Origin of the sequence: Rhodophyticola sp. CCM32, from assembly GCF_004751985.1 — a bacterium.
Classification (GTDB): domain Bacteria; phylum Pseudomonadota; class Alphaproteobacteria; order Rhodobacterales; family Rhodobacteraceae; genus Rhodophyticola.
The window spans coordinates 345706-402576 of the sequence record NZ_CP038492.1 but is presented as its reverse complement, the minus strand read 5'-3'; the positions used below and the strand labels follow the sequence as shown (position 1 = coordinate 402576).

59 protein-coding genes and 1 pseudogene (2 of these 60 cut by a window edge) are annotated in these 56871 nt (G+C 61.0%); 40 read left to right on the top strand and 20 right to left on the bottom strand.

Features of this window, described 5'->3' with window-relative positions:
* Window positions 1-409 carry the 5' portion of a malate dehydrogenase gene (mdh, locus tag E2K80_RS01995; protein ID WP_135372270.1) on the bottom strand. 554 nt of this gene lie to the left of the window's left edge, so the window shows 409 of its 963 coding nt (coding positions 1-409); its start codon is at window positions 407-409; the stop codon falls past the left edge of the window.
* 416 nt (window positions 410-825) lie between these two features.
* On the opposite strand from mdh, the gene E2K80_RS01990 reads away from it, so the two are divergent.
* The 3 genes from E2K80_RS01990 (at window position 826) to E2K80_RS01980 (ending at window position 3376) form a co-directional block, all read left to right on the top strand.
* Window positions 826-1701 (top strand): HpcH/HpaI aldolase/citrate lyase family protein, encoded by an 876-nt coding sequence (locus E2K80_RS01990; RefSeq protein ID WP_135372268.1) that lies wholly within the window; start codon window positions 826-828, stop codon window positions 1699-1701.
* Window positions 1698-2255, top strand: coding sequence for an NnrU family protein (locus E2K80_RS01985; RefSeq protein WP_135372266.1), 558 nt, complete (start codon window positions 1698-1700; stop codon window positions 2253-2255). Before E2K80_RS01990 ends, E2K80_RS01985 begins: the two co-directional genes overlap by 4 nt.
* A gap of 86 nt (window positions 2256-2341) precedes the next feature.
* A complete protein-coding gene (locus E2K80_RS01980) occupies window positions 2342-3376 on the top strand; it encodes a MaoC family dehydratase (protein WP_135372264.1) in 1035 nt (344 codons plus the stop codon).
* 127 nt (window positions 3377-3503) lie between these two features.
* On the opposite strand, the gene E2K80_RS01975 is transcribed toward E2K80_RS01980, so the two are convergent.
* Window positions 3504-4076 carry a hypothetical protein gene (locus E2K80_RS01975; RefSeq protein WP_135372262.1) on the bottom strand — a complete coding sequence of 191 codons (573 nt, stop codon included), beginning with the start codon at window positions 4074-4076 and terminating at the stop codon, window positions 3504-3506.
* A 283-nt stretch (window positions 4077-4359) separates the two neighbouring features.
* Between E2K80_RS01975 and sdhC the strand changes: the two genes are divergently transcribed.
* The 7 genes from sdhC (at window position 4360) to E2K80_RS01940 (ending at window position 9588) form a co-directional block, all read left to right on the top strand.
* Window positions 4360-4743, top strand: a complete 384-nt coding sequence (gene sdhC / locus E2K80_RS01970; RefSeq protein ID WP_135372260.1) for a succinate dehydrogenase, cytochrome b556 subunit — start codon at window positions 4360-4362, stop codon at window positions 4741-4743.
* 14 nt (window positions 4744-4757) lie between these two features.
* Window positions 4758-5129, top strand: a complete 372-nt coding sequence (gene sdhD, locus E2K80_RS01965) for a succinate dehydrogenase, hydrophobic membrane anchor protein (protein WP_135372258.1) — start codon at window positions 4758-4760, stop codon at window positions 5127-5129.
* 22 nt (window positions 5130-5151) lie between these two features.
* The gene (gene sdhA / locus E2K80_RS01960) at window positions 5152-6960 is read left to right on the top strand and encodes a succinate dehydrogenase flavoprotein subunit (protein WP_135372256.1); all 1809 of its coding nucleotides are present in this window, start codon (window positions 5152-5154) and stop codon (window positions 6958-6960) included.
* Window positions 6961-7126: 166 nt separating this feature from the next.
* Window positions 7127-7456, top strand: a complete 330-nt coding sequence (locus E2K80_RS01955; protein WP_135372254.1) for a succinate dehydrogenase — start codon at window positions 7127-7129, stop codon at window positions 7454-7456.
* 59 nt (window positions 7457-7515) lie between these two features.
* Window positions 7516-7737 carry a hypothetical protein gene (locus E2K80_RS01950; protein WP_135372252.1) on the top strand — a complete coding sequence of 74 codons (222 nt, stop codon included), beginning with the start codon at window positions 7516-7518 and terminating at the stop codon, window positions 7735-7737.
* 240 nt (window positions 7738-7977) lie between these two features.
* Window positions 7978-8790, top strand: coding sequence for a sulfotransferase domain-containing protein (locus tag E2K80_RS01945; RefSeq protein ID WP_168193071.1), 813 nt, complete (start codon window positions 7978-7980; stop codon window positions 8788-8790).
* Window positions 8791-8808: 18 nt separating this feature from the next.
* The gene (locus tag E2K80_RS01940; protein ID WP_135372248.1) at window positions 8809-9588 is read left to right on the top strand and encodes a succinate dehydrogenase iron-sulfur subunit; all 780 of its coding nucleotides are present in this window, start codon (window positions 8809-8811) and stop codon (window positions 9586-9588) included.
* Between the two features lie 500 nt (window positions 9589-10088).
* Here the strand turns inward: E2K80_RS01940 and deoD are convergent, their stop codons facing one another.
* The 9 genes from deoD to E2K80_RS01895 form a co-directional block, all read right to left on the bottom strand.
* Window positions 10089-10793 carry a purine-nucleoside phosphorylase gene (gene deoD / locus E2K80_RS01935; RefSeq protein ID WP_135372246.1) on the bottom strand — a complete coding sequence of 235 codons (705 nt, stop codon included), beginning with the start codon at window positions 10791-10793 and terminating at the stop codon, window positions 10089-10091.
* 9 nt (window positions 10794-10802) lie between these two features.
* Window positions 10803-11114, bottom strand: a complete 312-nt coding sequence (locus tag E2K80_RS01930) for an H-NS histone family protein (protein ID WP_135372244.1) — start codon at window positions 11112-11114, stop codon at window positions 10803-10805.
* A 127-nt stretch (window positions 11115-11241) separates the two neighbouring features.
* Window positions 11242-13206: a protein meaA gene (locus tag E2K80_RS01925; RefSeq protein ID WP_238475622.1), complete on the bottom strand. Its 1965-nt coding sequence runs from the start codon at window positions 13204-13206 to the stop codon at window positions 11242-11244.
* Between the two features lie 160 nt (window positions 13207-13366).
* Window positions 13367-14113 carry an amino acid ABC transporter permease gene (locus tag E2K80_RS01920; RefSeq protein WP_238475621.1) on the bottom strand — a complete coding sequence of 249 codons (747 nt, stop codon included), beginning with the start codon at window positions 14111-14113 and terminating at the stop codon, window positions 13367-13369.
* Between the two features lie 113 nt (window positions 14114-14226).
* Complete coding sequence (locus tag E2K80_RS01915; RefSeq protein WP_135372238.1) at window positions 14227-15015, bottom strand: transporter substrate-binding domain-containing protein; 789 nt, start codon at window positions 15013-15015, stop codon at window positions 14227-14229.
* A gap of 73 nt (window positions 15016-15088) precedes the next feature.
* Window positions 15089-16150, bottom strand: coding sequence for a HesA/MoeB/ThiF family protein (locus E2K80_RS01910; RefSeq protein WP_135372236.1), 1062 nt, complete (start codon window positions 16148-16150; stop codon window positions 15089-15091).
* A complete protein-coding gene (dut, locus tag E2K80_RS01905) occupies window positions 16150-16617 on the bottom strand; it encodes a dUTP diphosphatase (protein WP_135372234.1) in 468 nt (155 codons plus the stop codon). The genes E2K80_RS01910 and dut overlap by 1 nt, the downstream gene beginning before the upstream one ends.
* Before the next feature lie 53 nt (window positions 16618-16670).
* Window positions 16671-17870, bottom strand: coding sequence for a bifunctional phosphopantothenoylcysteine decarboxylase/phosphopantothenate--cysteine ligase CoaBC (gene coaBC / locus E2K80_RS01900; protein WP_135372232.1), 1200 nt, complete (start codon window positions 17868-17870; stop codon window positions 16671-16673).
* A gap of 91 nt (window positions 17871-17961) precedes the next feature.
* Window positions 17962-18843 (bottom strand): RNA polymerase factor sigma-32, encoded by an 882-nt coding sequence (locus tag E2K80_RS01895; RefSeq protein WP_135372230.1) that lies wholly within the window; start codon window positions 18841-18843, stop codon window positions 17962-17964.
* A 103-nt stretch (window positions 18844-18946) separates the two neighbouring features.
* Here E2K80_RS01895 and cobU point away from each other — a divergent pair, with 103 nt between their 5' ends.
* From cobU to E2K80_RS01875, 4 genes are all read left to right on the top strand, one after another.
* Entirely contained in the window at window positions 18947-19492 is a 546-nt protein-coding gene (cobU, locus tag E2K80_RS01890; protein WP_135372228.1) for a bifunctional adenosylcobinamide kinase/adenosylcobinamide-phosphate guanylyltransferase, read from the top strand.
* Window positions 19486-20067, top strand: a complete 582-nt coding sequence (locus E2K80_RS01885) for a histidine phosphatase family protein (RefSeq protein WP_443216544.1) — start codon at window positions 19486-19488, stop codon at window positions 20065-20067. Before cobU ends, E2K80_RS01885 begins: the two co-directional genes overlap by 7 nt.
* Window positions 20068-20125: 58 nt before the next feature.
* Entirely contained in the window at window positions 20126-20806 is a 681-nt protein-coding gene (locus E2K80_RS01880; RefSeq protein ID WP_135372226.1) for a glutathione S-transferase, read from the top strand.
* 126 nt (window positions 20807-20932) lie between these two features.
* Window positions 20933-22471, top strand: a complete 1539-nt coding sequence (locus tag E2K80_RS01875; protein WP_135372224.1) for a YifB family Mg chelatase-like AAA ATPase — start codon at window positions 20933-20935, stop codon at window positions 22469-22471.
* Between the two features lie 110 nt (window positions 22472-22581).
* Here E2K80_RS01875 and gshB read toward each other — a convergent pair whose 3' ends face one another.
* The 3 genes from gshB to rsmI form a co-directional block, all read right to left on the bottom strand.
* Complete coding sequence (gshB, locus tag E2K80_RS01870) at window positions 22582-23523, bottom strand: glutathione synthase (protein ID WP_135376440.1); 942 nt, start codon at window positions 23521-23523, stop codon at window positions 22582-22584.
* Window positions 23524-23634: 111 nt separating this feature from the next.
* Window positions 23635-23988 (bottom strand): YraN family protein, encoded by a 354-nt coding sequence (locus E2K80_RS01865; protein WP_135372222.1) that lies wholly within the window; start codon window positions 23986-23988, stop codon window positions 23635-23637.
* A complete protein-coding gene (rsmI, locus tag E2K80_RS01860; protein ID WP_135372220.1) occupies window positions 23985-24896 on the bottom strand; it encodes a 16S rRNA (cytidine(1402)-2'-O)-methyltransferase in 912 nt (303 codons plus the stop codon). The genes E2K80_RS01865 and rsmI overlap by 4 nt, the downstream gene beginning before the upstream one ends.
* A 93-nt stretch (window positions 24897-24989) precedes the next feature.
* On the opposite strand from rsmI, the gene E2K80_RS01855 reads away from it, so the two are divergent.
* From E2K80_RS01855 to murJ, 3 genes are read left to right on the top strand one after another with little or no spacing between them, the layout of a single operon-like run.
* On the top strand, window positions 24990-26162 hold the full coding sequence (locus tag E2K80_RS01855) for a penicillin-binding protein activator (protein ID WP_135372218.1): 1173 nt from the start codon (window positions 24990-24992) through the stop codon (window positions 26160-26162).
* Window positions 26122-28950, top strand: coding sequence for a [protein-PII] uridylyltransferase (locus E2K80_RS01850; protein WP_135372216.1), 2829 nt, complete (start codon window positions 26122-26124; stop codon window positions 28948-28950). Before E2K80_RS01855 ends, E2K80_RS01850 begins: the two co-directional genes overlap by 41 nt.
* 5 nt (window positions 28951-28955) lie before the next feature.
* Entirely contained in the window at window positions 28956-30557 is a 1602-nt protein-coding gene (gene murJ, locus E2K80_RS01845) for a murein biosynthesis integral membrane protein MurJ (RefSeq protein WP_135372214.1), read from the top strand.
* Window positions 30558-31165: 608 nt separating this feature from the next.
* On the opposite strand, the gene E2K80_RS01840 is transcribed toward murJ, so the two are convergent.
* Window positions 31166-31849, bottom strand: coding sequence for a rhomboid family intramembrane serine protease (locus tag E2K80_RS01840; RefSeq protein ID WP_135372212.1), 684 nt, complete (start codon window positions 31847-31849; stop codon window positions 31166-31168).
* Between the two features lie 115 nt (window positions 31850-31964).
* On the opposite strand from E2K80_RS01840, the gene trpS reads away from it, so the two are divergent.
* From trpS to E2K80_RS01760, 18 genes and pseudogenes are all read left to right on the top strand, one after another.
* The gene (trpS, locus tag E2K80_RS01835; protein WP_135372210.1) at window positions 31965-32987 is read left to right on the top strand and encodes a tryptophan--tRNA ligase; all 1023 of its coding nucleotides are present in this window, start codon (window positions 31965-31967) and stop codon (window positions 32985-32987) included.
* Window positions 32988-33213: 226 nt separating this feature from the next.
* Window positions 33214-33369: a VOC family protein gene (locus tag E2K80_RS01830; protein ID WP_135372208.1), complete on the top strand. Its 156-nt coding sequence runs from the start codon at window positions 33214-33216 to the stop codon at window positions 33367-33369.
* Window positions 33370-33581: 212 nt separating this feature from the next.
* Window positions 33582-33932, top strand: a pseudogene (locus tag E2K80_RS01825) (VOC family protein); the annotation flags it as partial.
* A gap of 90 nt (window positions 33933-34022) precedes the next feature.
* A complete protein-coding gene (locus E2K80_RS19000; protein WP_168193070.1) occupies window positions 34023-34163 on the top strand; it encodes a hypothetical protein in 141 nt (46 codons plus the stop codon).
* Between the two features lie 40 nt (window positions 34164-34203).
* Window positions 34204-35070, top strand: a complete 867-nt coding sequence (locus E2K80_RS01820; RefSeq protein WP_135372204.1) for a branched-chain amino acid aminotransferase — start codon at window positions 34204-34206, stop codon at window positions 35068-35070.
* An 81-nt stretch (window positions 35071-35151) separates the two neighbouring features.
* Window positions 35152-35607, top strand: coding sequence for a universal stress protein (locus tag E2K80_RS01815; RefSeq protein ID WP_135372202.1), 456 nt, complete (start codon window positions 35152-35154; stop codon window positions 35605-35607).
* 118 nt (window positions 35608-35725) lie between these two features.
* Window positions 35726-36289, top strand: coding sequence for a NifU family protein (locus E2K80_RS01810; protein ID WP_135372200.1), 564 nt, complete (start codon window positions 35726-35728; stop codon window positions 36287-36289).
* A 28-nt stretch (window positions 36290-36317) separates the two neighbouring features.
* Window positions 36318-36758, top strand: a complete 441-nt coding sequence (locus E2K80_RS01805; RefSeq protein ID WP_238475620.1) for a GFA family protein — start codon at window positions 36318-36320, stop codon at window positions 36756-36758.
* Window positions 36759-36827: 69 nt separating this feature from the next.
* Window positions 36828-37361: a tRNA (adenosine(37)-N6)-threonylcarbamoyltransferase complex dimerization subunit type 1 TsaB gene (tsaB, locus tag E2K80_RS01800; RefSeq protein WP_238475619.1), complete on the top strand. Its 534-nt coding sequence runs from the start codon at window positions 36828-36830 to the stop codon at window positions 37359-37361.
* Complete coding sequence (locus E2K80_RS19385) at window positions 37358-37501, top strand: hypothetical protein (protein WP_238475618.1); 144 nt, start codon at window positions 37358-37360, stop codon at window positions 37499-37501. The genes tsaB and E2K80_RS19385 overlap by 4 nt, the downstream gene beginning before the upstream one ends.
* On the top strand, window positions 37498-37914 hold the full coding sequence (locus tag E2K80_RS01795; protein WP_135372198.1) for a GNAT family N-acetyltransferase: 417 nt from the start codon (window positions 37498-37500) through the stop codon (window positions 37912-37914). Before E2K80_RS19385 ends, E2K80_RS01795 begins: the two co-directional genes overlap by 4 nt.
* A gap of 157 nt (window positions 37915-38071) precedes the next feature.
* Complete coding sequence (locus tag E2K80_RS01790; RefSeq protein ID WP_135372196.1) at window positions 38072-39070, top strand: BMP family lipoprotein; 999 nt, start codon at window positions 38072-38074, stop codon at window positions 39068-39070.
* A gap of 165 nt (window positions 39071-39235) precedes the next feature.
* Window positions 39236-40777: an ABC transporter ATP-binding protein gene (locus tag E2K80_RS01785; RefSeq protein WP_135372194.1), complete on the top strand. Its 1542-nt coding sequence runs from the start codon at window positions 39236-39238 to the stop codon at window positions 40775-40777.
* 1 nt (window position 40778) lies between these two features.
* Entirely contained in the window at window positions 40779-41888 is a 1110-nt protein-coding gene (locus E2K80_RS01780; protein ID WP_135372192.1) for an ABC transporter permease, read from the top strand.
* Between the two features lie 5 nt (window positions 41889-41893).
* The gene (locus E2K80_RS01775; protein ID WP_238475617.1) at window positions 41894-42520 is read left to right on the top strand and encodes a LysE family translocator; all 627 of its coding nucleotides are present in this window, start codon (window positions 41894-41896) and stop codon (window positions 42518-42520) included.
* 4 nt (window positions 42521-42524) lie between these two features.
* Entirely contained in the window at window positions 42525-43502 is a 978-nt protein-coding gene (locus tag E2K80_RS01770; RefSeq protein WP_135372188.1) for an ABC transporter permease, read from the top strand.
* Window positions 43503-43793: 291 nt separating this feature from the next.
* The gene (locus E2K80_RS01765; protein ID WP_135372186.1) at window positions 43794-44720 is read left to right on the top strand and encodes a sulfite exporter TauE/SafE family protein; all 927 of its coding nucleotides are present in this window, start codon (window positions 43794-43796) and stop codon (window positions 44718-44720) included.
* Window positions 44717-45469 (top strand): TIGR02186 family protein, encoded by a 753-nt coding sequence (locus E2K80_RS01760; RefSeq protein ID WP_135372184.1) that lies wholly within the window; start codon window positions 44717-44719, stop codon window positions 45467-45469. The genes E2K80_RS01765 and E2K80_RS01760 overlap by 4 nt, the downstream gene beginning before the upstream one ends.
* Window positions 45470-45498: 29 nt before the next feature.
* On the opposite strand, the gene E2K80_RS01755 is transcribed toward E2K80_RS01760, so the two are convergent.
* The 3 genes from E2K80_RS01755 to E2K80_RS01745 all read right to left on the bottom strand — a co-directional run bounded on the left by E2K80_RS01755 (window position 45499) and on the right by E2K80_RS01745 (window position 48319).
* A complete protein-coding gene (locus E2K80_RS01755; RefSeq protein WP_135372182.1) occupies window positions 45499-46227 on the bottom strand; it encodes an SDR family oxidoreductase in 729 nt (242 codons plus the stop codon).
* Window positions 46224-47750 carry an ATP-dependent DNA helicase gene (locus E2K80_RS01750; protein WP_135372180.1) on the bottom strand — a complete coding sequence of 509 codons (1527 nt, stop codon included), beginning with the start codon at window positions 47748-47750 and terminating at the stop codon, window positions 46224-46226. The genes E2K80_RS01755 and E2K80_RS01750 overlap by 4 nt, the downstream gene beginning before the upstream one ends.
* A 221-nt stretch (window positions 47751-47971) precedes the next feature.
* The gene (locus E2K80_RS01745; protein ID WP_135372178.1) at window positions 47972-48319 is read right to left on the bottom strand and encodes a hypothetical protein; all 348 of its coding nucleotides are present in this window, start codon (window positions 48317-48319) and stop codon (window positions 47972-47974) included.
* A gap of 440 nt (window positions 48320-48759) precedes the next feature.
* Between E2K80_RS01745 and E2K80_RS01740 the strand changes: the two genes are divergently transcribed.
* From E2K80_RS01740 to E2K80_RS01730, 3 genes are all read left to right on the top strand, one after another.
* Entirely contained in the window at window positions 48760-50151 is a 1392-nt protein-coding gene (locus tag E2K80_RS01740; protein ID WP_135372176.1) for an aminotransferase, read from the top strand.
* Window positions 50152-50495: 344 nt separating this feature from the next.
* The gene (locus E2K80_RS01735; RefSeq protein ID WP_135372173.1) at window positions 50496-53018 is read left to right on the top strand and encodes a glycosyltransferase; all 2523 of its coding nucleotides are present in this window, start codon (window positions 50496-50498) and stop codon (window positions 53016-53018) included.
* A gap of 684 nt (window positions 53019-53702) precedes the next feature.
* Window positions 53703-53909: a cold-shock protein gene (locus E2K80_RS01730; protein ID WP_135372170.1), complete on the top strand. Its 207-nt coding sequence runs from the start codon at window positions 53703-53705 to the stop codon at window positions 53907-53909.
* Window positions 53910-54188: 279 nt separating this feature from the next.
* On the opposite strand, the gene E2K80_RS01725 is transcribed toward E2K80_RS01730, so the two are convergent.
* On the bottom strand, window positions 54189-54425 hold the full coding sequence (locus E2K80_RS01725) for a DUF2842 domain-containing protein (protein ID WP_135372168.1): 237 nt from the start codon (window positions 54423-54425) through the stop codon (window positions 54189-54191).
* 125 nt (window positions 54426-54550) lie between these two features.
* Window positions 54551-55843: an adenylosuccinate synthase gene (locus E2K80_RS01720; protein WP_135372166.1), complete on the bottom strand. Its 1293-nt coding sequence runs from the start codon at window positions 55841-55843 to the stop codon at window positions 54551-54553.
* Between the two features lie 244 nt (window positions 55844-56087).
* Here E2K80_RS01720 and secG point away from each other — a divergent pair, with 244 nt between their 5' ends.
* Both secG and E2K80_RS01710 read left to right on the top strand, forming a co-directional pair.
* On the top strand, window positions 56088-56465 hold the full coding sequence (gene secG, locus E2K80_RS01715; protein ID WP_135372164.1) for a preprotein translocase subunit SecG: 378 nt from the start codon (window positions 56088-56090) through the stop codon (window positions 56463-56465).
* Window positions 56466-56630: 165 nt separating this feature from the next.
* On the top strand, window positions 56631-56871 hold the start of the coding sequence (locus E2K80_RS01710) for a CTP synthase (RefSeq protein ID WP_135372162.1). It continues 1403 nt past the right edge of the window; the window shows 241 of its 1644 coding nt (coding positions 1-241); the start codon lies at window positions 56631-56633; the stop codon falls past the right edge of the window.

Here is a 56871-nt window from a genome sequence, read left to right as displayed (position 1 = left end):
GCAGGCCGCTGAATTCACGCAGCGCCCAGACCATCGCATCCAGCGGGTTGGTGATGCAGATCACAAATGCATCCGGCGCGTTGGCCGCAATGCCTTCCCCCACGGATTTCATAACCTTCAGGTTGATGCCCAAGAGATCGTCCCGGCTCATCCCCGGTTTGCGCGCGACACCGGCGGTGACGATGCACACATCCGCCCCGGCAATATCGGCATAATCATTGGTGCCTTTCATCGTGGCATCGAATTTTGCCGACGGGCCGCTTTCGGCGATATCCAGGGCTTTGCCCTGCGGAATGCCTTCGGCGATGTCGAACAAGACAACGTCGCCCAGTTCTTTCAGTGCTGCGAGATGGGCAAGCGTGCCCCCGATCTGTCCTGCGCCGATCAGCGCAATCTTGGGTCTGGCCATGAGAGTGATCTCCAAGTCCCTGTTGATGTTGGCAACGGGCGTAGCGGCCTCCCCGGTCCGGCGCAAGACTATGCGCACGCGGCGGAAGGCCCCATGCGGCAGCGCAGCGAATTTAACCCTCTGGAAACAAGATAAAAACAGGCAGGGAACGATCCCATTATCAAGAACAGACGAAAGGAGGCGCAGGGCGATTTTTCGCCTGAGACATCAGAACTGCGCCGGAAAATATCTGCGATTCTCCTCATGGTTCCAGGCGCCATGCAGGAGAGTGATCAGATGCTTTGACATAAAGCTTCATATCCGGGCAGATCATCAGCGAGACGCAACAAAATGTCGCCAGACTGCGGCATTTCAGAACTTGCGTTCGCTGCGCAGGCATGGTCCTTGCCGATGCGACACGGTTGGAAAGGACAGTCATGGACCATCGCGCGCGCCCCTACCGTTCGGTTCTGTATATTCCCGGCTCCAGGGCCCGCGCTTTGGAAAAAGCCAGAACCCTGCCCGTGGATGCCATCATCTTCGATCTGGAAGATGCCGTTTCCATAGATGAAAAGGCGAACGCGCGGCAGCTTCTGACCAAGACCCTCAGCGCGGGCGGCTATGACCCGCGCGCACAGATCGTGCGGATCAACGGGTTCGATACGCCCTGGGGCACTGCCGATCTTGAGGCGATCATCGCCGCCAGCCCAGAGGCCATTCTGCTGCCCAAGGTCAACAGCGCCGCCGATATCGAAGCGCTGGCCGCCCGGCTGGATGCCCATACGGAAACCGCGGACACCACAATCTGGGCGATGATGGAAACCCCCCGTGGCATCCTCAATGCCGATCAGATCGCCGGGGCCCCGCGCATGGCCGGGTTTGTCATCGGCACCAATGATCTGGCCAAGGATCTGGACAGCCGCACCCACCCGGATCGTACCCCGTTGCTGACCTCCCTCCAACTCTGCCTGCTGGCGGCCCGCGCCCATGGGCTGGTCTGTCTGGACGGTGTTTATAACAGTTTCAGGGATGAAGACGGGTTGCAGCGCGAATCTGAACAGGGCCGTGATATGGGTTTTGACGGCAAAACCCTGATCCATCCGGCACAGGTGGCCGCCGCCAATCAGGTTTTCGCCCCGTCCGAGGCTGAAATTGACCTGGCCAGGCGCCAGATCGCCGGGTTCGAGACCGCCACCGCCTCGGGTCAGGCGATTGCCGTTGTTGATGGCAGCATCGTCGAAAACTTGCATGTGGAGACCGCCCGCGCCACTCTGGCAAAAGCGGCGGTCATCGCCAGGCTGGAGCAGGCATGATGGGTTACCTCCTTCTGATCGCAGGCATTGCCCTGTTCATCGCGGCGCATTGGTTCAAACGGCTGATGCCCGACCGCCGCGCCGCCATGGGGGAGGCGGGCAAAGGCCCGGTCGCCCTGGCCATTCTGGCCGGTATCGTGCTGATGGTCATCGGCTATCGCAGCGCGGCCTATGTGAATATCTGGTTCCCGCCCGATTTCCTGACCCATATCAACAATCTGCTGATGCTGCTGGCCTTCTGGTTCTTCGCGCTCAGCGCCCTGCCCGGCACGATCTCGGCCCGGGTGCGGCACAAGCAACTGACGGCGGCAAAGCTCTGGGCGGTGGCCCATCTGCTGGTCAATGGTGATCTGGCCTCGATCATCCTGTTCGCCAGCATGCTGGGCTGGGCGGTGGGCACTGTCATTCTGATCAACCGGGCCGAACCGACATGGGACAGGCCAGGCCAGCCGACCCTTGCCGCCGATGGCAAAGCGCTTGTGATCGGGGGGGTTGTGATGGTGGGGGTTGCGATGATCCACGCCTGGCTGGGCTATTACCCGTTCCAGTCGTGATGCGGATGTCTCGCGCCCTGTCCTGTGGCTTTGATGCAGTCACCAACGGGGCATCCCGCCTCTCTTTCACGCTTGGAGACAGGTGAATGAGCAAGACCAATCCGGGCTTCTTTTTCGAGGATTACACGCTTGGCCAGGTCATTGACCATGCCATCCCGCGCACCCTGTCCGGTGGGGAACGGGCGATGTATCATGCGCTTTACCCGTCCCGGCACGCGCTTTATTCCTCTGATGAATTTGCCCGCGCCTGCGGCCTTCATGCCAGCCCGCTGGATGATCTGATCGCGTTCCATACGGTCTTTGGCAAAACCGTTCCCGATATCTCGCTGAATGCCATCGCCAATCTGGGCTATGCGGAGGGGCGGTTTCACCTCCCCGTCTGGCCCGGCGACACCCTGCACGCACGATCAAAGGTGATCGGGCTGAAACAGAACTCAAACGGCAAATCCGGCGTGGTCTATGTCAGAACCGAGGGGCTGAACCAGCATGGCAGCCTTGTGCTGGATTATGTGCGCTGGGTGATGGTCCGCAAACGGGATATGGAGGCACCGGCACCTGACACGGTGATCCCCGATCTGGCCACCCATGTCGCGCCCGAGGCACTGCTGATCCCAGAGGGCCTCGATTTTTCCCATTACGACACCGCCCTGACCGGAGAACCGCATCGCTGCCCGGCATATCAGATCGGTGAAATCATCGACCATATCGACGGTGTTACGCTGAGCGAGGCCGAACATATGATGGCCACGCGCCTGTGGCAGAACACCGCCAAGGTCCATTTCGATGCAACCTTCCGGGATGATGGCCAACGCCTGATCTATGGCGGCCATATCATCAGCCTTGCCCGCACCCTGTCCTTCAACGGGCTGGCCAATGCGCAGATGATCGCCGGTATCAATGGCGGCGCCCATGCCAACCCGGCCTTTGCAGGCGATACCGTCAAAGCCTGGAGCGAAGTGCTGGACAAGGCCGACACAAGCGCGCCCGGGGTCGGCGCGCTGCGCCTGCGGCTGGTCGCCACCAAGGGCAGCCCCGCCGCAGGTGCCCTGAAAGATGCGGATGGCCGCTATCTGCCAGAGGTTCTGCTTGATCTGGATTATTGGGTGCTGATGCCGGTCTGAGCTACGGCCCTATAGCCTTTCGAGTTAACATTGCATCGCTTGTTCGCGGCCTCTCCCTTCGGCTCGAACTCCCTTCGGCTCGAACGCGAAAAGCGATGATCATGTCTCAATGAAAACTCGAAAGGCTTTAATGCAGGGTGTGGCCAATTGCCTTGCGCGTTTCGGCATCAAGGGTCGAGATGTGGGTCACACCCTCTGCATCAATCATATATTCACGCTGCGGCACGGTCTTCGCGTAATTGCCTGACAGCAAGGTGACCGGAATCGGCAGATAGGTTTCATCCCGCGCCAACCGCTTCTGTTCGCAGAAGGCGTAGATATGGTTCAGCATCACTTTCGGGGAAAAGCGCAACCGGCCAAGATCCCATCCGATCTTGTTGCGTTGATATCCATCCCCTTCGGAACGGGTGCAGATCACCTTGGCAATCTCAAAGATCAGCGGATCGGCATAGGCCTTCTTTTCAACCGGAACAATCACATATTCCCAGGCTTCCAGACGAACCAGCGCGGCGGCGGCAGTGGCCATGTCACAGGTTGGCTGCTGAACGATCCAAAGCACAGGCTCCAAACCAAGCTCACCGGTCAGATCTGACCCGACCACGATCTCATGCCAGAGATCCGGGTCGGGGCATTCCACCATCCACTCCATCAATTCTGCATGACCGCGACTGAACGCAAAAGTCGGTTTGTCTTCCACCATCTGTTCCTAACACTACTCACATATCATTAAGGATGGGTTAGGCAGCCAATACGGCGGCACTAAGGCGCAATCAGGGAGAAGACGGGAAGAAGACGGGGCGGCTTCGCCATAAGTTATTTGTGATCACGCCCCACGAAACTGTGATCACAACAAGCCATACTGCGGCATTAGAACCCAGAATTGAGCGTATTTTCAACGCCACAGAGCGTGACAGCGCCGAAAAACCCGTTATTCATGAGGGAAATACAACTCACACCAAGCTCAACCTGAAAGGGTGTTCGCCATGGCAGATGTGAACCGGGGCAATCGGCCCCTGTCCCCGCACCTGAATATCTATCGACCACAACTGAACTCCATGACCTCGATCCTTGTACGGATCAGCGGCAATGCTTTGCTTGTCGGGGCGATTGTGATCGTCTGGTGGTTGCTGGCCGCCGCAACCGGCGCAGACTATTTCGCCGTCGTGGACGGGCTGATCACCTCGTGGTTCGGCGATCTGGTGATGCTCGGGTCACTCTGGGCGCTGTGGTATCACACGCTTGGCGGGATACGGCATCTGATCTGGGATCAGGGCTATGGCCTGGATACGGACACCGCCGACAAGATGGGCTGGGGCATGATTATCGGCTCGGTCGTGTTCACCTTCCTCACCGTCATTGCGATCTGAAGAGGGAGAACGACATGACATTTCTGACGGACCGCAAACGTGTCGATGGCCTGGGTTCTGCCAAGGGCGGCACCCATCATTTCTATTCCATGACCGTGACCTCCATCGCGCTGCTGATACTGACACCGATCTTCGTGTTCACCATCGGCGCGCTGATCGGCGCGCCTTATGAAGAGGTAATCGCCGGCCTGTCCCGGCCCTTCACCGCCATCATCACCGCCCTGATGCTGATCGTCGGCTTCCATCATTTCCGCCTCGGCGTCACCACGCTGATCGAGGATTATGTGCATGGTCTGGCCGGCAAACTCAGCATCATCGCCATGACACTCATCAGCTATGGCCTTGCTGCCATCGGCCTTTTCGCCATCGCGAAAATCGCGCTCTGAACAGACAGGAGCCTTACAAGATATGACCGCTTCCTACGATATCACTTACCACAATTATGATGTTGTGGTTGTCGGCGCCGGTGGCGCGGGTCTGCGCGCGACACTTGGCATGGCGGAACAGGGGCTGAAAACCGCCTGTATCTCCAAGGTGTTCCCGACCCGCTCCCATACGGTGGCGGCGCAAGGCGGCATTGCCGCATCACTGACCAATATGGGCCCGGACCACTGGCAGTGGCATATGTATGACACGGTCAAAGGCTCTGACTGGCTGGGCGATACGGATGCGATGGAATACCTCGCCCGTGAAGCCCCCAAGGCCGTGTATGAGCTGGAACATTACGGCGTGCCGTTTTCCCGCACCGAAGAGGGCAAAATCTATCAGCGCCCGTTTGGCGGCCACACCACCGAATTCGGCGAAGGCCCGCCCGTGCAGCGCACCTGCGCCGCCGCCGACCGCACCGGGCATGCCATTCTGCACACGCTCTATGGCCAGTCTCTCAAACACAACGCGGAATTCTACATCGAATATTTCGCCATTGATCTTCTGATGTCCGAAGACGGCCAGTGCCAGGGCGTTGTCACCTGGAAGCTGGATGATGGCACGATTCACGTCTTCAACGCCAAAACCACCGTTCTGGCCACCGGCGGCTATGGCCGCGCCTATTTCTCGGCCACCTCGGCGCATACCTGCACCGGCGATGGCGGCGGTATGGTGACCCGTCAGGGTCTGGCGCTTCAGGATATGGAGTTTGTGCAGTTCCACCCCACGGGCATCTATGGCGCGGGCACGCTGATCACCGAAGGCGCGCGCGGCGAAGGCGGTTATCTGACCAATTCCGAGGGGGAGCGGTTCATGGAACGCTACGCGCCCACCTATAAGGATCTCGCCTCACGCGATGTGGTCAGCCGCTGCATGACCCTGGAAATCCGCGAAGGGCGCGGGGTCGGGGCAGAGAAGGACCATATCCACCTGCATCTGAATCACCTGCCGCCGGAAACCCTGAACCTGCGCCTGCCGGGCATCACCGAAAGCGCCCGGATTTTCGCAGGCGTGGACCTGACCAAGGAACCGATCCCGGTTCTGCCCACGGTCCATTACAATATGGGGGGCGTCCCCACCAATTACTGGGGCGAGGTTCTGAACCCGACCGCCAAAGACCCTGATGCAATTGTGCCGGGCCTTATGGCCGTGGGAGAGGCCGGATGCGCAAGCGTTCACGGCGCGAACCGTCTCGGCTCCAACAGTCTGATCGACCTTGTGGTCTTTGGGCGCGCCGCCGCGATCAAGGCAGGCCAGGTGGTGGACCCGGAGGCCCCGGGCCCAACGCTTAACCAGGCCTCACTGGACAAGGCCATGAACCGGTTTGACGGGTTGCGCCATGCGGATGGCGGCACGCCCACAGCAGAGTTGCGGCTTGAAATGCAGAAGACCATGCAGGCGGATGCCGCCGTTTTCCGCGCCGACAAGACACTTGCCGAAGGGGTCAAGAAGATGGAGGCGGTTGCCGCCAAGCTGGACGATCTGCATGTCACCGATCGCAGCCTGATCTGGAATTCCGATCTGATGGAAACGCTGGAACTGACCAACCTGATGCCCAACGCGCTGGCCACCATTGTCGGGGCCGAGGCGCGCAAGGAAAGCCGGGGCGCCCATGCCCATGAGGATTACCCGGATCGCAACGACAAGGAATGGCGCAAGCACAGCCTGGCCCTGGTTGAAGGCACCAAAACCACGCTCAGCTATCGCCCGGTGCATCTGGACCCGTTGACCAAGGCCAAAGACGGCGGCATCGACCTGAAAAAGATCGCCCCGAAGAAACGGGTATATTGATGATGTGCGGAACGGACAGGCTGGTCTTTCTAGGGCTGCGGCCCAAAGGATCAAACCTGTTTCATCCCGGAACCGGCAAAAGCAGAGGAATGGCCGGCCTGCCGCACGCTACGGCCCCCGCCATCCTTTGCACGACGCCCCTGACAGGTTACTGAATGCGCGCGCCATGACCCGAACCATATTCATATCCCTGCTGGTTCTCACCCTGACAGCCTGCAATCTGGCGCAGGACACCGCCAACACCATCGCCCGCGATCAGGCGCGCGGGGTGATCAATGGCATCGTGGCCGAGCGCTTCCCCGGGATCAATGCCGCCCCGGTCACCGATTGCGTGGTCGACAATGCCTCGGCCCAGGAAATCCTGACCGTTGCGCGTGCAGCACTTGTCGGCGTCACCGATCAGACCGTCACCACGGTCACCGGCATTCTGCAACGCCCCGATACCGTGCGTTGCATTGCCGAAAACGCGCTGACATCGCTGGAGGATTTCGCTTGAGACCCTGCGCAGCCCTGCTCTCGCTTTCAGCCCTCCTCGTGCTTGCCGCCTGCGGCCCCATGTCAGCCGCCCGCGCCTATGAAACCTGCACCGACCGGGCCCGCGCCGCCACTGGCCCCACGGGCAGCATCGGGGTGGGGGTGGGATCAGGCGGGGCAAGCACCAATATCGAGATCGGGATCAGCACCGATTATCTGGCCGGGCGCGACCCGCAACTGGTTTATGATCGCTGCTTCCGTCAACTGACCGGTGCCGGACCAACCCGGCCCCTGATCCTGTGAGGGCAGCCGATGATTGAGCTGACCTCCCATAACGGCCTCACCTGTGCTGATATCCATCACAATACCGGCACACTGACTGACCCGGGGCGAATGCCTCTTTTTTTACCGGTCCCTGAAACGACCCAGACAGATGCTGGCACAACCCGATACCAGCACATTGTACATGATTTGCGAGTTATGCCAGGGCGATGCGCTTTGGCTGTAAGCCCCATCCTACCAACCGGCTGCAGGAAACTCGCAATGACTGACACGCCTCGCCTTATTGCCGTTGGCACCCATCACAAAACCGGCACGGTCTGGTTGCGCAGGGTGTTCAATATCGGCTCAGATACACTGAACATACCTCGTATCCGGGTGAATGGCCCGCGCAGGGAAGACCAGATACCGGCCACGGGACGGGCGGTTGTTGTGAACTGGGACAGCGCCTTTTCCGATGCCCTTCTGGCGCGCGATGATCTGCGTGGGCTGCACATGATCCGCGATCCACGCGATGTGCTGATATCGGGGATGCGATATCACCAGATTGCCCCGGAAGCTGGAGAGAAAGCCCTGCATGTTCCCCGCAAGGAACTGAACGGCCAAAGCTACCAGCAGCACCTCAAAAGCCTGGAAACCCTGCATGAGAAGATGCTGTTCGAGATGCAGAATATGCATCTCAGAACGCTCAACCAGATGACAGCATGGCGCTATGACCGCCCCAATATCCACGAGGTCCGCTATGAAGACCTGATGCAGGATCAGGACTGCGCGATGTTCGCGAATATTCTCGATTTCCTCGGCTTCACAGGCACGGATAAAGACACAATGCTCGACATTTACTGGGCCAACAGCCTTTTTGGTGGAATGAAAGAAAAATCTGACCGCCCGCGCCGGGTCTCGCTGCACATCCAGTCGGGTGAAGCCGCACAATGGACCACGAAACTCCCCCGCTCTGTGGCTGAGATCTATGCCAAACATCACGGCCAGGCCTTGATAGACCTGGGGTATGAAACCGATATGAACTGGATCAGCCGATGCCCTGAAAGCGTCGACCTGGTCGCCACGACATCCTAGGAAAGACCGGAGACAGACATGGTTGAACTGAGGCTCCCCAAAAACTCGCGCGTTCGCGTCGGCAAAACCTGGCCCAAACCGGCCGGGGCCGGCAATGTGCGGAAATTCAGCATCTATCGCTGGAGCCCCGATGATGGCGAGAACCCAAGGGTCGACACGTATTTTGTCGATATGGACACCTGCGGGCCCATGGTTCTGGATGCACTGATCAAGATCAAGACCGAGATCGACCCAAGCCTGACCTTCCGCCGGTCCTGCCGCGAAGGCATCTGTGGGTCCTGCGCGATGAATATCGACGGGATCAATACGCTGGCCTGCATCTACGGCATGGACGAGATCAAGGGGGATGTGAAAATCTACCCGCTGCCACATATGCCCGTGGTCAAGGACCTGATCCCGGATCTGACGCATTTCTATGCCCAGCACGCCGCCGTCATGCCCTGGCTGGAAACCAAAACCCAGCGCCCCGAACATGAATGGCGCCAGTCGATCGACGACCGCAAAAAACTCGACGGGCTTTATGAATGTGTCATGTGCGCCTCCTGCTCCACGTCCTGCCCCAGCTATTGGTGGAATGGCGACCGCTATCTCGGGCCCGCCGCGCTGTTGCATGCCTATCGCTGGATCATCGACAGCCGGGATGAGGCAACGGGGGAACGTCTGGACGATCTGGAAGACCCGTTCAAGCTTTACCGCTGCCACACGATCATGAACTGCACGAAGACCTGCCCCAAAGGTCTGAACCCCGCCAAAGCCATCGCAGAGATCAAGAAGATGATGGTCGAACGGGCGTATTGAGGCGCCCGGCACGCCTTGCGATATCGACAGTGTGTTTCTGCTACAGCGCCCCGCCTTCAACCTGAGCGATGACATCTCACCAATGTGCCCCGGAACGCTATAGCGAAATCGTTTTACAGCATGCTGCCTTAAACCTGAGACATCGCGCATCACAAATGTCCCGAGAACGCGAAGCGTGGCAGGGTATTTGTGATTCAAGTTTAAGGCAGGGTGCTTTAATCTGCACCACCGCTCATCAAAATTCGCGTTCTATAGCGTTTCGGCTTACTGTTGAAACGCATTGGATCAACAGTTTGCTGACCCGGAGGCAGAGAATTTTGATTCATATTAAACGATTTCTGCTCTATAGCTTCGGCCTGAAATCCTGAATCACCCCGCATCACCCTCCCGCCCGGCGGCCCCGCCGGGCAGCGTCTGAGCCGCCCCCAAGGGGCGCGGGCGCTTTATTGGAGTGTAATCGTAGTGTAAATCCGCCCCCCTGAACGGACGGGGGGCAGCGCCTATGTGAAAGCCGCTTCCAAAGCGATTTCCACCATGTCGGAGAAACTCGATTGCCGGTCTTCCGACGGCAAAGCCTCCCCCGTGATCAGATGATCCGATATCGTCAGAACCGCCAGCGCCCGAATGCCATGGCGGGCCGCCAGTATATACAGCTCGGCGGCCTCCATCTCGACGGCAAGAACACCGTGACGGGTCATCTGCTCGGTCAGGTCCGGGCGTTCATCATAAAACACATCAGACGAATAAATCCCGCCCACATGCGTATCACAGCCTTTGGAACCCGCCGCCTTATGGGCCGCCTGCAGCAGGCCGTAATCGGCGCAGGGGGCATAGTTCAGCTCTTTGAAGATACCCCGCGACGGCGTTGACAGCGTGGTTGAGGTCATCGCCAGCACCACGTCGCGCAGTTTCACATATGTTTGCATCGCACCGGCAGAGCCGATCCGGATCAGCGTCTTCGCGCCGTAATCCCGGATCAGCTCATTGGCATATATCGACAGGCTGGGCATCCCCATACCTGAGCCATGAATCGTAACCCGGTTCCCTTTCCAGGTCCCGGTAAAGCCCAGCATACCTCGCACTTCATTTATACAAACTGGATCGTCCAAAAACCGTTCTGCCGCCCATTTCGCGCGCAGCGGGTCGCCTGGCATAAGGACAGTTTCGGCAATATCACCGGGCTTTGCACCAATATGTACGGTCATCTCGGTTGGTCAGATCGCCATTGTGTCAAGCGATTTTCCACTTGTAAGCGCCTCTTTAATCCAGCCAGGCTGGCGACCACGTCCGGTCCAGGTCTGACTGGGATCGGCGGGGTTGGCGTATTTCGGCGGCGATTTCGGGCCAGACCCGGATTTTCCGCCCAGGATCTCATCCAAAGAGAACCCGTGCTCTTTCGCCGCTTTCTGTGCGGCAACCAAAGCCTCTTTTTTCTTACGCTTATCGAAGTCCTTCAACGCAGCAGTCACTTCTTTCTGCAATTCAAGTAATTCATTGCGCGACATTGCGCTCAGTTTTTTAGCCATTCCATGTGTCCCTTCTGATGGTGTCTCTCTGCTATGCCGGTATTCTGCAGCATGCAATAGGCACTTGTTAAAGGACATGTACTTTTAGGCAGGTTTACACCGACGCTGAAATATGTTTACGCGAGGGTCACTCGGCTGCCAAAGAGAGCGTATTTACCAGATAAACAATGTCCATCATGATACGATTCAGTTCGAAATCCTTTGGTGTATAGACTTTTGCAACTCCGAAACTCTGCAATTTTGCCACATCATCATCGGGGATAATACCGCCGACAATCACCGGAATGTGAGACAGATCTTCGGCCCGCAATCTGTCCATCACGTCCTCAATAAGTGGCACATGACTACCTGACAGAATCGATAAACCAATCACATGGGCCCCGTCTTTCCGGGCCGCCGCGACAATTTCCTGCGGTGTCAGGCGAATCCCCTCATAGGCGATATCCATTCCGCAATCACGCGCGCGAAACGCAATTTGTTCGGCCCCATTTGAATGGCCATCCAGCCCCGGTTTGCCCACCAGAAACGTCAATCGCCGTCCCAGTTTATCACTGACGGCATCCACCGCTTCGCGGATATCTTCCAGCCCATCGGTTTTGTTGGACCGGCTGCGCGAGACCCCTGTCGGTCCTCGATATTCGCCAAAGACCGCGCGCATCACACCGGCCCATTCGCCTGTGGTCACGCCTGCTTTCGCCGCCACAATTGACGGTGGCATGATATTTTCACCGTTTTGCGCGGCCTTTTTCAGCCCGGCAAGCGCTGCGTCAACCGCCTCTGCGTCCCGCTCGGCCCGCCAGCCGTTCAGACGCGCGATCTGGTCGGCCTCCGTCGCCGGGTCCACCACCATGATCCCCCCATCCGATCCCATCAGGGGCGAGGGCTCTGTTGTGGTGAATTTATTAACGCCAACCACCATAGTCTCGCCGCTTTCGATCCCATTCAGCCGGTCTGCATTGGATTCGACCAGCCGGCCCTTCATATAGTCAATCGCGGCAATGGCCCCGCCCATCGAGTCCAGATTAGACAATTCAGCCCGCGCGCCCTCTTTCAACGCCTCCACCCTGGCCGAAACCACCGGATTGCCATCAAACAGATCGCCATATTCCAGAAGGTCGGTTTCAAACGCCAGGATTTGCTGCATCCGCATTGACCATTGCTGATCCCAGGGCCGCGGCAGGCCAAGCGCCTCGTTCCAGGCGGGCAATTGCACCGCCCGGGCGCGCGCGTTTTTCGACAGGGTCACCGCCAGCATTTCGATCAGAATACGATAGACGTTATTCTCGGGCTGCTGTTCGGTCAGCCCAAGCGAGTTAACCTGCACCCCGTATCGGAAACGACGGTATTTCGGGTCCTCGACACCGTATCGTGTAGCACATATCTCATCCCACAAATCGACAAAGGCGCGCATTTTGCACATCTCGGTGACAAACCGGATACCCGCATTCACAAAGAATGAAATCCGGCCGACCAATGCCGGAAAATCCTCTGCCGCGACCCGGGGGCGCAACGCATCCAGAACCGCCGTCGCCGTTGCCAATGCAAAAGCCAATTCCTGTTCCGGTGTCGCGCCGGCCTCTTGCAGATGATAGGAACACACATTCATCGGGTTCCATTTCGGGATATTGGCATAACAATATTCCGCCACATCCGCGATCATCTTCAGGCTTGGCGCAGGCGGGCAGATATATGTGCCACGGCTGAGATATTCCTTGATCAGGTCATTCTGAACCGTCCCCTGCAGGGCCGTGATATCCGCCCCCTGTTCTTCCGCCACGGCAATATAAAGCGCCAATAGCCAGGGCGCCGTTGCATTGATTGTCATCGAGGTATTCATCTGATCCAGCGGGATCTGATCGAACAGGGCCCGCATATCGCCCAGATGCGCCACCGGCACCCCGACCTTGCCAACCTCCCCCCGGGCCAGGTCATGATCGCTGTCATATCCGGTCTGCGTCGGCAGATCGAAAGCCACGGAAAGGCCGGTCTGCCCCTTTGCCAGATTGCCCCGGTACAGCGCGTTCGACGCAGCGGCGGTCGAATGGCCCGCATAGGTGCGAATAAGCCAGGGGCGGTCTTTGTGAGCGGTCACGGCCATGTCTCCCGATTCCGATACGGCAATTTTATTCCGTTACGCGATATATATGGGAAATATTATGTCGATGTCAATTCGCTGCATCGCGGCATAACGGCTTTGGAATCGGATCATCCAAACCCGGATTCAGCAGGTCAAAGTCATAAGATCAGCAGGTCTACCGGTCCTGTGACTGGCGCATCCGCTGCTCCAGCCGGCGCAGCAATATCGACAAGGTGATGGTCATCGTCAGATAAATCAGCGCCACCACATTATAGGTCTCGAAATACCGGAAATTGCTGGCCGCCGTGACCTTTCCCAATTGGGTGATATCCAGCACTCCCAGAACCGAAACCAGGCTCGAATCCTTCACCATGGCGACAAAATCATTGCCCAATGGCGGCAGGATCGTCCGTATCGCCTGTGGAAAGATGATATGGCGAAACCGGTTCCAGCGGTTCAGACCCAGCGCCTCTGCCGCTTCAATCTGGCCCCGGTCGATGGATTGCAGACCGGCGCGAAACACCTCGGCGATGAAGGCCGAATAGCCGATGGCCAGCGCGATGATCGCCCGCCAGAGCAGGGGGAAATCGCGGGTGCGTATCGCCTCGACCCCCGCCATTTCGGCCAACCCGTTATAGCCCGCCACCAGCGCAGGTGCGAAGACAAAGGCCACGTATAGCAGCAGAACGATAATCGGAATGCCGCGGATGATCTCGATATAGAACCGGGCCATCTGGCGCAGGATCAGATGGCGCGACAGGCTGGCCAGCGCCAGAAGCAACCCCAGGGATGCGGCCAGCGCAAACCCCACCAGCGTCACGAAAATGGTGATCAGAACACCCCGGCGCAGCGTGTCGAGCACTTGCAGATAGACCGCATCGGTCAGCACCTGCCAAAGCGCATAAGCCCCAAGGCCCAGCACAGCCAGAAGCCACCAGGGAAAATCCCGATCCGACGGGCCCGGGGCGGGATCATAACAGCCCCCTGCCCCGGTGCTGCAAAGCCAAGGCAGGGATATGGGCCACCCGCCCCGCCTTACTGGCCGAGGCTGTAATCGACGAACCAGCGCTGATCGAGCATATCCAGCGTGCCATCGGCCCGCATTGCCGCGATGGCCGCATTGACCGGCGCCACCAGATCGGAGCCCTTGGGAAAAATGAAACCGAATTCCTCGGTGCCCAGCGGCGCCCCCACCAGTTTCAGCCGATCGGGGTTGGCATTGACATAGGCCTCGCCCCCGGCGCTGTCGCTCAACACCATATCCACGTCATCACTCAGCAATGCCTGAACCGCCGCCGGAATGGTCTCCAACAGCACGATCCGCGGGTTGGCCTCATCCCCGTCCAGCACCTCATAGACGCCCACATAAAACGGCGTGATCCCGGCCTGGGTGCCCAGCAGCAACTCTTCATCCGCCGCAAATCCTTCGGCATCGTCGAACCGGGTCTCATCGGCCCGCACCAGCATGCGCATCTGGCTGACCATATAGGGGTCAGAGAAATCGACCAGTTCTGCGCGATCCTCGCGAATGGTGATTCCGGTCATGCCCATATCATACTGCCCTTCGGACACCGCCGGGATCATCGCATCCCAACTGATATTCTGATAGGTCACAGCCATGTTCAGACGCTCGGCAATCTCTGCCATCGCGTCATATTCCCAGCCGATGGCATCCCCGGTCGCGGGATCGACAAATTGCAGGGGCGGATAGGCGTTTTCGGTGACAATCACCACCTCGCGCCCCTCAAGATCGGGCAGGTCCTGGGCGGTTGCGCAGATGGCAGTGGCGGCAAGAAGTGCCGTGGCGGCAAGCAGATGTTTCATCGGGTCAGGTACTCCCTTTGGTTATGGCGCCCGAGTATGGCGTGCCGACACATAAGGGCAAGGGGAGACAGGCCTACCCCGCCCCGCAAACTGCGCAATCCGCCCGCCGTTTCAGCGAAATCACCCGGGTCTCGCCATGCAGCGCATCATAAATCAGCATCCGACCACGCAAACCCTGCCCCGCGCCAGTGATCTCCTTCACCGCCTCCAGCGCCATCATACTGCCCACAACCCCCGGCAATGCCCCGATCACCCCGGTCTCGGCACAGGTCGCCGCCAGTTCCGGGGCGGGGGGGTTGGGAAAGACACAGGCGAAACACGGCGCATCGCCCGCCGGGTCATAGAGTGTCACCTGCCCCTCCCAGGCAGAAATGGCCCCGGCCAGCACCGGCCTGCCGCTTGCTCGCGCCGCGCGGTTGATCATATCGCGGCTGGCATAGCTGTCGGTCCCGTCAAGGATAAGGTCATATTCCGCAAATAATCCTGCGGCGATCTGCGCCGTCAGCTCCCGGTGATAGGGTTTGACCTCCACAAACGGGTTCAGCGCCCTGATCGCGACCTCCGCCGAAAACACTTTCGGCATCTCCTGACGCTGATCGGTATGGATCACCTGCCGTTGCAGATTTGACAGATCGACCCGGTCGCCATCAATCACCCCGATGGTCCCCACCCCCGCCGCCGCCAGATATAACAGCACGGGCGAGCCCAGCCCCCCGGCCCCCACAACCAGCACACTTGCCTCTTTCAGCGCCCGCTGCCCGCGCCCGCCGATATCGGGCAGGGTGATGTGGCGGGCATACCGTTCCAGTTCATCACCGGAAAACAACGGGGCCGAAACCGGGGCGGCCCGCCCGGCCTGTACCATCCCCGCCTGCACCAGCTCTGCCCGGGCCCGCAACCGGCCCAGCACCGCGCGATACCCCAGGATCATCAGAACAGCACCGCCGAGGATCAGCCAAAGCGCGGGGCTCTCGCCCGTGGCCATGCGCAGCGGATGCCCATCCGGCAACATAATCTGCAAGGCCAGAACCGCCACATAAAGCAGCCCCAGCATATAGAGGCGCGCCAGCCAGGGCGCGCCCATCAGATGACCGATCACAAGGATCACAGCGGCCAGGATCAGCACCAGCGCCATCAGCCGATGCCGGTGGAGCCAAACCCGCCACCCCCGCGTGCCGTCTCCTCCAGACCAATCACAAGCTGAAACCGCGCCTGCACCACCGGCGCGATGATCGCCTGGGCAATCCGGTCCCCATGGGCAATCGCAAACGCCCGGTCGCCGAAATTCACCAGCAACACCCCAAGGGGTCCGCGATAATCGCTGTCAATCGTCCCCGGGGTGTTGGGCAGGCTGATCCCGTGTTTCAGCGCCAGCCCCGACCGGGGCCGGATCTGCATCTCGAACCCCGCAGGCAGGGCCACCCGCAATCCGGTGGGCACGATCCGCCGCTCCATCGGCTGCAGGATCATCCCCTGCGCCCGCTCCGCCTCGGCAAAATTGGCCCGCAAATCCGCGCCCGCCGCCCCCGCCGTCGCATAATCGGGCAAGGCCACCCCGGCATCGGCCCAGTCTTCCCGCATCACCTGAACATCAACGCCCATCCGCCCCTGCTTCTCTATCTTGTCAAATACTTCCGCCGGAGGCTCCGACGGTCTCACCCCGCCCCCAACGCCTCGGCAATCCGCGCCGCCAGCCGCGCCGCAACCGCCCCCTTGGCCATACGCGGCCACTCCTCGACACCATCTGCGGTGATCAGATGCACCGCATTTTCCGCCCCGCCCATGATCCCGGTCCCGGGTGAGACATCATTGGCCACGATCCAGTCACAACCTTTCCGCGCCAGCTTCGCCTGTGCGAAAGCCACCACATCCTCGGTCTCCGCCGCAAAGCCCACAACCAGCGCAGGTCGCCCCTTTGACATCTGCGCCACCCCGGCCAGAATGTCCGGGTTCTCGGCAAATTCCAGCACCGGCATCCCGCCGGCCCCTTTCTTCATCTTCTGATCCGCCGCGTTTTCCACCCGCCAATCCGCCACCGCAGCGGCAAAAACCGCTGCATCCGCTGGCAGGGCCGCGCGCACCGCCTGGTCCATCTCGCGCGCCGTCTCCACCTGCGCCACCGCGACGCCGTCAGGCGGCGCAACCGCTGCCGGTCCGGTGACAAAACTTACCTGCGCGCCCAGATCGCGCAATGCCACCGCCAGCGCCGCGCCCTGCGCACCGGAGGACCGGTTGGCGATATAGCGCACCGGGTCAATCGGTTCATGGGTCGGGCCCGAGGTCACGATCACATGGCGGCCTTTCAGAGGCCCCTCCCCCAGGGCGGCACCGATGGCGGCCACGATATCAGGCACCTCCGACATCCGCCCCGGCCCGAACTCGCCACAGGCCATATGGCCCTCATCAGGCCCCACAACCAGCACGTCATCGCCCCGCAACACCGCCAGATTGCGCCTTGTCGCCGGATGCTCCCACATCCGCACATTCATCGCTGGCGCGATCAGCACGCACTTATCCGTGGCCATCAGCAGGGTCGAGGCCAGATCATTCGCATGCCCCCCCGCCATTTTCGCCATCAGATCAGCGGTGGCAGGGGCCACAACCACCAGATCGGCGGCGCGGGACAGCTCAATATGTCCCATCTCCGCCTCATCGGTCAGATCGAACAGGTCCCGATACACTTTCTGCGCCGCCAGCGCCGACACGCTCAAAGGCGTCACGAACTGTTCTGCCGCCTTGGTCAGAACCGGCACCACATCGGCCCCCTGATCCCGCAATCGCCGGATCAGATCCAGCGACTTATAGGCCGCGATGCCACCCCCGATGATCAATAAAATACGTTTGCCCGTCAGCATATCCGGTTTTCCTTATGCGCTGGCGCAGGTTAGGCAGGCCAGACGGTCAAGGTCAACGCGGCACACCTTCAGCACCCGGACATATAAACCCTCACGCGGCGAAGAAAGACAGAACCTCTGTCGACTGTGCTTCCAGGGTTTTGCGCATCTTGCCAAAGGCCGCCGTCTCCAGCTGGCGCACACGTTCCTTCGACAGGCCCATCTCATCACCCAGGCTTTCCAAAGTCCGCGGCTTGTCGCGCAATTTCCGTTCCCGCACGATATAGCGCTCCCGCTCGTTCAGGGCATTCATCGCGGTGATCAGCCAGTCGCGCAGCTGTTTGGTATCATGGGCATGTTCCACCAGTTCTGCGGCCTGCGCACTGTCATCCTCCAGCGCGTCGATCCATTCCCGCCCCTCATCCTCGGCGGATTGCGTCGCATTCAGGGAATAATCAGACCCCGACAGGCGGCCCTCCATCATCTCCACATCGTTGAGCGGCACCCCCACCTCGGTCGAGATCATCTGCCGCAACTGATGTTTGTCCAATGGCTGACCGGCAGCCATGGCCTCGCGTTCCAGCCGGGCCTGCACCCGGCGCATGTTGAAAAACAGGGATTTCTGGCTGCTGGTCGATCCGGTCCTGACCATCGACCAGTTGCGCATCACATAATCCTGGACCGAAGCTTTGATCCACCAGACCGCATAGGTCGAAAACCGCACACCGCGATCGGGGTCAAACCGTTCCGCCGCCTTCATCAGGCCCAGACCGGCCTCCTGCACCAGATCATTCATCGGGGCGCCGTAGCGTTTGAATTTCGCCGCCATCGAGATTGCCAGCCGCATATAGGCTGTGATCAGCCGGTGCAGTGCCGCTTCATCCCGGTGGTCCCGCCAGGCATAGGCCAGACGCAATTCCGTATCCGCATCCAGCAGTTCCGCCCGCATCGCGCGGCGCATGAATGACGGATTTCCAACCATATCCAAAGCCATGACTTTCCCTCCGCTGCATCTTTGATATTGGACCGCATGTTTTTGCGGCTCTATGAGTGTTACGATGCAAACCGCCAACTGGTTCACCGGAAGGGACATATAATTGCCTCTGCCTTCTCTCAGCCTTGTCATCGGGGGCGCGTCTTCGGGCAAATCCGCCTTTGCCGAACGTCTGGTCCGGCACAGTGATCTGGCCAAGGTCTATCTGGCCACCGCACAGGCGTTTGACGCAGATATGCAGGCCAGGATCGAGGCACATCGCAAGGCGCGCGCCGGTCAGGGCTGGCGCACGGTCGAGGCCCCGCTTGAGGTCGCCCCGGCCCTGGCCACACTGGAAACCGAAGAGATCGCACTGGTCGATTGCGCCACGCTCTGGCTCAGCAATGTGATGCTGGCAGGGCTGGACTGGGCGGATCAGGCCGATCAGCTGATCGAGGTGATGCTGCAAACCGAGGCGCCGGTGGTTGTGGTCAGCAACGAGGTCGGTCAGGGCATTGTGCCCGACACCCGCCTTGGCCGCGACTTTCGCGATGCGCAAGGGCGCATGAACCAGCACATGGCCGCAAAGGCCGGGCTGGTGGTGCAGGTCACCGTCGGATTGCCCCATGTCCTGAAAGGCGCGCTGCCGGGCCTGGATACCCCATGGTGACCCGCTGGTGGTGGGTGCGCCACGGGCCGACCCATGCAACCGGATTTACCGGCTGGCGCGATCTGCCCGCCGATCTGTCCGACCACGCGCGGATCGCACGGCTGAACGCCTTTCTGCCGCAGAAGGCGCTGCTGATCTCCTCCGATCTTGTCCGGGCCAGCGCAACGGCGGATGTTCTGGCAGCTGGGCGTACCCGTCTGCCCGCGCATCCGGGTTTGAGAGAATTCAATTTCGGTCTCTGGGACGGGATGCCCTTCAATGATGTCACCGCAAGCGACCCGGAGCTTAGCCGCATATTCTGGGAAGCCCCGGGCGATATCGCCCCGCCAGAGGGGGAAAGCTGGCATCAGCTTGCGGCCCGCGTCGCCCCGGTGGTCAGCGCATTCACCGCAGAACATGCGGGCCATGACATTGTCGCGGTCGCCCATATCGGGGTGATCATGACCCAGATCGCCATGGCCTCGGGCGCAACCCCGGCAGAGGTTCTGAGCCACAAGATCGACAATCTTTCCGTCACCACCCTGCGGCACGGGCCGGATGGCTGGCAGCTGGGGCAGATCAATCACACCCCGTGATGACCCGGATCAGAAATTGCCGATTGACCAACCGGGGCAAGCCGGTCCCAATGAGTATATGACATATTCCCTTCTGATCGCTGATCGTTCCTATTCAAGCTGGTCCCTGCGTGGCTGGCTTCCTTTCGCCGCCTTTGACATCCCGGTCGAGGTTTCGGTCACCCGGCTTTATGATGACCGGTTTGCCCGGGATGTGGCCGAATTTGCACCCGGGCGCACCGTGCCTGTGGTGCGTACCCCCGAAGGCGGGCTTTTGACCGACAGCATGGCCATCGCCTGGTATCTGGCCGAAGCCTTTCCCGACCGGGGCCTTCTGCCCGATGCCCCTGCCGCCCGCGCCCGGGCCTTGAGCCTGATATCGGAAATGCATGCGGGCTTCACCGCGCTGCGCGGGGCCTGCCCGATGAACCTGCGCACCGGATGGGTCGGGTTTGAGCCATCTGACGCAGTGCGCACCGATCTGAAACGACTGGAAACGATCTGGTCCGAAGCCCTCGTCGCCCATAGTGGCCCATGGCTCTGCGGCGCCTATTCTCTGGCCGATGTGGTCTTTGCCCCGGTGGCCACGCGGATTGTGACCTATGATCTGCCCGTGTCAGACCAGGCACGGGCCTATGTCGTCCATCATCTCAGCCACCCGGCCTTCCGCAGCTGGTATGAGGCCGGGTTCACCGATGGGCCGGAACAATCCCATTACGAGATGAACCTGCCCCGCTGCCCGTTCCCGATGCCCGCCTGAACAGGTTTGCGGTTGGCCTGAAACACCGCATGCCGGGTTAAGAACAGACCGGGGCGGCTGTGGGGTGTGTCCTTGAAGCCTGTTCGCATTAACGCTTTGCTAACCCTGTGCCCTTAGCGGTTGATCATGCTGGACACCGCCCGCCCCGACACGCTTGCCAAAACCCATACCGTTGCTTTTGAAGGGCTTGAGGCAAAGCGTGTCGAGGTTCAGTGCGCCGTCACCCCCGGCCTGCCCGCATTCGCCATTGTCGGCCTGCCGGACAAGGCGGTCTCGGAAGCCCGTGAACGGGTGCGCACAGCGCTTTCCGCCATGGCCATCGCCCTGCCGTCGAAACGGATCACCATCAACCTGTCGCCTGCGGACCTGCCGAAAGAGGGGTCTCATTTCGACCTGCCGATTGCCCTGGCCGTGCTCGCCGCCCTGGGTATCGTGCCCCGCGAAACCGTGGAAGAGGCCGTGGCCCTTGGTGAATTGTCGCTGGACGGCACGCTTGTGGGCGTGATCGGCGCGCTGCCAGCGGCCCTTGCCGCAGGGGAAGATAACAGGGCACTGCTCTGCCCCGCCGCCTGCGGGGCAGAGGCCGCCTGGGTCGGGGCCACACCGGTTTTCGCCGCCGCATCGCTTGCCCGGATGATTGCCCATCTGACCGACCGCAGCCCGCTTTCCCCCGCCACGCCGGGAGAGATCAGGCAGGAGAGCTCACCAAAAGACCTGCGCGAAGTCCGGGGCCAGGAACGCGCCAAACGTGCGCTTGAAATTGCGGCCGCAGGGCGTCACCACCTGTTGATGGTTGGCCCGCCCGGGTCGGGCAAATCCATGCTGGCCGCGCGCCTGCCGGGGCTTTTGCCGCCTCTTTCTGCCGCCGAGGCGCTGGAAACCTCAATGATCCAGTCGCTGGCGGGTCTACTGGACGAGGGTGGCATCTCCCGCAGCCGCCCCTATCGCGCGCCGCATCACACCGCCTCGATGGCCGCCATTGTCGGCGGCGGGCGCGGTGCGAAACCCGGCGAGATCAGCCTGGCTCATAACGGCGTTCTGTTTCTTGACGAGTTCCCGGAATATCCCCGCACGGTGCTGGAAACCCTGCGCCAGCCGATTGAAACCGGCGATGTGGTCGTTGCCCGCGCCAATGCCCATGTCACCTATCCCTGCCGGTTCCTGCTGATCGCCGCCGCCAATCCCTGCCGCTGCGGGCATCTTTACGATGCCAATCAGGCCTGCGGACGGGCACCACTTTGTGGTGACGATTATCTTGGCAAAATCTCCGGCCCGCTGATGGACCGGTTCGATCTGCGGCTGGAAGTTCCGCCCGTGGGTTATGCCGATCTGGATCTGCCACCCTCCGGCGAAGACAGCGCCACAATCGCCAAGCGCATCGCCACGGCGCGGACCCGGCAGGAAACCCGCTTTGCCGCCCTTGGCGTTGCGGCCCGCTGCAATGCGGATGCCGAGGGGGATCTGCTGGACGCGATCGCGACACCGGATGTTGAGGGGAAAGACCTGCTTGCCAAAGCGGCAGAGCACTTTCATCTTTCGGCGCGCGGATATCACCGCATCCGCCGGGTGGCCCGCACCATTGCCGATCTGGACGGCGATAAGGATGTGGGCGCACCACATATCGCCGAGGCCATCGGTTTCCGGCTGATCGGAACCGGGGAGTGATGTGCAGACATCACAGGAAAGGTTACAAAAATTCGCGATATCGGGCTTGTTTGTAACCTATTCCGACGCAGGAGACCCGTTTGCAGAGGCTGGCACAGCACCTCGCCACCCTACTCCGCGGCGCATCTGGCCTCGATCGCCTGCCAGATCTTCTCGGCGATATTCATCCCGTCGAATCGCTCCAGCTCCTGAATGCCGGTGGGGGAGGTCACATTGATCTCGGTCAGCCAGCCGCCGATCACGTCGATGCCCACAAAAACCTGCCCCTTCTCGCGCAGGAGCGGCCCGATCCGGGCACAGATTTCCAGCTCCCGCTCGGTCAGTCCGGTTTTCTCGGGTCGCCCGCCCACATGCATGTTCGAACGTGTCTCCCCTGCGGCAGGCACCCGGTTGATGCCACCCACAGGTTCACCATCCACCAGAATGATCCGTTTATCCCCGGCGCTGACATCGGGCAGGAATTTCTGGGCGATCAATGGCTCCCGGTTGATGCCGGAAAACAGCTCATGCAGGGAATTGAGGTTCCGGTCTTCCGGTGTCAGGCGAAACACCCCGGCGCCACCATTGCCGTAAAGCGGTTTCAGGATGATGTCGCCATGGCGCGCCTTGAAGGCTTTCAGCGTCTCCAGATCCCGGGCGATGGTTGTGGGCGGCGTCAGATCGGGGAAATCCAGCACCAGCAGCTTTTCAGGATAATTCCGCACCCAGAACGGGTCATTCACCACCAATGTGCCCGGATGAACCCGGTCCAGCAGATGTGTGGTGGTGATATAGCCCATGTCGAAAGGCGGATCCTGACGCAGCCAGATCACATCCCAATCGGCCAGATCAATCTCAACCTCTTCGCCAAGAGAAAAATGATCCCCCTGAACGCGCTGCACCCACAATGGCCATCCACGCGCGGTAACCCGGCCTTCCTGATAGGCAAGCCGGTCCGGCGTGTAGAAAAACAACGCATGCCCGCGCGCCTGTGCCTCTTCCGCAAGGCGAAAACTGCTGTCGGCATTGATATCGACCCGGTCAATCGGATCCATCTGAAAGGCGATTTTCAGGGCCATTGCCGCACTCCGTCCCGTATATGCCAAAACCCCAAGGGTTCCGCTTACATGGCGCGGCAGAGGCGGGCTTGCAATGGGCGAAATCACGGAGGGCGAAATCGCGGATCAGGCGCAAAGGGCGTTTTCGATAATCTCTATTGCGCCCAGATCATTCACCAATGCCACATCAAACCGGGCATCACTGTTCTGCCCCCGGGGCAGATGACCAAGATAGTCTGATGCGCTGCTATAGATCCGGCGCATCTGCCGCCGCGACAGCCGCTCTGCAGCACGGGCAAAACTGCGGCTTTTCTTGACCTCCACGAAAATCGTTTCGCCATCTTTCGTGGTCACCAGATCAATTTCACCGGCCCGTCCGCGCCAGCGGCGCGACAGAATCACATGGCCGGACCGCACATATTGCGCCGCCACCTGTTCCTCGGCGGCTTTGCCCGCAAGATTATTGATCCGTCCATTCATCCGTCATCTCCAAGTTTGAGGGCCGCCTGATAGACCACGCGCCGCGGCAGACCCAGCGCCTCCGCAACTTCGGTTGCGGCATCCCTGACCCGCAGAGTCTTCAGCGCCGCCCGCAAGGCGGTCTCAATCTCCTCTGCGCTGGCTTGCACGGGCTGTCCCCGCCCGATCACCAGCACGATTTCACCTTTCAATACCCGATCTGCGATCGCCTCCTGCACGGATGTGATGGTGCCGCGGATCACCTCTTCAAAGCGTTTGGTCAGTTCGCGGCACAGGGCAATCTGCCGATCTGCCCCCAGAACATGATCCAAAACATCTAACAATCGGTGAACACGTTTGGGGCTTTCATAAAGCACAAGCGTCGCGTCGATCTCTTTCAGGCCTTCCAGAAACCGTTTTTGCGCCGCGCCCGGGCCGGGCGGGAACCCTGCAAAAAGAAACCGGTCGCTTGGCAGCCCCGACACGGTCAGCGCTGCAAGTGCTGCCGATGGTCCCGGTGCGGCCATGACCGAAACCCCGTCTTCAATCGCCGCACGGCCCAGCTGATAGCCCGGATCGGCGACCAGCGGCGTTCCGGCCTCGGAAACATAGGCCACCGATTTCCCGTCGCCCAGCGCCGCCAGCAGGCGCGGGCGCTGCGCCGGTCCGTTATGGTCGTGATAGGCGATAAGCGGCCTGTCGCCAAGGGGCACCCCATGCAAGTCCATCAGCTTGCGGGCCGTGCGCGTATCTTCGGCCGCGATCACATCGGCGCTGAGCAGAATATCCAGTCCCCGCAGGGTGATATCGCGCGCGGCCCCGATCGGGGTCGCCACAAAATACAACCCCGGCGACAGCCGGACATGGCGCGCGGGGCTGGCGGCGGTGTTATAGACGGCGGGGCCGGGACCGGCGGGGAAATCGGGCATCGTCAAAGGCTCCGGCGGCGTTTACTTGCCGTGCTGAACGCACTAGGCTTGCCCGCGTTGATGACTGCCGCCCCAAGGGAGACAAGGACCCTCATGATCTCTGCTTTGCGTCGCTTCCGCAAGCCGTTCCGGCTGCTTTCCGTTTTCACCCTGACAGGATTTCTGGCGGGTTGCCAGATGGGTGTCCCCTCAGGCGGGCCAAGCGGCCCCAGGGTCTCGGGCCAGACCATCGAGGTGGCGATGCTGTTGCCTTATGGCTCGGCCAATGCCGGTGACGATCTGGTGGCGCGCAGCCTGGAAAATGCCGCGCGCATGGCGCTCACAGAGGTGCAGGGTGTCGACATCAACCTGACCGTCTATAACACCGCCGCCAGCGCCTCGCAGGCGGCCTCGGTCGCGCAGCAGGCGGTGAACGCGGGGGCCGATGTGATCCTCGGGCCGCTGCGTTCAGACGCTGCTGCCGCGGTCGGCGTGGCCGTGGCCCGCGCCAATATCAACGTGCTCAGCTTTTCCAACAACACCGAGATCGCGGGCGGCAATGTCTTTGTTCTGGGGCATACCTATGACAATACCGCTGCAAGGGTCGTCGGCTATGCGGCCTCTCAGGGGCGCAACCGGGTGTTGATCCTGCATGCGCGCAATCTGGCAGGCGAAGTCGCGCGCGAAGCCGTTGAACGTGCTGTTTTCAGTACCGGTGTCACCATCACCGGACGTGTGGGGTATGAGTTTTCCCAGAACGGCGTGGTTGATGCCCTGCCGGAGGTGATGAGCGCGATCCGCTCCACCGACACCAATGCGCTGATCCTGACCGCCGATGCATCCGGCGCCCTGCCGCTTTTCTCGCAGCTTCTGCCCGAAAACGGGCTGGATACGGAAGAGACCCGGGTGATCGGGCTGGCACGGTGGGATGCACCGCCGCAGACCCTGGAACTGTCGGGCCTGCAGGGCGGCTGGTTTGCCCTGCCCGACCCTGCAGCCGCCGCCGGTTTCGAGGCGCGCTATGCCGCCGCGAACGGGGACCCGCCCCATGTTCTGGCCGCGATCGGCTATGACGCGATGCGGGCGGTGGCCGAGACCGCCGCCAGTCAGGGGCGTCTGGGTGCGGCGGATCTGACTGCATCCTCTGGCTTTAACGGGGCGAACGGGGTATTCCGCCTCAGAAGCGATGGCACCAACCAGCGGGCCATGGCCATTGCGCAAGTGCAAAACAACCAGGTGACCGTGATTGACCCTGCCCCAAGACGCCTTGGACCTGCCGGGTTCTGACCCCGCGCCGCCGATCCCGTGTGAAGTGTCGGGGGCGGCGGATCTGATCTGCCCGGCGGTTGAGATTTGCGACACCGCAGCACTGCGCCGGCAGATCAAGGAAGCCACGCGCGATCTAACCGGGGCGCGCCAGATCCGCGCCGCTGTGGTCACCCATCTGTCTGCCGCACAGGAAGCCGGACGCGCCCGGATTGCCGAGGCCTTTGCCGCCGATCCCACCAGCGCACGCCGGGTGCTGCGCGCCTATGCCTATCTGACCGATGCCCTGCTGCATGAAGTGTTGCATGTGGCCGTCACCCGCCTGCATCCCAACCCCAACCCGACCGATGCGGAACGGGTCGCGGTGATGGCGGTGGGCGGCTATGGCCGGGGGGAGATGGCACCCTATTCCGATGTTGACCTGCTGTTCGTGACCCCGTGGAAAATGACCGGGAAAATCGAAAGCATCATCGAATCGACCCTGTATATGCTTTGGGATCTGCGGCTGAAGGTCGGCCATGCCAGCCGCACCATCAGGGATTGCCTGCGCCTGGGCAAAGAGGATTTCACGATCCGCACCACCTTTCTGGAAATGCGCCATCTGGATGGGGATGCGGCCCTGGCGGCCGAGTTGCAGGACACATTGCAAAGCCAGCTTTTCAACGGCACGGCGCCGGAATTCATCGAGGCCAAACTGGCCGAACGCGCCACCCGCCACCGCAAGCAGGGCGGTCAGCGCTATATGCTGGAACCCAATGTGAAAGAGGGCAAAGGCGGGTTGCGCGACCTGCAAACACTCTACTGGATCGCAAAATATCTGCACGGGGTGCAACTGGCCCCGGAACTGGTGGGGCTGGGCGTTTTCTCGGCCGAGGAATTCAACGCCTTCGACGCGGCCGAGCGGTTCCAGTGGTCGGTGCGCTGCCATCTGCATCTGATCGCCGGCCGGGCGCAGGACCAGCTGACCTTTGACATGCAGGTGCAGGTGGCCGCGCGCATGGGCTATACCGACCATGGCGGGCGCCGGGCGGTGGAACATTTCATGCAGGATTATTTCCGCCATGCCACCCGCGTGGGGGAGCTGACCCGGATCTTCCTGACCGCGCTGGAGGCCAGCCATGTCAAACAGGAGCCGGGATTGTGGAGACGGTTTCGGGGGCGCGCACGGCGCAAGGCGCTGAAACCGGGCTATGTGGTGAAACAGAACCGGTTGAGTGTCGCGGATGAGACGGCGTTTCTGGGTGACCGGCTGAATATGCTGCGCCTGTTCGAGGAAGGGTTGCGCACCGGGTATCTGCTGCATCCCGACGTGATGCGCATGGCCGCGGCCCATCGGGACCTGATCGACGACGACCTGCGCCGCACCTCAGAGGCGAACCGGATATTCCTTGATCTGATGCTGAAACACGGCAACCCGGAACGCAGCCTGCGACGGATGAACGAAGTGGGCGTGCTGGGCGCGTTCATCCCCGAATTCGCCGAGATCGTGGCGATGATGCAGTTCAATATGTATCACAGCTACACGGTGGATGAACATACGATCCAGGTCATCTCGACCCTGGCACAGATCGAACGGGGGGAGTTGATCGAGGAACTGCCCGTCGCCTCAGGTATTCTGGACCGGGGCGTGAACCGCAAGGTGCTGTATGTGGCCTGCCTGCTGCATGATATCGGCAAGGGCCGGAAGGAGGATCACGCAATCCTTGGCGCCCGGATCGCACGCAGCCTGTGCCCCCGTCTGGGGCTGAAACCGGCGGAATGCGAAACCGTCGAATGGCTGGTGCGCTATCATCTGCTGATGTCGGACATGGCGCAGAAACGCGACATTTCAGACCCGCGCACGGTCAGGGATTTTGCCAAGGCGGTGAAAACCAAGGACCGGCTGGATCTGCTGACCGTGCTGACGGTCTGCGATATCAGGGGTGTCGGACCCGAGATCTGGAACAACTGGAAGGCAACGCTGCTGAGAGGCTTGTACCGGGCCACGGCGATGGCGCTGGAAACCGGGCTTGAGGATCTGAACCGCGACAAACTGGAAAGCGAGGCCAAACGCGCCCTGCGCGAGGCGCTGAGCGGGTGGGAGAAACCGGCGCTGAAAGCCGAGATCAACCGCCATTACGGCCCCTATTGGCAGGGTCTTGATCTGGCCAGCCAGATCACATTCGCCAAGATGTTGCGCGATCTGGACAATGACAGGATCAAGATCGACACCAGACGCGATATCGACCGGGATGCCACGCGGGTCTGTTTCGCCCTGACCGATCACCCGGGCATTTTCAGCCGCCTGTCCGGCGCGTTGAGCCTGGTGGGCGCGAATGTGGTGGATGCGCGGACCTATACATCGAAAGACGGCTTCGCGACGGCGGTGTTCTGGGTGCAGGATGCGGATGGCAACCCCTATGAAGAGGCACGCCTGCCGCGTCTGAAGGGCATGATCGGCAAGATCCTGAAAGGGGAGGTCGTGGCCAGCGAAGCGCTGGAAAACCGCGACAAGATCAAGAAGCGCGAGCGGCCCTTTGATGTGCCGACCAATATCACCTTCGACAATGACGGCTCGGAAATCTACACGATCATCGAGGTCGACACCCGGGACCGTCCGGGCCTGCTTTACGATCTGACCAAAACCCTGGCCGCGGCCAATATCTATATCGCCAGCGCGGTCATCGCGACCTATGGCGCGCAGGTGGTCGATACATTCTATGTGAAAGACATGTTCGGGCTGAAACTGCACACGAAATCGAAACAGGATGGCCTGGACCGCAAGCTGCGCGATGCGATTGCGCGGGTTGCCGAACGGGCCGGGGCCTGAGCCGGGTGGCGGCGGCGCGCCCGATCCGGCTGATCAGCGGGTTTCTGACCGTCGGGATATGGACCCTTCTCAGCCGCGTCTTCGGCTTTGCCCGCGATATTCTGATCACCGGCATATTGGGCGCAGGCCCGGTGGCCGAAGCGTTTCTGATCGCCTTTTCCCTGCCCAACATGTTCCGCCGCTTCTTTGCCGAGGGCGCGTTCAACACCGCTTTCGTGCCGCTGTTTTCCAAGAAGCTGGAAGCGGAGGAAGATGCGCTTGGCTTCGCGCGGGAGGCCTTTGCGGGGCTGGCCACGGTTCTGATCCTCTTCACATTGCTGGCGCAGCTGATCATGCCCTGGATGGTTCTGGCCATGGCCTCGGGGTTTGCCGGTGATCTGCGGTTTGATCTGGCGGTCTCTTACGGGCGGGTCGCGTTTGGCTATATCCTGTTCATCTCGCTGGCAGCACTTCTGTCCGGGGTGCTGAACGCCACGGGCCGGTTTGCCGCCGCTGCCGCCGCCCCGGTATTGCTGAACATCATCCTGATCGGAGTGCTGGTTCTGGCGCAATCCGGTTTGCTGGAAAATGTGATCGGGGCCGATACCGTCCGGATTGACGGGGTCAGCCATCTTTACACCGGCCGCATGCTGGTCTGGGGTGTGCTGCTTGCCGGGGTCGCGCAGATGGCTCTGGTCTGGACGGCGGCGGCCCGGGCCGGGTTTCGGATGCGGGTCCAGATGCCGCGCCTGTCGCCTGATCTGAAGCGGCTGGCGATTATCGCGGCCCCCGCAATGCTGGCCGGTGGCGTGGTCCAGATCAATCTGCTGGTGGGCCGTCAGGTGGCCAGCTTTTTTGACGGCGCCATCGTGTGGCTAAGCGTTGCGGACCGGCTGTATCAACTGCCTCTGGGTGTGGTCGGCATTGCGATCGGCATCGTGCTGTTGCCCGATCTCTCGCGCCGGTTGCGGGCCGGGGATGATGCAGGCGGGCAAGACGCGTTGAGCCGTGCGGCAGAGATATCCATGGCCCTGACGATCCCGGCCGCCGTGGCGCTGATGGTGATCCCGATCCCGCTGGTCTCGGTTCTGTTCGGGCGCGGCGCCTTCGGCCCCGATGATGTGGCCGCCGCCGCCCTGGCGCTCACGGCCTATGGCGCGGGCCTGCCCGCTTTCGTGCTGCAAAAAGTCCTGCAACCGCTTTATTTCGCCCGCGAGGATACGCGATCTCCGTTTCGCTATGCGGTGGTGGCGATGGGGGTGAATGCGGTGGTGGCCGTTGGGCTGGCCATGGTGATCGGATTTCTGGGGGCGGCCATCGGCACCACAATCGCCGCCTGGGTCATGGTCTGGCTGTTGTTGCGGGGCACCCGGTCGATGGGCGAGGTCGCCTGTTTCGATGCCCGCTATCGCCGCCGGGTCTGGCGGATCGTCTTTGCCGCGATCCTGATGGGGGTGGTTTTGTGGGGGCTGGGCCTGATGCTTGGGCCGCTTCTGGGCACGGCGGGCTGGCGCTACGGCGCGCTGGCGGTGATGGTCGGGCTGGGCATGCTCAGCTATGTGCTGATCGGCCGGGCGCTGAACGCCTTCCATCTGTCGGACCTGCGCAGCGCCCTGCGGCGCGGTTAAAACGTAATCGTTTTATTCCGCACCATCGCCCATAGACGTTCTCTTGCGATATCAGCTATTTGCTACAGCATGCTGCCTTAAACCTGAGACATCGCGCATCACAAATGTCCCGAGAACGCGAAGCGTGGCAGGGCATTTGTGATTCAAGTTTAAGGCAGGGTGCTTTAATCGAGCGGCCGCGAGTTCTGGTTCAATGTGAACGAAACCGCTATGAACGCTGTCTGTTACAAAGGGTGGAAAACGCGCGTTTTCCACACGGATTTCTCGAGAAATCCTGCCCATTGCACCGTTACAATACCCCGCCTTTAGAGCAGGAATCGTTTAATCTGCACTATCGCTCATCGAAATTCGCGTTCTATAGCGTTTCGACTTACTGTTGAAACGCCTTTCGCTGCCTTTCGCCTTCGGCTCAAACGCGAAAGCCGTTGTCTCTGTATCCATGTAAAGTCGAAACGCATTGGATCAGAAGTTTGCTGACCCGGAGGCAGCGAATTTTGATTCAGATGAAACGATTTCTGCTCTAAGCTGAGACATGACGTATCTCCACTATCCCGAGAACGCAGAAGGTGCGGCAGGGTATTGGTAATTCAGGTTTTATGGTGGCGCGGTTAACGCTGGCGAAGCCGGTTCAGCAACCATTGCCACCCCCCGGGGCGGACCAGAAAGGACATCACAAACCCCGCCATGAACCCCGACAGGTTGGACACAAGCCGCCCGAATTCCAGCGCGTAAAGGCTGAAGACCAGTTGCACGATGGCCAGAACCGCGATCAGCCCGAAGGCGCGCGCGCCCTGCCGGTTCTGCCCGACCGCACCGATCCACACCACGAAGGTGAAGGCCCCGATCAGCCCGTATGCGCCCGGAAAGCCCCCCACCAGGGGAAATTCACTGCCTGATAGAAACACAAAGCCAAGCCCCCCGACCACAGAGGAGATCAGAAACACCGCCAGAAACGCGGCTTGTGAAAACACCTCGGCCACCAGTTTGCCCAGGGCCAGAACAAACACCACAACCAGGATCGCATGGGTCGCCGAGACATGGATCAGCGGATAGGTCAGAAACCGGCGCCATTCGCGGAACGGAAAGCTGCGATTGTCCAGCATCCAGTCCATGACCCGGGTCCAGACGCCGAATTCATTGACCCCATTCTGCCGCCAGCCCAGCCCGCCCGCACCGCCCAGAAACCCGGCCTGTGCCAGTTGGAACAGCGCCTCGATCCCGCCGATGATCACCGCCAGCGCGATCACTGCCGGGGGCAACGCGTTGAAGGGACTGGCATTGGAGGTCTGCATCGGATCTGTTCCTTGGTTGACGGACCCTTTGGTTGACGGGCCTGCGCGCCATGGGTAAGCGAGGCCAGCGCCGATGGCCAGAGGGCATCGGCAAGGTCATGAGGTCAGATCAACGATGTCCACACCATCTTTCACCCCGCGGGTTTTTTCAGGCATCCAGCCGTCAGGCGACCTGCATCTGGGCAATTATCTGGGCGCAATCAAGAATTTCGTCGAAATGCAGGAGGCGCGCGAGTATGAAACCGTCTATTGCATGGTCGATCTGCATGCGATCACCACCTGGCAGGACCCTGCGGATCTGCGCCGCAACACGCGGGAGCTTTGCGCCAGTTTCATCGCCTCGGGCATCGACCCGGAGAAAAGCATTCTGATCAACCAGTCCCAGGTGCCGGAACATGCGCAGCTTGGCTGGGTGTTCAACTGCGTGGCGCGGATGGGCTGGATGGGGCGGATGACGCAATGGAAGGACAAGGCGGGCAAGAATGCCGAAAACGCCTCTCTCGGGCTGTTTGCCTACCCGTCCCTGATGGCCGCCGACATTCTTGTCTATCACGCCACCCATGTGCCCGTGGGCGATGATCAGAAACAGCATCTGGAACTGACCCGCGACATCGCCACCAAATTCAACCATGATTTCGGTGTGCCGTTCTTTCCGATCATCGAACCGGTGATCAAGGGCGCGGCGACCCGGGTGATGTCCCTGCGGGACGGCAGCAAGAAAATGTCGAAATCCGACCCGTCCGATGCGTCGCGGATCAATATGACCGATGATGCGGATGCGATTGCCAGGAAGATCAGGAAGGCAAAAACCGACCCCGACCCCCTGCCCGACAATATGGCCGGGCTGGCGGAGCGACCGGATGCCCGCAATCTGGTGAATATCTATGCCGCATTGGCGGATATGGATCCACAGGCGGTACTGGATCAGCATGCCGGATCCCTGTTCGGGCATTTCAAACTGGCCCTGGCGGATGTGGCCGTGGAAAAACTCGCCCCCATCGCGGGGGAGATGGCGCGGCTGATGGATGACCCGGGCGAGATTGACCGGATACTGGGACGGGGTGCCGAAAGGGCGCGGGAGATCACCGTGCCTATTCTGGAGCAGGCTTATGATATTATGGGCATGATCCGAAGCTGAGGCGTTTCGTGAAAACCTGACACATCCGGGCAATCGGACAGACCGGGGATTGCGCCGCGCAAAAGCGCGTCGCGAAGGGCGTATTTGTGACAAGAAGAAGGGGCGGGCAGGTCAAGCCAGCCTGTCGGGGTGCTGCAAGCTGCGCAAAACCGCACGTCTGCCCTGCGCCAGTGGGTATTTGGGCGGTCCGGCGGGGCGTTATATCTGCTCTGCAAAGGAGACCCCCATGCCCTATACCGCAGCCGCCGACACCCGTGTCGGCCATATTCATCTGAAAGTCGCCGATCTGGACCGGGCGATTGCGTTTTATCGCGATGTACTTGGGTTCGAGATACAGCAGCGCTATGGTGATCAGGCCGTGTTTCTGTCAGCGGGCGGCTAGAGCAGAAATCGTTTCATCTGACTCAAAATTCGCTGCCTCCGGGTCAGCAAGCTGCTGATCCAATGCGTTTCGACTTTACATGGATACAGAGACAACGGCTTTCGCGTTTGAGCCGAAGGCGAAAGGCAGCGAAAGGCGTTTCAACAGTAAGTCGAAACGCTATAGAACGCGAATTTTGATGAGCGGTGGTACAGAATAAAACGATTTCGCTATATCACCACCATATCGGGCTGAACACCTGGTTCAGCAAAGGCAGCAGCCCGGCGCCCGGGGGCCATACGGGTCTGTTCCATGCGGCTTTTCTGTATCCTGATCGTACCGCACTGGCCCGTGCTGTGGCGCAGGTGATGGCCGCAGATGTGAGGATCGAAGGCGCCTCGGACCATGGGGTCAGCGAAGCGGTCTATCTGTCCGATCCCGATGGCAACGGGATCGAACTGTACCATGACCGCGCGCCCGGGGACTGGCCCCGCCAGACCGATGACACCCTGACGATGACACCCAAAGCACTGGATTTACAGGATTTGCTGGCCGGGATTGAGCGCAGCCCCGCCGAAACCTAAAACTTTCACCGTCCCGGGCTGGATTTTTGGGGCATGGCGTTTATATTGCAATCCACAATCCGCGACTTCACACTCTGGGGGAGCATTCTCATGACATATCAAACCAAAATCAAACCGACGCCAGAGGTTGTTAAGGTGCTGGCGAAACCAACTGACAAACCGGTGCCGGTCAAGCCGAAACCCAGTGCGATGGATTATCAGCTTGGGTTTAAGTCTGGACCTATGACCTAAATGCCGCCATGGTCCTTCCCGACAACGGGAGGGTATCTGGATGGCAACCGGCAGCAATATCAAAACCTATTTCGACGGCGCGTGGCATGATGGCGATGTTTCCATCATGCGCGCCGCCGATCACGGGGCCTGGCTGGGCACCACGGTTTTTGACGGTGCGCGCCATGTGGATGGTATGGCCCCTGACCTGATGGCCCATTGCGCCCGGGTGAACCGATCCGCCGCAGCACTGATGCTGAAACCGACCCACAGCACGCAGGAGATATTCGACATCGCCTGGGAAGGGTTGAAACGCTACCCGAAAGGCACACCGATCTATATCCGCCCGATGTATTGGGGCATCAATGGCGGCCATATGGGGATTGTGCCCAAAGATGACGCCACGGGCTTTGCGATCTGTCTGGAAGAGATCCCCATGGCCAAGCCCGAGGCAACCTCGCGCCTGACCACAACGCAGTTCCACCGCCCGGTGCTGAGCGATAATGTGACCAATGCCAAAGCGGGCTGCCTTTACCCCAATAATGCACGGATGCTGGCCGAGGCGAACACCAAGGGCTATGACAATGTTCTGGTGGCCGATGCGATGGGCAATGTCGCCGAAACCGCAACCGCCAATATCTTCATGATCCGCGACGGGGTGGTGTTTACGCCCATTGCGAACGGCACATTCCTGTCCGGCATCACCCGCGCGCGGCATATCAGCAACCTGTGGGCGGACGGGTACGAGATTCGCGAGGAGGTGTTGAGCTTTCAGCAATTCCGTGAGGCTGACGAGGTTTTCATGTCCGGCAATCTCAACAAAGTCACCCCGGTGACCGAGTTTGACGGCACCGATTATCAGGTTGGCCCGGTGACCCGCAAAGCGTTGGAGCTTTATTGGGATTGGGCGAATTCCGCTGAGAGCTGAGCTGTCATCGGGCAATGCTGCTAAATCCGTTGCATGGCCCTGCCCTTCGCGCCATGCTGTGCCACCGGAGGGACCTGAACCATGCGTAAATTTCTAGTGGTGCTGGATGACACCCGCGAATGTCTGAACGCGATGCGGTTCGCGGCCATGCGCGCAGCCAGGACCGGCGGCGGGGTCGAGATATTGTCGGTGATACCGCCTGATGAGTTCAACCATTGGATCGGTGTCGGTGAAGTGATGCGTGCCGAGGCGCGGGAACGGATCGAGGCGCATTTCAATGTCTTTGCCAAATGGATGCGGGACCGGCAGGGGATTGACCCGGAACTGGTGATCCGTGAAGGCGAACCGGTGGATGAAATTCTGGCCCAGGTGCATGATGACCCTGAGGTGGGTGTGCTGGTGCTGGGCGCAGGGACCGGGAAGGGCGGGCCGGGACCTTTGGTCAGTGCGCTGACCAAAAGTGCAGGCAGCCTGCCCATGCCGATGACGATTGTGCCGGGCGAATTGTCGAAAGAGCAGCTGGACCAGATCACCTGAGGGCAGGCACGGGCCCCTGCCATCTGCGGCCCCGGCCACACAACTTAGAATCGTTCCAAAACTTGACTTTTGGGGCCGCGACGCGCATATCAAGGCAACCCTTCAAGGATATACGCAGATGTTCATCCAGACCGAATCGACCCCCAACCCCGCAACGCTGAAATTCCTGCCCGGCCTGACCGTGCTGGAGATGGGCACTGCCGATTTTCCGAACGCCGATACGGCGGAAAAATCGCCGCTCGCCAGTCGGATTTTCGCGGTTGAGGGGGTCTCTGGCGTGTTTTTCGGCACCGATTTCGTGACCGTCACCAAGGCGGAAGCCATCGACTGGGATCATGCGAAACCCGCCATTCTGGGCGCGATCATGGAGCATTTCCAGTCCGGCGCCCCGGTGATGGAGGGTGAGGGCGGCGGAACCGGCGGCCATGCGGAACATGATGGCGAAGATGCCGAGATTGTGGGCCAGATCAAGGAGCTTCTGGATACACGCGTGCGCCCCGCCGTGGCGCAGGATGGCGGCGACATCACCTTTCACGGGTTTGATCGCGGTGTCGTCTATCTGCATATGCAGGGCGCCTGCGCGGGCTGCCCGTCTTCGACACTGACGCTCAAAATGGGTATTGAAAACCTGCTGCGCCATTACATTCCCGAAGTGTTGGAGGTGCGTCCGGTTGCCGTCTAGGCAAGGGTGCGACGGGAATAGTGCGCCCGTGCCCCGGATCACCGGGCGCTGCTATTGCGGTGCGGTAAAGATAACTGCGCAGCACCTCCCGCAAACTATCTCTTACTGTCATTGCATCGACTGTCGCAGAATTACCGGCACGCCTGTTGCAGCCTTTGCCGCATTTTCTGAAGATGACCTTTGCCTGACACCGGACCAGGGGCCTGCTGTCTCACATACACCGGGAGTAGAACGCTGGTTTTGCAGGGATTGCGGATCACCGCTTGCCGCCAGGTTCGATTATCTGCCCGGTCAGGTCTATGTACCGATCGGCCTGCTGGATCAGGCCGCAGAGTTTGAACCACAGTTGCACAGCCATGCGGATGCATGCCTGCCCTGGCTGCATATTGATGACACGGCACCCCGGCACCACGGCAGTTCACGCAACAGCCTTCAGGCCGCGAAACCCGATGCGGACAGCCAAGCGTGACATCTGACAGACAGATGCGATACCCCGGGCACCAACAATATATGACACCGCAGCAGAAAGGGCCGGGTGGTGATCCTCTCATTTGACACATCCGCCGCGCATTGCGCGGTCGCACTTCTGTCTGGCACCGGCTCCTGCGACGCCCGGCAGGAGCCGATGAAAAAAGGCCAGGCCGAGGCGCTGATGCCGATGATTGCGCAGATGATGGGCGCGCGGGATGTCGCCCCCGCTGATCTGACCGCGATTGGTGTCGGGATCGGCCCCGGCAATTTCACAGGTCTGCGGATCGCGGTTTCTGCAGCGCGCGCCATGGCGCTTGCCCTGAAGATCCCTGCGATTGGCGTCTCAAGCTTTGAGATGTTGCGCGGGGTGGATGGGCTGACCGATCCGGCGCCGCAACTGGTCTGCCTGCCCGGCCCCCGGGCAAGCGCCTATGTGCAATTATTCCGAAACAGACAGGCCCATGGCCCGGCGCAGCAGATCGACCCGGCGAACCCGCCGAAGGATCTGACCTTACCGCAGGATGGTTCCGTGATGGGGCATGAGGCCCGCGCAATCGCACAGGCCCTGGGGCTTGCCCCCCCACCCATCCTGCCGAATTGACGGATTATGCGGCCCCGCTGGCGCGGATCGCCCTGGCAAAGCTTCATACTGGCCAGACAGGTCCGCGCCCCGCCCCGCTTTACGTCCGGCCTGCGGATGCCGCGCCCTCGAAACTTGCCGCGCCGGTCATTCTGTCATGACACCGGCGCAGATGGCGCTGATCCATGCGCGCGCCTTCACCACGCAACGCCCGTGGAGCGTGGCAGAGTTCAAAACCCTTCTGGCCCAGCCCTCCACCCGCATGTTGCCCGATGAAAACGGGTTCCTTCTGCTGCGTATTCTGCCGCCGGACGCCGAGATCCTCACCCTTGCCGTCCTGCCCGGGGCACAGCGTCAGGGCATTGCCCGCGCCCTTCTGAACAAGAGCGAAACTCTGGCCCGGGCCGAGGGGGTGACCCGCCTGTTTCTGGAGGTTGCCGCTGGCAACAGCTCTGCCCGCGCGCTTTACCGCAGCGCAGGGTTTGACGAGACGGGCACCAGACCGGGATATTACACCCGACCCGACGGCACCCGCGACGATGCGGTGATGATGGCCCGCGAAATCCGGGCCTGAACGACGCGAAACCGCATAAAAGCAACCCGGCACGACCCCCGCGCCCGCAGAATCCGGTTGACCACCCCGCCCGGCTTTGCCCTTATTCCATGCAGGGATCAAAAGATCTTTGCTTGCGGGCAACCTGCTCGCCCTGCCACCAATTGGGAGTATAAAAATGAGCTTGATGAAATCTTTGCTGGGTGCGGCCGCGGCAACAGCGCTGAGCGTGACAGCCGTTCTGGCCGATGGCCCGGCGATTATCTTTGATCTCGGCGGCAAATTCGACCGCTCGTTCAACGAGGCCGCATTCAACGGCGCCCAGCGCTGGGCCGAGGAAACCGGCGGCGAATATCGTGAGATCGAATTGCAATCGGATGCCCAGCGGGAACAGGCGATGCGCCGTCTGGCCGAAGCCGGATCGAACCCGATCGTGATGGCGGGCTTCAGCCAGGCCTCTGCGCTGGAAGTGGTGGCGCCCGATTATCCTGACACAACTTTCGTGATCATTGACGGCGTTGTCGACCAGCCCAATGTCCGCTCGGTCATCTTCTCTGAACATGAGGGGTCGTATCTTGTTGGCATGCTGGCCGCCATGTCCTCGGAATCCGGCACGGTCGGCTTCATCGGCGGCATGGATATCCCGCTGATCTCGCGCTTTGGCTGCGGCTATGCGCAAGGTGCTGTGGCGGTGAACCCGGATGCGACGGTTCTGGCCAATATGACGGGCACCACGCCCGCCGCCTGGAACGACCCGGTGCGCGGTGGTGAACTGACCCGTGGCCAGATCAGCCAGGGGGCCGATGTCGTCTATGCCGCCGCCGGTGGCACCGGTCTGGGCGTTCTGCAGACCGCAACCGACGAAGGCATTCTGTCAATCGGTGTGGACAGCAACCAGAACTATCTGCATCCCGGCTCTGTCCTGACCTCGATGGTGAAACGCGTGGATGTGGCGGTTTATGACGCCTTCACCAACGGCGCCGATCTGGAAACCGGCCTGTTTGTCTTCGGCCTGGCCGAGGAAGGTGTCGGCTATGCGCTGGACGAAAACAACGCCGAACTGATCACCGATGAGATGCAGGCCGCGCTGGATGAGGCCCGTGACGCCATCATCGCAGGCGAAATTCAGGTCCATAACTTCTCGGATGACGGCACCTGCCCGGTGGCGATGCAGTAAGCCTGTGGGGCGCGGGCGGCAGATAGACATGGCCGCCCGCGCGCACGCGCGCGCCCCGCGCATCATACATGATCTTTCAAGGGCCGCACCGGTCACCGGAAAGCGGCCCTTGCCTTGATGAAACCACCGGCATGACACGCCATACGACCCTGTCAGGACCAGCCGATGACACAGACCGCCCCCGCGATTGAGCTGAAAGGCATCTCGAAAGCCTTTGGCCCGGTACAGGCCAACAAGAATATCTCGATTTCCGTGCAGCCGGGCACGATCCATGGGATTGTCGGCGAAAACGGCGCCGGGAAATCGACGCTGATGTCGATCCTTTACGGGTTCTACAAGGCCGATGCGGGCGAGATTTTCATCAATGGCACGCTGACCCCCATCCCCGACAGCCAGGCCGCCATCAGCGCCGGTATCGGGATGGTGCATCAGCATTTCAAGCTGGTGGAAAACTTCACCGTTGTGGAGAATGTGATTCTCGGGGCCGAGGATGGCGCGTTGCTGCAACCCTCCATCGCCAAGGCCCGGAAGCTGCTGACCGAACTGGCCCATGAATACGGGCTGGAGGTGGACCCCGATGCCATCGTTGAAGAGTTGAGCGTCGGGCATCAGCAACGGGTGGAGATTCTCAAACAGCTCTATCGCAAGGCCGATATCCTGATCCTGGACGAGCCCACAGGCGTGTTGACCCCCGCCGAGGCCGATCAGCTGTTCCGTATTCTGGGGCGGTTGAAGGATGAGGGGAAAACCATCGTCCTGATCACCCATAAGCTGCGCGAGATCATGGATGTGACCGACACCGTATCGGTGATGCGGCGCGGGGAGATGACCGCGACCGTCAGGACATCCGACACCTCGCCCCAGCAACTGGCGGAGTTGATGGTGGGCCGCAAGGTTCTGCTGCGTGTGGACAAGAAACCGGCCACGCCCGGGGCCACGATCCTGAGTGTCGACGATCTGCGGGTCAGAGACGGCCAAGGGGTTGAGCGGCTGAAGGGCATCTCTTTCAATATCCGGGCAGGGGAAATTCTGGGCATTGCCGGGGTTGCCGGAAACGGGCAGACCGAATTGCTGGAAGTTCTGGGCGGGATGATCCCGGCACAGGGCGGTACGGTCATGCTCAACAATGACGCGATTGACCTGACCGGCAAGCATTCCGATGGCCGGTCCCGGCGCAAGCGCGGCATTGCCCATGTGCCGGAAGACCGCCAGCAGGAAGGTCTGATCATGGCATTCGAAGCCTGGGAAAACGTGGCCTTCGGCTATCACCATGATGCGAAATATCAACGCAACGGTCTGTTGATGAACAATGCCGCGATCCGCGCCGACACAGTGGCCAAGATGGAACGCTATGATGTGCGCCCGCCCAATCCACGCCTGCCGGCCCGCAATTTTTCAGGTGGCAACCAGCAGAAAATCGTCGTCGCCCGCGAGATGGAACGCGGCCCCGATCTGCTGCTGATCGGGCAACCCACACGCGGGGTGGATATCGGCGCCATCGAGTTCATTCATGAACAGATCATCGCGCTGCGCGATCAGGGCAAGGCGATTTTGCTGGTCAGTGTGGAACTGGATGAGATTCTGGGCCTCAGCGACCGGATCGCGGTGATGTTCGACGGGCATTTCATGGGCGAGCGTCTGGCGACAGAAACCGATGAACATGAACTGGGCCTGATGATGGCCGGTATGACCAAAGGGGCCGCGTAAGATGGATAAGATGCCGAAATGGGCCGATGTGATCCTGATCCCGCTGATCTCGGTTTTGCTGGCGCTGATCGTCTCGGGCCTTGTGGTTCTCTATATCGGGGAAAGCCCGTTTGAGGCGATGCGCGTCATGGTCAACGGTGCCATGGGCTCGGCCTATGGCTGGGGCTATACGCTTTATTACGCGACGAATTTCATCTTTACCGGGCTGGCGGTGGCGGTGGCCTTCCATGCCCGGATGTTCAATATCGGGGGCGAGGGACAGGCCGCGCTTGGCGGGCTTGGCGTGGCACTTGTCTGTCTGAGCGTGAACTGGCCCCATTGGTCGCTGGCGCTGCTGGCCGCCTGTCTGGGCGCGGCCCTCTTCGGGGCTGCCTGGGCTGCGATCCCGGCCTATCTGCAGGCCAAACGCGGCAGCCATATCGTGATCACCACGATCATGTTCAACTATATCGCCGCCAGTCTGCTGGTCTATCTGCTGGTCAATGTGTTCCGCGTGCCGGGCAATATGGCGCCTGAAACCGCGCGCTTTGGCGAGGCGGCGCATTTGCCCACCGCGGCTGATATCGTGCCCTGGCTGGGGTTCCGCGCCTCCACGCCCCTGAATATTTCCTTCCTGCTGGCACTGCTGGCCTGTTTTCTGGTCTGGTTCCTGATCTGGCGCACCCGTCTGGGCTATGAAATCCGCGCCTTTGGCCATTCGGAAACGGCCGCCGTTTATGCCGGGATCAACCCGGTCAGGATCATCATGGTGTCCATGCTGATCTCGGGCGGGCTGGCCGGTCTGATGTCGATCAACTCGGTCATGGGGGAGGCGGAACGTCTGGTCATCGGCCAGGTCGGAGGGGCAGGCTTTGTGGGCATTGCCGTGGCGCTGATGGGCCGATCCCACCCGGTGGGCGTGTTGCTGGCCGCGATCCTGTTCGGTGTGCTCTATCAGGGCGGTGCCGAGCTGGAATTCGAGATGCCCGCGATCAGCCGTGAAATGGTGGTGGTGATCCAGGCGCTGGTGATCCTGTTCACCGGTGCGCTTGACAATATGGTGCGGATGCCGATGGAAAAACTGTTCCTCAGCCTGCGCCGCCGCGACAGTCGTGAAACCCCAGCGGAGTAATGGATATGATTGCAGAGCATCTTCCCGGCCTGTTTCTGGCCCTTGGTATCTTCTCTATGGGGTTTCTTGTTCTGGGGCCGAATATTCTGGCTGTGATGGGCACCTCCATGGCGCGCGGGCGGGCGCAGGGCGCGGCCCTGGCCATTGGCATCGGGCTTGGCTCGGGCCTTTGGGCCACAATGACGGTGGCCGGACTGGCCACGCTGATCACCGCCTATGCGGGGGCGATGGTGGTGCTGAAGCTTTTCGGCGCGGCCTATCTTCTGTGGCTGGCGATCAAGGCCTTCCGGTCTGCCGCCCGGCCCGATCAGGCCGATCTAAGCCCGCAGGAGACCGATGGCTGCAACATGGTTCTCAGGGGGCTGACCATCCAGATGACCAACCCCAAGGCCGCCCTGCAATGGATCGCGATTGTCTCGATCGGGCTGGGCGCCGGGGCACCCTGGCAGATCGGCGCGCTTCTGGTGATCTCGGCCACCGCGCTTTCGCTTCTTGGCCATCTGGCCTATGCGGTTGCGTTTTCCACCGGACCGGTCATCGCGATTTACGCGCTTGCGCGACGGGGGATCGAGGTAACCCTGGGTGTGATGTTCACCTTCGCTGCTTTCAAACTCACCACCAGCCGGAGCTGAGCACATGGATTTCCTGACCATCCTTCAGCTTCTCGACTCCTCCGTCAGGCTGGCCACCCCGCTTTTGCTGGCCTGTCTTGCGGGGCTGTATTCTGAACGGGCCGGTATTTTCGACATCGGGCTGGAGGGCAAAATCCTTGCGGCGGCGTTTTTCTCGGCCGCCATTGCCTATACCTCCGGGTCGGTCTGGATCGGGTTGCTGGCCGGTATACTGGCCTCGATGCTGCTCTCCGGGCTGCATGGTCTGGCCTCGATCACCTTCCGGGGCAATCAGCTGATCTCGGGCGTGGCGATCAATTTCCTTGCCGCAGGGATGACTGTGGTGATCGCACAGACCTGGTTTTCACAGGGCGGGCGCACACCGGCGCTGAGCGGTGTTGCGCGGTTTGGCAACATCACCCTGCCAGGTGCGGAATCCACGATCCGGGGCGTTGCCCAGCAAGGCCCTGTCGGCCAGATCTATTCGGAACTGATCTCGGGCCATTCGATTCTGGTTTATGTCGCGCTGGCGATTGTGCCGCTGACCTGGTGGGTTCTGTTTCGCACCCGTTTCGGCCTCCGCCTGCGGGCGGTGGGTGAAAACCCCGCCGCTGTGGATACCGCCGGTATCTCGGTTGTCGGCGCGCGCTATGCGGCGGTGATGATCTGCGGGGTTCTCTGTGGCATTGCGGGGGCCTATCTTGCCACCGGGCTGGCCGCGGGATTTGTGAAAGAGATGAGCGCGGGGCGCGGGTTCATTGCGCTGGCCGCGCTGATTTTTGCCAAATGGCGACCGTGGTATGCGCTTTATGCCTGCCTTCTGTTCGGGTTGCTGGATGCGGTCGGCAACCGGTATCAGAATATCGAGGTGATCGGCGTCACCATCCCGGTCCAGTTCATGCAGGCCCTGCCCTATATCCTGACGGTGGTGATACTGGCGGGCTTCGTTGGCAAGGCGATCCCGCCGCGCGCGGGCGGCGAGGCTTATGTGAAAGAGCGCTAACCCCCACGGTATGTGACGGGTTCAGGTATGGATCTTCGGAATTTTCGAGAATTCCGTGTGGAAAACCGGAGTTTTCCAAAACGCGCATTTGAGATGTACGACTGGAATTCCCGGGAATTCCGGCCGGAAAACAGGTGTTTTCCGGCCCCCTGCAGTCACGATCACTTTATCTGAAGCAACGCATCGCAGCCTGTTCCGATCTGTCGCAGGCAGACCAGCCTGCGACACTCTGGCATATCCGCAGGCAGCGCGCTAAACGAACCCAACGGAACCGGAGGCCTCAGCCCACGCATGCAAATCTACCTACCGATCGCCGAGGTGAGCGTTAACGCCTTTCTTCTGTTGGGTTTAGGCGGGCTTGTGGGCGTTCTGTCAGGCATGTTTGGCGTCGGCGGCGGATTTTTGATGACCCCGCTTTTGTTTTTCATCGGCATCCCGCCTGCCGTGGCGGTCGCGACAGAAGCAAACCAGATCGTCGCTTCCAGCTTTTCCGGCCTTCTGGCCCATCTCAAACGCAAAACGGTCGATCTGAAAATGGGCGTTGTTCTGCTGGTCGGTGGCCTTACTGGTGCTGCCACAGGCGTGCAGGTTTTTGCGCTTCTGACCGCTATGGGGCAGATCGATCTCATGGTGCGGCTATGTTATGTTGTGTTTCTGGGCCTGATCGGCGGGTTGATGTTTTTCGAAAGTCTGCGTGCCATTCGGCGGGCTCGTGCCGCAGGCGGGTCGCCTCCCCCAAAACGCCGCCGACGGGGCTGGGTTGACGCCCTGCCCTTCAAGATGCGGTTTCGCACTTCAGGCCTGTATATTTCGGTTATCCCACCGCTGATCGTGGGCCTTCTGGTCGGTGTCCTGGCCGCGATCATGGGCGTGGGCGGCGGGTTCATCATGGTGCCCGCAATGATCTATCTTTTGGGGATGCCCACAAAGGTCGTGGTTGGCACCTCACTGTTTCAGGTCATTTTTGTCACCGGTTTTGCCACGCTTTTGCACGCAACAACCAATTACACCGTTGATATGGTGCTGGCGGTGCTGTTGCTGGTCGGGGGTGTCATCGGCGCACAGATCGGCACACGCATCGGCGTCAAGATGAAGGCCGAACAACTGCGCATCCTGCTTGCCGCCATGGTGCTGATCGTCTGCGGGCGGCTGGCCCTCGATTTGCTGCTGGAACCGGCCGAACTTTACTCCCTCGGCAGTGCGGGGCCCGGACATTGACCCGGCTTTTCCTGATCCTTGCGTTGCTCCTGCCCGCACCCGTCCTGGCAGAAGAGGTTGTTGCCGGTCTCAGCCGGGATGAGATCGAGATTACCACCAATTTCGACGGGTCCGAGATTCTGATCTTTGGCGCGGTGCGGCGCGAAACCGCAATCCCCGAAGGCGGGCCGCTGCAGGTCATCATCACCGTCGAGGGCCCAAGCCATCCGCTGACCGTGCGCCGCAAGGATCACCGCTATGGCATCTGGATCAACACAGACGCCGCCGAGGTGGATGAAGCGCCCAGCTTCTATGCGGTTTCGACCACAGCCCCCTTCACCGAGGTCCTGAGCGACACCAATGATCTGCGGCACCGGGTATCGGTCAATCGCGCGGTTCGGGCGGTTGGTATGAATGTGGATGAACAGACCCGCTTTACCGATGCACTGATCCGTATCCGCGCATCCGAGGGGCTGTATCAGCTGAACGAGGGGGCGGTGATGCTGCGTGACGAAACGCTGTTCGACACATCCGTGCGTCTGCCCGCCAATCTGGTCGAGGGAGAGTACCGTACGCGGATATTCCTGACCCGTGACCGGGAAATCGTGGCTGAATACGACACCCATATTTCAGTGCGCAAAGTCGGGTTGGAGCGGTTGATCTACAACCTCGCCCATGAGCGCCCGCTGATCTATGGCATTCTGTCGCTGGTCATCGCGATAGCGGCGGGCTGGCTGGCCTCTGCGGTCTTCCGCTATATCCGCACCTGACGACCAAGACCATTGGCCCGGCCTGTCCGTCAGCCACGGCCCACATAGGGCATGTTCGTCGCCAGCACGGTCTGGAACAGCACATTGGCCGAGGCCGGCAAGCTGGCCATATGCAGAACCGAGCGCGCGGCGTCAGCGACATCCATCATATCCATCAGGGGTTTGCCCTCCGCCAGCAGCCGGTCGTTCAACCGATCCACCAACTCGGTCCGGGCATTGCCGATATCAATCTGCCCCGCCGCGATCCCGAAGGCCCGACCGTCCAGCGCCAGGGTCTTGGTCAGGCCCGACACCCCGTGTTTGGTGGTGGTGTAGCAGACCGACCCCTCGCGCGGGCTGTGCGCCGAGAGCGACCCATTGTTGATGATCCGCCCGCCCCGGGGTGCCTGCGCCCGCATTTGGGCAAAGGCCGCGCGGGCAGTGTTGAACATGCCGGTCAGGTTTACCGCGACAGACCGGGTCCAGTCCTCCGGGTCGATCTCGTCAATCAGGCCCTGGGGCGTGAAGATACCCGCATTGTTGAACACCACATCCAGCCGCCCCCAGGTCTCAGTAATCGCAGTCACCGCAGCCTCAACCTGAGCCGGATCGCATACATCGGCAGGCAATGGCAGCGCGGTTTCAAGACCTGATGCCATATCCTCCAGCATATCGGCCCGGCGCGCCAGAAGACCCACGCGCCAGCCCTCGGCCAGAAACAGCTCTGCCGTGGCGCGCCCGATGCCGGAACTGGCCCCGGTGATCAGAATGGTTTTCATGTCTCCTCCGTTTCCAGTGCCAGCGGCGCCACCGGCACCGCCAGATCCTCAACCCCCAGCACGGATTGCGGTTTTGACAGCATATAGCGCGTGACCCAGATCAGCCTTTCTTCCGCCCGGGTGATGGCCACATAGGCCAGCCGTTTCCACAGGGCCTGCCCGGCCTCCTCCCGGCCCGAGCGTGCGGCGGCATAAAGATCGGGGGCAAAGACCTGCACTGTCGGCCATTGGGAGCCTTGCGCCTTATGGGTGGTCACCGCAGCCCCATGCAGAAACGCCGCCCCCATCCGCGCGGCGAAGGGGATAAACGGTTCTTCCTCACCCGGTTTTTCAATCTTCACGATCGAGGCCGCCGAAAGGCGCGGGCTTTCCGCCCCCACCACATGCAGCCGCGAAAACCCGGGCTTTTTGCCGGGGCCGACATAGACCACCTGCGCGCCCTTGATCAGGCCGCGCGCCTCCAGATCAATGCGTTTCTTGCGATGTTTGACCGGCAGTTCGATCCCGTCGCAGATCATCGGTTCGCCGGGCAGCAGCGCATCCTCCGGCGCGTTATGGGCCATGCGAAATGCCCGGATCAGCCGGATACGCGTGGCATTGCGCCAGACCAGAACCGGGCTGCGGGCCATCAGGTCGCTATCGGCGCGGGGGGCCACGACAATCCGGTCATCGGTGCGGGCGGCCTCTTCGATCATCCGCTCGAACGCCTCGAAGCTGAGCGACGGATCCCCCAGAGCATGGGCCAGATCAAGGATCGGGTTATCGGCCTCCTGCCGGTGGACGCGGGCCAGCTCCTGCTTGCGGGGGCCTTGCAGCCTGTCGAACACCATCGCGCCGGACTGGCCCACCGGGGCCAGCTGTGCCGGGTCCCCGAACAGCACAAGGGTCGGGAAAATCTCGCGCAGATCCTCGAACTGCTTTTCATCCAGCATCGAGCTTTCATCGACCAGCCCGATATCCAGCGGGTCCTCCCGGCGTTTCCAGCCGGTGATGAAATCCGACCCGCGCAGCCCGGCCGCCGCCAGTGCGGCAGGTACGGATTTATGGGCGTCATATACGGTTTTGGCCCGGTCCAGCGCCGCATCGGTCAGCGCCTCGATCTCCGGGCGCTCCCCCTGCCCGGCGAGCCATTCCGCGACCTTCTCATATTCCGGGTCATAGACAGGCGTATAAAGGATACGGTGAATGGTGGTTGCGGGCACACCGCGATTGCGCAACACGCTGGCGGCCTTGTTGGTGGGGGCCAGTATCGCAACCGTGCGCCGGTCTTTGCGCCTGCGCCCCTCCCAATCGCCCGAAACCAGATCAACGCCCGCGCTTTCCAATGCGCCGACCAGATGGGCCAGCAGCAGGGTCTTGCCGCTGCCCGCCTTGCCGATCACCGCCATGACGGCGGATTGACCGTCAGACATCGGTGTCAGCATATCACGGTCCAGATCCACACCAGCGCTGCGCAGCATATCTGTGATCGCATCATAGGCACTGGCCTGATCGTCGGAGAATGAGATTGCAGGGGATGACATGGCCGCGACCCTAAAGCACCCTGCCTTAAACTTGAATCACAAATACCCTGCCACGCTTCGCGACCCCGGGATATTTGTGATGCGCGATGTCTCGGGTGTAAAGCAGGGTGCTGTAGAATGTTTCAGGTCAAACCTGCATCGAAAACCGCAGGCCTCGTCACAGGAGCGGCAACCGACAACCGCCGATCACAGGGGGCCCTTCATCCCGCAGTGCGATCCGTTCAGGGGGAATCTGATCCGGCTTCAGAGGCTTCTTCGCCCCAGAAGGCCAGCAGGTCGCGCCCGCGCGCCGGGCTGATACCCCGGGATTCAAGCGCATAGAGGTCAAGCGACAGCAACACCGCCCGGCGTATCGCACGATCGGCATCCAGCCGCGCGGGGCTGCCGACGGCATAGACCTGTTCAATCGCATTTGCGGCCCCGATCAAGGCCACCATCAATTGGAGACCGGTGGCCTCTGGCCAGCGATTGACCAGAATCTTGACCACATCCATCTTCGGACCGGCATCATGCAACAAAAGCTCCAATGCGCATTCCACCATGGCATCGGTGCGGGAAACGATACTCATAATAGGCGGCCCCCTCGAACCTGAATTTACGTATAGGTAAGAAATTTGAAAAACTCAAAAAAACTCTTGGGGTATAGTGAATATTAGCGCAGAAATCATTTAATCTGAATCAAAACCCTCTGCCTATCGATCAGCAAACTGCTGATCTAAAACGCGAATCTCCATAAGCGATGGTGTGGAATAAACCGATTTCGCTGTAGCGAAATATTTCCACTATAGCGCCCCGCCTTAAACCTGCCTCCCCAATACCCTGCCCCGCCTTTGGCGTTCCCGGGGTATTGGCGATATATCATAACCAAAGTGAAAGGCGGGGCGCTGTATTCTGACAGGCGGATCACAATGCTGTTAAAAACGGCCCGATCCCCGGGAGAGGTTTGGGTGTTGCATACCACCCCCGCCATGGCCCAAGCTTGCGGCACCCCGGAAGCGAAGGACGGATCATGCTGACCAATGATGAGATTGCGAAATGGGATCGGGAGAACTTTTTCCATCCCTCCACCCATCTGGCCCAGCATGCCCGGGGTGACATCCCGGGTCGGATCATCTCGGGCGCGAAAGGCTGCCATATCATCGACCGTGACGGCACGCGGATGCTGGACGCTTTTGCCGGTCTTTACTGCGTGAACGCGGGTTATGGGCGCACCGAAATCGTTGAAGCCATTGCCGATCAGGCGCGCGAGCTTGCCTATTACCACGCCTATATGGGCCATGGCACCGAGGCCTCGGTCACGCTGGCCAAAATGGTGATGGACCGGGTGCCGGACCATATGTCGAAAGTGTTTTTCGGCCAGGGCGGGTCGGACGCGAATGAAACCAACGTAAAACTGGTCTGGTATTACAACAACATCCTGGGCAGACCTGCGAAAAAGAAGATCATCAGCCGCTGGCGCGCCTATCACGGATCCGGGTTGATGAGCGGATCGCTGACCGGGTTGAGCCTGTTTCACCGGAAATTCGACCTGCCGCTGGACACGGTGCGCCATACCACCTGCCCCTATTATTACCGCCGCGATGATCTGGGCCAGTCCGAGGCCCAGTTCACCGCCCAATGTGCCGCCGATCTGGAAGACCTGATCGCGGCGGAGGGGGCCGATACCATCGCCGCTTTTATTGCCGAACCGATGCTGGGCACCGGCGGCATCGTGCCCCCGCCTGCGGGTTATTGGGACGCGATCACCCCGATCCTCGAAAAGCATGACATCCTGCTGATCGCCGATGAGGTGATCACCGGCTTTGGCCGTCTGGGCCATATGTTCGCCAGCCCCGCCTATGGGCTGAAACCCGATATCATGACCATCGCCAAGGGTCTGACCTCGGCCTATGCGCCGCTTTCCGGGTCGATCATGTCCGACAAGGTCTGGGCGGTTCTGGAACAGGGCACGGATGAATACGGGTCGCTTGGCCATGGCTGGACCTATTCCGCCCATCCGATCGGGGCGGCAGCGGGTGTGGCCAACCTCAAACTGATCGACAGCCTGGGACTGGTGGAAAATGCAGCCACGGTTGGCCTTTATCTGACCACACAGATGCAGGCCGCAATGGGCGATCACCCCCATGTGGGTGAGATCAGGGGCGAAGGGATGATGACCGCGGTCGAACTGATCGCTGATCGTGACAGCCGCCGCTATTTCGACCCGGGCCAGAAGATCACCCCGCAGATTGTCGCCGCCATGGGCCGCCGGGGTGTCATCGCGCGCGCCATGCCCCAGGGCGATATTATCGGCTTTGCCCCACCGCTTTGCCTGACGCGGGAAGAGGCCGATATAATCGTCGCCGCCACAACCGAGGCTGTGGCAGAGATTCTGGGCAAGAACATCTCGGGATCACCCTGAAACGGGCCATATCAAAAACCAGAAGCAGGCCGAAAACAAAAGGCCGTATTTTGCGAGGCAGATTATTAACCAAAACGCTTTAAGCCCGAAATCTGCAAGGAAGAGATGGTGCGTAAAGTGTCTGGTTTCTTAAAGCTTCGGCCCAAAATTCTGCAACATATATGCATTGCGCAGAGGGCAGCGCCCGAACCGAGGGGGCGCTGCCCGGCGGTGCCGCCGGGCAGGTGGGTGATGCGGGGTGGTGCGGAATGTCAGACCGAAGCGATAGAAACCCCGTCTGCGGCTTTTGCCGCGATGGCCATATATGGGGTTGATACGCGGTCTGACGGGCGTTCCGGGCGGCGATGATATCAAGCCTGCAATCGGTGTTCCGCAGATATGTGGATCAGCATATCATCACGCGGGTGCGCGGGTTTCCTTTGGGCCCGGACCCTGAGACCCCGTTGGGATATGTCGATTTCTATGATCTGACCCGGGATCATGTGCATATGGTCGGCTGGTGTCTGGCCTCCCGGGTCGTGCTGGGCGATGGCAGGCAATCTGCCGATATGCGCCCAAATATCGCCCGGCCTGATGTGACCGGGGTGCCGGGCATGCCGGATCATCAGCAACTGGGGTTCGAATTGCGCCTGCCCCGTGGCAATGTCGGGCTGACAATCACCACCATTGCCGACGGGCTGCATTATGACCAACCGGTCCCGGGGCCCGGCGGTCTGCCCATGGCCATGGCGCGGCTTGGCCTGCTTCCCGGCTTTCTGGGGCGGCTGGCGCGGTCCCTGCCGCTTTTCCTGCGCTGGCGCCTGACCAATGATGACAGGCAGCGGGGGCTGCTCAGATCCGCGCTTGCGCTGGATGATCGCCCTTCGCACAGCACGACGATGCCGGACAGGCTTTTTCTGCCCGCCGACACGCCGCCCAGGATCCCCCCGGCCACGCCCGTCACACTCATCCTGCCGATCCATAATGCGTTTTCGCTGCTGCCCGAGATGCTGGACCGGGTCTTGCGACACACAGATCTGCCATTTCGGCTGATCGTGATCGAGGATTGTTCCACCGATCTGGCGGTGCGGCCCTTTCTGCGGCACTGGCGGGACGGGTTGGGCCCCGGCGCCCCGGTCGAGTTGATCGAGAACCGCGAAAATCTGGGCTTTGTCGGCAGCGTCAACCTCGGGTTGCAGCGCGCAGACACATTGGGCAATCACATCATCCTGCTGAATTCTGACGCCCTTGTGCCCGAAGGCTGGGCCAGTCGCCTGCTACGCCCTATCTGCGAAGACGAAACCGTTGCCAGCGTCACCCCGATGTCAAACGATGCGGAAATCTATTCGGTTCCGCTGATCTGCCAGCCCAGCACCCTGGCCCCGGGTCAGGCCGAGGCGATTGACCGGGTCGCGCGGCGGCTTACCCCCGGGATCACGCAAGGCGCGGCGCCAACAGCCGTCGGGTTTTGTATGGCGATCAATCACGCCTATCTGGCCCGGGTGCCGCAATTCGATACCGGTTTCGGGCGGGGGTATGGCGAAGAGGTTGACTGGTGCCAGAAGGTGAAAGCGCTTGGTGGCAGGCATCTGGGGCTGTCCGGGCTGTTTGTCGAACATCGCGGCGGCGAAAGCTTCGGGCAGGTGCAAAAGCAGGAATTGCTGCGCCAAAGCGGCATAATCCTGACCCGGCGCTATCCCCGCTTTGACGCCGATGTGCAGAATTTCATCGCCGCTGATCCGCTGGCAGCGGGCCGTGTTGCCCTGGCCATTGCCTGGGCGGCCAGCCTGTCACCAGACCCTTTGCCGATCTATCTGGCCCATAGTCTGGGCGGCGGGGCCGAAACCTGTCTTGAGCGTGAGATCACCCGCCACATAGCCACGGGCACCCCGATAATTGTGTTGAGGGTCGGCAGCGGGCCCCGGATGCAGGTTGACCTGCACACAGGCCGGGGGCGGATCACAGGCGCCGCAGACAGCCTTGATCTCGTGGCCGATTTGCTGGCCTGTATCCCGGCGCGCCATGTGATCTATTCCTGTGGTGTCGGCGATCGTGATCCGGCCTCTCTGCCCGGGTTTCTGACCCGTCTGAAACGCGGGGCGCAGGACCGGCTGGAGATTCTGTTCCATGATTTCTTCCCGCTCAGCCCGTCTTATGTGCTGCTGGGCGATGACGGGCGGTTTGCAGGCCTGCCCGCGCGCGACACCATCTCGAAACGCCATAGCGTGCTGCGGGCCGATGGCCGCCGGGTCTTGCTTGGCGAATGGCGCGCCCTTTGGGGAGAGGCGATCAGCGCAGCCGATCAACTGACCGTCTTTTCCCAAAGCAGCCGTGCTTTGGTGGCCAGGGCTTACCCGGGCATGGAGGCGCGAATCCGTGTAAAACCTCATGAGATGCCGGACATGTCCCCGCTTCTCAGCACAGCGCGACCGGGGCCGCGCCCGGTTCTGGGCGTGCTGGGCGATATCGGATTGCAGAAAGGCGCGGCGGTGATCTCTGATCTCTGCGCCGCCCTTGACGGCCAGAACACACGGCCTTTCGATCTGGCGATCATCGGCAATTTCGACAGTCATTACCCCCTGCCCGATTGGGTCACGGTCCATGGGCGTTATGCATGTGCCGATATTCCCGATCTGGTCGCGCGCTATCATCTCAGCCACTGGCTGATCCCCTCGGTCTGGCCCGAGACGTTTTCGTTTACCACACATGAGGCGCTGGCCACCGGCCTGCCGGTGATCTGTTTCGATCTGGGCGCCCAGGCCGAGGCCCTGTGCGCAGCAGGCCCGCCCCATCATATCCTGCCGATGACCGATACCGCGCAGCTGATCACCAATCTGTCCGCTGTGATCTGCCGGACACAGGAGGGCATCACCAAAACCGGGGATTGATCCCTTCGGCATTGAACCCTTCGGCCTTGTGCCGCGACCCATATCCAGATGGCTTTACGCAGGACAGATAAGGGAGGGGTTCCCCCATGAGCCAGAATACCAAATCCTACCAGCCAGCACGCAGGGAACCTGCACTGGTTTACGGCCCCCGCCCGGGCGGCGGCATCACCCGACGAGCTTTCGTTTCACCGATTGGGCCAGTCTCTGACCCCCGAACCGTCCGGTTCACCGGTTGGGCCGCGATTTGACAGGAAACCCCCGGTGCTGCCTTGTCGCCGCCGTGATCGCGGCTGCGGCCCAGCTACAGCATGCTGCCTTAAACCTGAGACATCGCGCATCACAAATGTCCCGAGAACGCGAAGCGTGGCAGGGTATTTGTGATTCAAGTTTAAGGCAGGGTGCTTTAGGTCTGGTATTCCGGCTGGATCGCCAGTTGCGCGGGTGCCTCGGCGGGGCTGGCTGCGCTGGCAATCCTGCTCCTGCGCGCCCGTTCCATCGGCGGTTGATCGCCGCCTGCTGCGAATTTTCTTGCTTTGTGATCCGACCCGCCCCATATGCACGGTGCGACCGTTACCGCATATCGACCCGCTGTCTCCCTACCATAGGCGCCACGACTCGACCTGCTACTGACTGACGCCATCGCTGCCGCACAATGCGGGCAGTTGATTTTAAAGGAGAAAGCGGATGGCCAATGGCACCGTAAAATGGTTCAACTCAACAAAAGGCTTCGGCTTTATCGAGCCCGAAGGTGGTTCGCGCGACGTGTTCGTGCACATCTCGGCCGTGGAACGCGCCGGTCTGACCGGCCTGAATGATGGCCAGAAGGTCACATTCGACGTGGAAGCTGGCCGTGACGGCCGCGAAAGCGCAACGAACCTGGCCCTGGCGTAAGCCAACGCCCCTGCCCCTAGCGGCAGGATCAGAGATTTCAGACGGGCGCGCCTTCGGGCAGCGCCCGTTTTTCATGTGATAGCTTGCAGCATCTTTCCGGAAGCGTTTTCCTCAAGGAAAACGACAGGGAAAACTGGAGTTTTCCCATTCGGAATTCTGCAGAATTCCGAATGGGCGAGACAGGCACATCACATAACAGGTTGAAATATTTGATTTCAGGCAGCGCTATGTGAGGCAGGTTTTTCGGAAAATGCTCAGGCAAAGCCATCCATGGCCGGCTCAACGATCCTCAGAGGACGGCGGGGCATCCGGGTCGGCCTTGCCCACCCCGCGAAACACGGCCCTGAACGGCAAGGCCCATAAGATGCCCAGTACAATGTAGATCAGCAATTCGACCACAATCGACGGGCGGTCAAACAGGCTGGTCACAAACCAGACCGCACCGATATAAGCAGGCAACCCCAGCAGCAGGATCAACAAGGACAGCCGCCGTCTTGTTTTGTAGCTCAACGCCATGGGCAGCCCCTTTTTATAACGGTTTATAGCGGTTTGCGTTTGATCTTTACCGAAAACCGCTGCCTCTCGCCTTCGGCTCGAACGCGGTTTTCGATTGGATTGCCTCATATAAAACGCAAAACGCTTTAATCAGCAAACGGGTCGGTCACCAGAATGGTGTCATCCCGCTCGGGCGAGGTGGACAGAAGCGCCACCGGGCATTGGATCAGCTCTTCGATCCGGCGCACATATTTCACCGCCTCGCCCGGCAGATCGGCCCAGGATCGGGCCCCGGCGGTCGATTCTGCCCAGCCCTTCATCGTCTCATAGACCGGGGTGACCCGGGCCTGCTGATCGGCGGCGGTGGGCAGATAATCAAGCTGCTTTCCATCCAGGTTATAGCCCACGCAAATCTTCAGCTCCTCAAACCCGTCCAGCACATCCAGCTTGGTCAGCGAAATGCCTTTGACGCCCGAGGTTGCACAGGTCTGGCGCACCAGCATCGCATCGAACCAGCCACAGCGGCGTTTGCGCCCGGTGGTGGTGCCAAACTCATTGCCCTGTTCCCCAAGGCGCTGGCCATCCGCATCATTCAGTTCCGTCGGAAACGGGCCTTCGCCCACCCGGGTTGTATAGGCTTTCACAATCCCCAGCACGAAATCAATCGAGCCCGGGCCGACCCCCACACCGGTTGCGGCCTGACCGGCAATCACATTGGACGAGGTCACAAACGGGTAGGTTCCGAAATCAATATCCAGAAGCGCGCCCTGCGCACCCTCAAACAGGATACGCTTGCCCGCGCGCCGCGCCTCATTCAGCACTTTCCAGACCGGTTTGGCATAGGGCAACACCTGGGCTGCGATCTCGTGCAGGGCGCTGATCAGCGCGGCACGGTCCACCTCGGGCAGGCCCAGCCCCCGGCGCAACGCGTCATGATGGACCAGCGCCCGGTCCACCCGCAATTCCAGCGTCGCCTCATCGGCCAGATCGGCGACCCGAACCGACCGGCGGCCCACCTTATCCTCATAGGCCGGGCCGATCCCGCGGCCGGTGGTGCCGATCTTGGCCACGGAATTCTGGCTCTCGCGCGCCCGGTCAAGCTCCCCGTGGATCGGCAGGATCAGCGGCGTGTTCTCGGCAATCATCAGCGTCTCGGGCGTGATCTCCACCCCCTGGGCACGCAGACCCTCGATCTCGCCAATCAGATGCCAGGGGTCCAGCACCACACCATTGCCGATCACCGACAGCTTGCCGCCCCGCACCACGCCAGAGGGCAGCGCATGGAGCTTGTAAACCTCGCCCTCGATCACAAGCGTGTGGCCCGCGTTATGGCCGCCCTGAAACCGCGCGATCACATCGGCGCGTTCGCTCAGCCAGTCGACAATCTTGCCTTTGCCCTCATCGCCCCATTGTGCGCCGACCACCACCACATTGGCCATGTCTGTGAAGCCCCTTCTTGCCAAGCCTATTCCCGAAACCCGTGACGGTATAGCCCTGCATGGCCCGGGGCGAAACAGGTTTGTTCAACCGCGCATCGCAGCCAGCCGCCGGTTCGGCAGCCGCGCCAGAAAACAGTTGCGCAACCAAGGGTTTTCCGGCGTAAAGGAGGGCGATCCACACTTGCGGCGGCCTGTCGCATCCCATAAACAAGCAGCGACCAAAAATCAGGCAGCAGACGCACCCATGGAAAACATCATTCTCGTCATCCATCTGATCCTGGCCATTTGCCTGATCGGCGTGGTGCTGTTGCAGCGCTCCGAAGGGGGCGGTCTTGGGATCGGCGGAGGCGGCGGCGGTGTGATGACCGGGCGTCAGGCGGCAACCGCCCTTGGCAAACTGACCTGGGGCTTTGCCATCGCGTTTCTGGCCACCTCGATCACGCTGACGATCATCGCGGCACAGAACTCGTCCTCGGATTCGGTTCTCGATGGCTCAGGCCTGATCGCGCCCGCAGAAGAGGGGGAGACATCCCCGGCAGACGGGCTTCTGCCGCCCGCCTCGACACTTCTGCCGCCCAGTTCCGGTGATGCCCCGGCCCTGCCACCACGCGCAGACGAATAATCTGACGGATAAATCTGGGGTTTCCGCCCGGTCATTTAACATCATGTAGCGTTTCGCTTGTCCTTTTGCTGCGAATCCTGTTACTCTTAAATCCCGTGATAGGTGGATTCGGACTGGCCAGATCGACAGGATTGGCACGGTCCTCACGGGGAGTTTCAACAGCAGATGGCACGTTTCATTTTCATCACCGGTGGTGTCGTGTCTTCGCTTGGAAAGGGTCTGGCCTCGGCCGCCCTGGGGGCCTTGTTGCAGGCCCGCGGCTATACGGTGCGGCTGCGCAAGCTTGATCCCTATCTGAATGTCGACCCCGGCACGATGAGCCCGTTTGAACATGGGGAGGTGTTTGTCACCGATGACGGGGCCGAAACCGATCTGGATCTGGGCCATTACGAACGCTTCACCGGGG

Excerpts from the sequence above, each read along its gene's own strand:
- E2K80_RS01830 (WP_135372208.1), top strand. The coding sequence starts at position 33,214 with ATGCCCTATACCGCAGCCGCCGACACCCGTGTCGGCCATATTCATCTG.
- deoD (WP_135372246.1), bottom strand. The coding sequence starts at position 10,793 with ATGACCGTACATATTGGTGCAAAGCCCGGTGATATTGCCGAAACTGTC.
- E2K80_RS01915 (WP_135372238.1), bottom strand. The coding sequence starts at position 15,015 with ATGAAACATCTGCTTGCCGCCACGGCACTTCTTGCCGCCACTGCCATC.
- E2K80_RS01820 (WP_135372204.1), top strand. The coding sequence starts at position 34,204 with ATGGCAACCGGCAGCAATATCAAAACCTATTTCGACGGCGCGTGGCAT.
- E2K80_RS01865 (WP_135372222.1), bottom strand. The coding sequence starts at position 23,988 with ATGAATGGACGGATCAATAATCTTGCGGGCAAAGCCGCCGAGGAACAG.
- E2K80_RS01785 (WP_135372194.1), top strand. The coding sequence starts at position 39,236 with ATGACACAGACCGCCCCCGCGATTGAGCTGAAAGGCATCTCGAAAGCC.
- E2K80_RS01765 (WP_135372186.1), top strand. The coding sequence starts at position 43,794 with ATGCAAATCTACCTACCGATCGCCGAGGTGAGCGTTAACGCCTTTCTT.
- sdhC (WP_135372260.1), top strand. The coding sequence starts at position 4,360 with ATGGCAGATGTGAACCGGGGCAATCGGCCCCTGTCCCCGCACCTGAAT.
- E2K80_RS01775 (WP_238475617.1), top strand. The coding sequence starts at position 41,894 with ATGATTGCAGAGCATCTTCCCGGCCTGTTTCTGGCCCTTGGTATCTTC.
- sdhD (WP_135372258.1), top strand. The coding sequence starts at position 4,758 with ATGACATTTCTGACGGACCGCAAACGTGTCGATGGCCTGGGTTCTGCC.
- E2K80_RS01730 (WP_135372170.1), top strand. The coding sequence starts at position 53,703 with ATGGCCAATGGCACCGTAAAATGGTTCAACTCAACAAAAGGCTTCGGC.
- E2K80_RS01750 (WP_135372180.1), bottom strand. The coding sequence starts at position 47,750 with ATGTCATCCCCTGCAATCTCATTCTCCGACGATCAGGCCAGTGCCTAT.
- E2K80_RS01840 (WP_135372212.1), bottom strand. The coding sequence starts at position 31,849 with ATGCAGACCTCCAATGCCAGTCCCTTCAACGCGTTGCCCCCGGCAGTG.
- rsmI (WP_135372220.1), bottom strand. The coding sequence starts at position 24,896 with ATGCCCGATTTCCCCGCCGGTCCCGGCCCCGCCGTCTATAACACCGCC.
- E2K80_RS01790 (WP_135372196.1), top strand. The coding sequence starts at position 38,072 with ATGAGCTTGATGAAATCTTTGCTGGGTGCGGCCGCGGCAACAGCGCTG.
- E2K80_RS01725 (WP_135372168.1), bottom strand. The coding sequence starts at position 54,425 with ATGGCGTTGAGCTACAAAACAAGACGGCGGCTGTCCTTGTTGATCCTG.
- coaBC (WP_135372232.1), bottom strand. The coding sequence starts at position 17,870 with ATGCTGACGGGCAAACGTATTTTATTGATCATCGGGGGTGGCATCGCG.
- E2K80_RS01955 (WP_135372254.1), top strand. The coding sequence starts at position 7,127 with ATGACCCGAACCATATTCATATCCCTGCTGGTTCTCACCCTGACAGCC.
- E2K80_RS01985 (WP_135372266.1), top strand. The coding sequence starts at position 1,698 with ATGATGGGTTACCTCCTTCTGATCGCAGGCATTGCCCTGTTCATCGCG.
- E2K80_RS01885 (WP_443216544.1), top strand. The coding sequence starts at position 19,486 with ATGGTGACCCGCTGGTGGTGGGTGCGCCACGGGCCGACCCATGCAACC.
- E2K80_RS01745 (WP_135372178.1), bottom strand. The coding sequence starts at position 48,319 with ATGAGTATCGTTTCCCGCACCGATGCCATGGTGGAATGCGCATTGGAG.
- E2K80_RS01875 (WP_135372224.1), top strand. The coding sequence starts at position 20,933 with ATGCTGGACACCGCCCGCCCCGACACGCTTGCCAAAACCCATACCGTT.
- E2K80_RS01855 (WP_135372218.1), top strand. The coding sequence starts at position 24,990 with ATGATCTCTGCTTTGCGTCGCTTCCGCAAGCCGTTCCGGCTGCTTTCC.
- E2K80_RS01740 (WP_135372176.1), top strand. The coding sequence starts at position 48,760 with ATGCTGACCAATGATGAGATTGCGAAATGGGATCGGGAGAACTTTTTC.
- dut (WP_135372234.1), bottom strand. The coding sequence starts at position 16,617 with ATGGGCGTTGATGTTCAGGTGATGCGGGAAGACTGGGCCGATGCCGGG.
- E2K80_RS01795 (WP_135372198.1), top strand. The coding sequence starts at position 37,498 with ATGACACCGGCGCAGATGGCGCTGATCCATGCGCGCGCCTTCACCACG.
- E2K80_RS01735 (WP_135372173.1), top strand. The coding sequence starts at position 50,496 with ATGATATCAAGCCTGCAATCGGTGTTCCGCAGATATGTGGATCAGCAT.
- E2K80_RS01720 (WP_135372166.1), bottom strand. The coding sequence starts at position 55,843 with ATGGCCAATGTGGTGGTGGTCGGCGCACAATGGGGCGATGAGGGCAAA.
- E2K80_RS01945 (WP_168193071.1), top strand. The coding sequence starts at position 7,978 with ATGACTGACACGCCTCGCCTTATTGCCGTTGGCACCCATCACAAAACC.
- trpS (WP_135372210.1), top strand. The coding sequence starts at position 31,965 with ATGTCCACACCATCTTTCACCCCGCGGGTTTTTTCAGGCATCCAGCCG.
- E2K80_RS01940 (WP_135372248.1), top strand. The coding sequence starts at position 8,809 with ATGGTTGAACTGAGGCTCCCCAAAAACTCGCGCGTTCGCGTCGGCAAA.
- E2K80_RS01810 (WP_135372200.1), top strand. The coding sequence starts at position 35,726 with ATGTTCATCCAGACCGAATCGACCCCCAACCCCGCAACGCTGAAATTC.
- E2K80_RS01780 (WP_135372192.1), top strand. The coding sequence starts at position 40,779 with ATGGATAAGATGCCGAAATGGGCCGATGTGATCCTGATCCCGCTGATC.
- E2K80_RS01880 (WP_135372226.1), top strand. The coding sequence starts at position 20,126 with ATGACATATTCCCTTCTGATCGCTGATCGTTCCTATTCAAGCTGGTCC.
- E2K80_RS01990 (WP_135372268.1), top strand. The coding sequence starts at position 826 with ATGGACCATCGCGCGCGCCCCTACCGTTCGGTTCTGTATATTCCCGGC.
- E2K80_RS01930 (WP_135372244.1), bottom strand. The coding sequence starts at position 11,114 with ATGGCTAAAAAACTGAGCGCAATGTCGCGCAATGAATTACTTGAATTG.
- E2K80_RS01770 (WP_135372188.1), top strand. The coding sequence starts at position 42,525 with ATGGATTTCCTGACCATCCTTCAGCTTCTCGACTCCTCCGTCAGGCTG.
- E2K80_RS01815 (WP_135372202.1), top strand. The coding sequence starts at position 35,152 with ATGCGTAAATTTCTAGTGGTGCTGGATGACACCCGCGAATGTCTGAAC.
- E2K80_RS01895 (WP_135372230.1), bottom strand. The coding sequence starts at position 18,843 with ATGGCTTTGGATATGGTTGGAAATCCGTCATTCATGCGCCGCGCGATG.
- sdhA (WP_135372256.1), top strand. The coding sequence starts at position 5,152 with ATGACCGCTTCCTACGATATCACTTACCACAATTATGATGTTGTGGTT.
- E2K80_RS01950 (WP_135372252.1), top strand. The coding sequence starts at position 7,516 with ATGTCAGCCGCCCGCGCCTATGAAACCTGCACCGACCGGGCCCGCGCC.
- E2K80_RS01755 (WP_135372182.1), bottom strand. The coding sequence starts at position 46,227 with ATGAAAACCATTCTGATCACCGGGGCCAGTTCCGGCATCGGGCGCGCC.
- E2K80_RS19000 (WP_168193070.1), top strand. The coding sequence starts at position 34,023 with ATGACATATCAAACCAAAATCAAACCGACGCCAGAGGTTGTTAAGGTG.
- secG (WP_135372164.1), top strand. The coding sequence starts at position 56,088 with ATGGAAAACATCATTCTCGTCATCCATCTGATCCTGGCCATTTGCCTG.
- E2K80_RS01975 (WP_135372262.1), bottom strand. The coding sequence starts at position 4,076 with ATGGTGGAAGACAAACCGACTTTTGCGTTCAGTCGCGGTCATGCAGAA.
- E2K80_RS01910 (WP_135372236.1), bottom strand. The coding sequence starts at position 16,150 with ATGGCGCTGGTGCTGATCCTGGCCGCTGTGATCCTTGTGATCGGTCAT.
- E2K80_RS01980 (WP_135372264.1), top strand. The coding sequence starts at position 2,342 with ATGAGCAAGACCAATCCGGGCTTCTTTTTCGAGGATTACACGCTTGGC.